The organism is Burkholderia sp. Bp8986, assembly GCF_003854225.1.
Taxonomy (GTDB): domain Bacteria; phylum Pseudomonadota; class Gammaproteobacteria; order Burkholderiales; family Burkholderiaceae; genus Burkholderia.
In genome coordinates, this window is sequence record NZ_QTQM01000002.1 from 339,377 (window position 1) to 396,535 (window position 57,159).

The 57,159-nt window shown below is 67.3% G+C and carries 51 protein-coding genes and 2 pseudogenes (2 of these 53 only partly in view); 12 read left to right on the forward strand and 41 right to left on the reverse strand.

Features of this window, described 5'->3' with window-relative positions:
* Positions 1–1,422: the 5' portion of an ABC transporter ATP-binding protein/permease gene (locus DID99_RS03505; protein ID WP_124666068.1), read on the reverse strand. The gene continues 450 nt to the left of window position 1, outside the view; 1,422 of the gene's 1,872 nt are visible here — the first part of the coding sequence; the start codon lies at positions 1,420–1,422; its stop codon lies off the left edge, out of view.
* A 175-nt stretch (positions 1,423–1,597) separates the two neighbouring features.
* On the opposite strand from DID99_RS03505, the gene DID99_RS03515 reads away from it, so the two are divergent.
* A complete protein-coding gene (locus DID99_RS03515) occupies positions 1,598–1,993 on the forward strand; it encodes an acyl-CoA thioesterase (RefSeq protein ID WP_027789162.1) in 396 nt (131 codons plus the stop codon).
* A 40-nt stretch (positions 1,994–2,033) separates the two neighbouring features.
* Here the strand turns inward: DID99_RS03515 and DID99_RS03520 are convergent, their stop codons facing one another.
* Positions 2,034–2,516 (reverse strand): nitrate reductase associated protein, encoded by a 483-nt coding sequence (locus DID99_RS03520; protein ID WP_044846821.1) that lies wholly within the window; start codon positions 2,514–2,516, stop codon positions 2,034–2,036.
* 114 nt (positions 2,517–2,630) lie between these two features.
* Between DID99_RS03520 and fdhD the strand changes: the two genes are divergently transcribed.
* Positions 2,631–3,461 carry a formate dehydrogenase accessory sulfurtransferase FdhD gene (gene fdhD / locus DID99_RS03525; RefSeq protein WP_124488613.1) on the forward strand — a complete coding sequence of 277 codons (831 nt, stop codon included), beginning with the start codon at positions 2,631–2,633 and terminating at the stop codon, positions 3,459–3,461.
* On the opposite strand, the gene DID99_RS03530 is transcribed toward fdhD, so the two are convergent.
* The 23 genes from DID99_RS03530 to DID99_RS03640 all read right to left on the reverse strand — a co-directional run bounded on the left by DID99_RS03530 (position 3,446) and on the right by DID99_RS03640 (position 31,252).
* Positions 3,446–4,621 (reverse strand): fatty acid desaturase, encoded by a 1,176-nt coding sequence (locus DID99_RS03530; protein WP_124521103.1) that lies wholly within the window; start codon positions 4,619–4,621, stop codon positions 3,446–3,448. The two genes, fdhD and DID99_RS03530, sit on opposite strands and share 16 nt — an antisense overlap.
* 95 nt (positions 4,622–4,716) lie before the next feature.
* Entirely contained in the window at positions 4,717–5,049 is a 333-nt protein-coding gene (gene cyoD, locus DID99_RS03535) for a cytochrome o ubiquinol oxidase subunit IV (protein ID WP_124488612.1), read from the reverse strand.
* Entirely contained in the window at positions 5,050–5,661 is a 612-nt protein-coding gene (gene cyoC, locus DID99_RS03540; RefSeq protein WP_124570709.1) for a cytochrome o ubiquinol oxidase subunit III, read from the reverse strand.
* Positions 5,661–7,673 (reverse strand): cytochrome o ubiquinol oxidase subunit I, encoded by a 2,013-nt coding sequence (gene cyoB, locus DID99_RS03545; RefSeq protein ID WP_124488610.1) that lies wholly within the window; start codon positions 7,671–7,673, stop codon positions 5,661–5,663. Before cyoB ends, cyoC begins: the two co-directional genes overlap by 1 nt.
* Positions 7,674–7,676: 3 nt before the next feature.
* Entirely contained in the window at positions 7,677–8,567 is an 891-nt protein-coding gene (gene cyoA, locus DID99_RS03550; protein ID WP_124666069.1) for a ubiquinol oxidase subunit II, read from the reverse strand.
* A 617-nt stretch (positions 8,568–9,184) separates the two neighbouring features.
* Positions 9,185–9,952: an enoyl-CoA hydratase gene (locus DID99_RS03555; protein WP_044846827.1), complete on the reverse strand. Its 768-nt coding sequence runs from the start codon at positions 9,950–9,952 to the stop codon at positions 9,185–9,187.
* Positions 9,953–10,042: 90 nt separating this feature from the next.
* Positions 10,043–11,242, reverse strand: a complete 1,200-nt coding sequence (locus DID99_RS03560; protein WP_124488608.1) for an acetyl-CoA C-acyltransferase — start codon at positions 11,240–11,242, stop codon at positions 10,043–10,045.
* A 25-nt stretch (positions 11,243–11,267) separates the two neighbouring features.
* Positions 11,268–13,703 carry a 3-hydroxyacyl-CoA dehydrogenase/enoyl-CoA hydratase family protein gene (locus DID99_RS03565; RefSeq protein WP_124666070.1) on the reverse strand — a complete coding sequence of 812 codons (2,436 nt, stop codon included), beginning with the start codon at positions 13,701–13,703 and terminating at the stop codon, positions 11,268–11,270.
* A gap of 113 nt (positions 13,704–13,816) precedes the next feature.
* Positions 13,817–15,604, reverse strand: a complete 1,788-nt coding sequence (locus DID99_RS03570) for an acyl-CoA dehydrogenase C-terminal domain-containing protein (protein ID WP_044846830.1) — start codon at positions 15,602–15,604, stop codon at positions 13,817–13,819.
* 57 nt (positions 15,605–15,661) lie between these two features.
* Positions 15,662–16,261, reverse strand: a complete 600-nt coding sequence (locus tag DID99_RS03575; protein WP_006751498.1) for a TetR/AcrR family transcriptional regulator — start codon at positions 16,259–16,261, stop codon at positions 15,662–15,664.
* A gap of 199 nt (positions 16,262–16,460) precedes the next feature.
* Entirely contained in the window at positions 16,461–17,735 is a 1,275-nt protein-coding gene (gene clsB, locus DID99_RS03580; RefSeq protein ID WP_124666071.1) for a cardiolipin synthase ClsB, read from the reverse strand.
* Positions 17,732–18,226 carry a dihydroneopterin triphosphate diphosphatase gene (nudB, locus tag DID99_RS03585; protein ID WP_044846843.1) on the reverse strand — a complete coding sequence of 165 codons (495 nt, stop codon included), beginning with the start codon at positions 18,224–18,226 and terminating at the stop codon, positions 17,732–17,734. The genes clsB and nudB overlap by 4 nt, the downstream gene beginning before the upstream one ends.
* Positions 18,227–18,381: 155 nt before the next feature.
* Entirely contained in the window at positions 18,382–20,184 is a 1,803-nt protein-coding gene (gene aspS / locus DID99_RS03590) for an aspartate--tRNA ligase (protein ID WP_124666072.1), read from the reverse strand.
* Positions 20,185–20,251: 67 nt separating this feature from the next.
* Positions 20,252–20,902, reverse strand: a complete 651-nt coding sequence (locus DID99_RS03595; protein ID WP_027785397.1) for a DUF502 domain-containing protein — start codon at positions 20,900–20,902, stop codon at positions 20,252–20,254.
* Positions 20,903–20,963: 61 nt separating this feature from the next.
* On the reverse strand, positions 20,964–21,308 hold the full coding sequence (locus DID99_RS03600) for an FmdB family zinc ribbon protein (RefSeq protein WP_044846833.1): 345 nt from the start codon (positions 21,306–21,308) through the stop codon (positions 20,964–20,966).
* 95 nt (positions 21,309–21,403) lie between these two features.
* Positions 21,404–22,030 carry an SAM-dependent methyltransferase gene (locus DID99_RS03605; protein ID WP_124666073.1) on the reverse strand — a complete coding sequence of 209 codons (627 nt, stop codon included), beginning with the start codon at positions 22,028–22,030 and terminating at the stop codon, positions 21,404–21,406.
* 17 nt (positions 22,031–22,047) lie between these two features.
* Positions 22,048–23,625, reverse strand: a complete 1,578-nt coding sequence (gene ubiB / locus DID99_RS03610; protein ID WP_044846835.1) for a ubiquinone biosynthesis regulatory protein kinase UbiB — start codon at positions 23,623–23,625, stop codon at positions 22,048–22,050.
* 12 nt (positions 23,626–23,637) lie between these two features.
* Positions 23,638–24,264 carry an SCP2 domain-containing protein gene (locus DID99_RS03615; protein WP_044846836.1) on the reverse strand — a complete coding sequence of 209 codons (627 nt, stop codon included), beginning with the start codon at positions 24,262–24,264 and terminating at the stop codon, positions 23,638–23,640.
* Positions 24,265–24,427: 163 nt separating this feature from the next.
* Positions 24,428–25,462 carry a Tim44 domain-containing protein gene (locus DID99_RS03620; RefSeq protein WP_124666074.1) on the reverse strand — a complete coding sequence of 345 codons (1,035 nt, stop codon included), beginning with the start codon at positions 25,460–25,462 and terminating at the stop codon, positions 24,428–24,430.
* A gap of 41 nt (positions 25,463–25,503) precedes the next feature.
* Positions 25,504–26,235: a bifunctional demethylmenaquinone methyltransferase/2-methoxy-6-polyprenyl-1,4-benzoquinol methylase UbiE gene (gene ubiE / locus DID99_RS03625; RefSeq protein WP_044846838.1), complete on the reverse strand. Its 732-nt coding sequence runs from the start codon at positions 26,233–26,235 to the stop codon at positions 25,504–25,506.
* 52 nt (positions 26,236–26,287) lie between these two features.
* Entirely contained in the window at positions 26,288–26,701 is a 414-nt protein-coding gene (locus DID99_RS03630; RefSeq protein WP_124666075.1) for a gamma-butyrobetaine hydroxylase-like domain-containing protein, read from the reverse strand.
* Positions 26,698–27,141, reverse strand: coding sequence for an HIT family protein (locus tag DID99_RS03635; protein WP_044846840.1), 444 nt, complete (start codon positions 27,139–27,141; stop codon positions 26,698–26,700). The genes DID99_RS03630 and DID99_RS03635 overlap by 4 nt, the downstream gene beginning before the upstream one ends.
* A gap of 85 nt (positions 27,142–27,226) precedes the next feature.
* Entirely contained in the window at positions 27,227–31,252 is a 4,026-nt protein-coding gene (locus DID99_RS03640) for a DUF3683 domain-containing protein (protein WP_124521038.1), read from the reverse strand.
* Between DID99_RS03640 and DID99_RS38420 the strand changes: the two are divergent.
* The 3 genes and pseudogenes from DID99_RS38420 to queF all read left to right on the forward strand — a co-directional run bounded on the left by DID99_RS38420 (position 31,238) and on the right by queF (position 34,194).
* Positions 31,238–31,687, forward strand: a pseudogene (locus tag DID99_RS38420) (hypothetical protein). The gene DID99_RS03640 and the pseudogene DID99_RS38420 sit on opposite strands and share 15 nt — an antisense overlap.
* 140 nt (positions 31,688–31,827) lie before the next feature.
* Entirely contained in the window at positions 31,828–33,351 is a 1,524-nt protein-coding gene (ilvA, locus tag DID99_RS03650) for a threonine ammonia-lyase, biosynthetic (RefSeq protein ID WP_044848605.1), read from the forward strand.
* Positions 33,352–33,363: 12 nt separating this feature from the next.
* Entirely contained in the window at positions 33,364–34,194 is an 831-nt protein-coding gene (queF, locus tag DID99_RS03655) for an NADPH-dependent 7-cyano-7-deazaguanine reductase QueF (protein ID WP_044848604.1), read from the forward strand.
* A gap of 84 nt (positions 34,195–34,278) precedes the next feature.
* On the opposite strand, the pseudogene DID99_RS03660 reads toward queF, so the two are convergent.
* From DID99_RS03660 to DID99_RS03685, 6 genes and pseudogenes are all read right to left on the reverse strand, one after another.
* Positions 34,279–34,471 (reverse strand): annotated as a pseudogene (locus DID99_RS03660) (RidA family protein); the annotation flags it as partial.
* Between the two features lie 93 nt (positions 34,472–34,564).
* Positions 34,565–34,918, reverse strand: a complete 354-nt coding sequence (locus DID99_RS03665) for a DUF1493 family protein (RefSeq protein ID WP_124488599.1) — start codon at positions 34,916–34,918, stop codon at positions 34,565–34,567.
* On the reverse strand, positions 34,918–35,352 hold the full coding sequence (locus tag DID99_RS03670; protein ID WP_124666076.1) for an STM2901 family protein: 435 nt from the start codon (positions 35,350–35,352) through the stop codon (positions 34,918–34,920). Before DID99_RS03670 ends, DID99_RS03665 begins: the two co-directional genes overlap by 1 nt.
* Before the next feature lie 353 nt (positions 35,353–35,705).
* A complete protein-coding gene (locus DID99_RS03675) occupies positions 35,706–36,092 on the reverse strand; it encodes a RidA family protein (RefSeq protein WP_014896068.1) in 387 nt (128 codons plus the stop codon).
* Between the two features lie 123 nt (positions 36,093–36,215).
* Complete coding sequence (locus DID99_RS03680) at positions 36,216–37,697, reverse strand: amidohydrolase family protein (RefSeq protein ID WP_124572095.1); 1,482 nt, start codon at positions 37,695–37,697, stop codon at positions 36,216–36,218.
* A 2-nt stretch (positions 37,698–37,699) separates the two neighbouring features.
* A complete protein-coding gene (locus DID99_RS03685) occupies positions 37,700–38,629 on the reverse strand; it encodes a MurR/RpiR family transcriptional regulator (RefSeq protein ID WP_124666077.1) in 930 nt (309 codons plus the stop codon).
* Positions 38,630–38,748: 119 nt separating this feature from the next.
* Between DID99_RS03685 and DID99_RS03690 the strand changes: the two genes are divergently transcribed.
* Together DID99_RS03690 and DID99_RS03695 are read left to right on the forward strand one after the other, a co-directional pair.
* Positions 38,749–40,029 carry an amino acid deaminase gene (locus DID99_RS03690; RefSeq protein ID WP_124666078.1) on the forward strand — a complete coding sequence of 427 codons (1,281 nt, stop codon included), beginning with the start codon at positions 38,749–38,751 and terminating at the stop codon, positions 40,027–40,029.
* Between the two features lie 178 nt (positions 40,030–40,207).
* Positions 40,208–40,789 carry a DJ-1/PfpI family protein gene (locus tag DID99_RS03695; protein ID WP_044848600.1) on the forward strand — a complete coding sequence of 194 codons (582 nt, stop codon included), beginning with the start codon at positions 40,208–40,210 and terminating at the stop codon, positions 40,787–40,789.
* 121 nt (positions 40,790–40,910) lie between these two features.
* On the opposite strand, the gene DID99_RS03700 is transcribed toward DID99_RS03695, so the two are convergent.
* Together DID99_RS03700 and DID99_RS03705 are read right to left on the reverse strand one after the other, a co-directional pair.
* Positions 40,911–41,357: a MarR family winged helix-turn-helix transcriptional regulator gene (locus tag DID99_RS03700; RefSeq protein ID WP_044848599.1), complete on the reverse strand. Its 447-nt coding sequence runs from the start codon at positions 41,355–41,357 to the stop codon at positions 40,911–40,913.
* A gap of 34 nt (positions 41,358–41,391) precedes the next feature.
* On the reverse strand, positions 41,392–42,987 hold the full coding sequence (locus tag DID99_RS03705; protein ID WP_124521029.1) for an MDR family MFS transporter: 1,596 nt from the start codon (positions 42,985–42,987) through the stop codon (positions 41,392–41,394).
* Between the two features lie 111 nt (positions 42,988–43,098).
* Between DID99_RS03705 and DID99_RS03710 the strand changes: the two genes are divergently transcribed.
* Positions 43,099–43,941, forward strand: a complete 843-nt coding sequence (locus tag DID99_RS03710) for an EcsC family protein (RefSeq protein WP_044848597.1) — start codon at positions 43,099–43,101, stop codon at positions 43,939–43,941.
* On the opposite strand, the gene DID99_RS03715 is transcribed toward DID99_RS03710, so the two are convergent.
* The 5 genes from DID99_RS03715 to DID99_RS03735 all read right to left on the reverse strand — a co-directional run bounded on the left by DID99_RS03715 (position 43,911) and on the right by DID99_RS03735 (position 49,382).
* The gene (locus DID99_RS03715; protein ID WP_124666079.1) at positions 43,911–44,873 is read right to left on the reverse strand and encodes an alpha/beta hydrolase; all 963 of its coding nucleotides are present in this window, start codon (positions 44,871–44,873) and stop codon (positions 43,911–43,913) included. The genes DID99_RS03710 and DID99_RS03715 overlap by 31 nt on opposite strands.
* Positions 44,874–44,989: 116 nt before the next feature.
* Complete coding sequence (locus tag DID99_RS03720) at positions 44,990–45,424, reverse strand: CHRD domain-containing protein (RefSeq protein ID WP_044848607.1); 435 nt, start codon at positions 45,422–45,424, stop codon at positions 44,990–44,992.
* A 360-nt stretch (positions 45,425–45,784) separates the two neighbouring features.
* Positions 45,785–46,558, reverse strand: coding sequence for a class II aldolase/adducin family protein (locus DID99_RS03725; protein ID WP_124666080.1), 774 nt, complete (start codon positions 46,556–46,558; stop codon positions 45,785–45,787).
* Between the two features lie 247 nt (positions 46,559–46,805).
* Complete coding sequence (locus tag DID99_RS03730; protein ID WP_124488591.1) at positions 46,806–48,431, reverse strand: phospholipase D family protein; 1,626 nt, start codon at positions 48,429–48,431, stop codon at positions 46,806–46,808.
* 234 nt (positions 48,432–48,665) lie between these two features.
* Positions 48,666–49,382: a FadR/GntR family transcriptional regulator gene (locus DID99_RS03735; RefSeq protein ID WP_124488590.1), complete on the reverse strand. Its 717-nt coding sequence runs from the start codon at positions 49,380–49,382 to the stop codon at positions 48,666–48,668.
* Between the two features lie 134 nt (positions 49,383–49,516).
* Here DID99_RS03735 and DID99_RS03740 point away from each other — a divergent pair, with 134 nt between their 5' ends.
* From DID99_RS03740 to DID99_RS03755, 4 genes are read left to right on the forward strand one after another with little or no spacing between them, the layout of a single operon-like run.
* Entirely contained in the window at positions 49,517–50,317 is an 801-nt protein-coding gene (locus tag DID99_RS03740) for a (Fe-S)-binding protein (protein ID WP_124666081.1), read from the forward strand.
* On the forward strand, positions 50,314–51,027 hold the full coding sequence (locus DID99_RS03745) for an LUD domain-containing protein (protein WP_124572100.1): 714 nt from the start codon (positions 50,314–50,316) through the stop codon (positions 51,025–51,027). The genes DID99_RS03740 and DID99_RS03745 overlap by 4 nt, the downstream gene beginning before the upstream one ends.
* Positions 51,024–52,469 carry a LutB/LldF family L-lactate oxidation iron-sulfur protein gene (locus DID99_RS03750; RefSeq protein WP_124572101.1) on the forward strand — a complete coding sequence of 482 codons (1,446 nt, stop codon included), beginning with the start codon at positions 51,024–51,026 and terminating at the stop codon, positions 52,467–52,469. The genes DID99_RS03745 and DID99_RS03750 overlap by 4 nt, the downstream gene beginning before the upstream one ends.
* 51 nt (positions 52,470–52,520) lie before the next feature.
* Positions 52,521–54,221: a lactate permease LctP family transporter gene (locus DID99_RS03755; protein WP_124666082.1), complete on the forward strand. Its 1,701-nt coding sequence runs from the start codon at positions 52,521–52,523 to the stop codon at positions 54,219–54,221.
* 125 nt (positions 54,222–54,346) lie between these two features.
* Here DID99_RS03755 and DID99_RS03760 read toward each other — a convergent pair whose 3' ends face one another.
* The 3 genes from DID99_RS03760 to DID99_RS03770 all read right to left on the reverse strand — a co-directional run.
* Positions 54,347–55,108, reverse strand: a complete 762-nt coding sequence (locus DID99_RS03760; RefSeq protein WP_124666083.1) for a M48 family metalloprotease — start codon at positions 55,106–55,108, stop codon at positions 54,347–54,349.
* A 150-nt stretch (positions 55,109–55,258) separates the two neighbouring features.
* The gene (locus DID99_RS03765; protein ID WP_124666084.1) at positions 55,259–56,065 is read right to left on the reverse strand and encodes a glycosyltransferase family 2 protein; all 807 of its coding nucleotides are present in this window, start codon (positions 56,063–56,065) and stop codon (positions 55,259–55,261) included.
* A gap of 125 nt (positions 56,066–56,190) precedes the next feature.
* Positions 56,191–57,159, reverse strand: the 3' portion of a protein-coding gene (locus DID99_RS03770; RefSeq protein WP_124666085.1) for an endoribonuclease L-PSP. It continues 312 nt past the right edge of the window; only the last 969 of its 1,281 coding nucleotides appear in the window; its start codon lies beyond the right edge, outside the window — the gene reads right to left on this strand; the stop codon is at positions 56,191–56,193.

The following is a 57,159-nucleotide window of genomic DNA, read 5'->3' on the forward strand; positions in this document are numbered from 1 at the left end:
GGTCGGCCGGCCGTACGCGATGTTGTAGTAGATCGAGTCGTTGAACAGCACGGTGTCCTGCGGCACGATCCCGATCGACGCGCGCAGCGAGTCCTGCGTGACGTCGCGAATGTCCTGGCCGTCGATCCGGATCGCGCCGCCCGCCTGCCGGTCGAGATCGTAGAAGCGGAACAGCAGCCGCGACAGCGTCGACTTGCCGGACCCGCTGTGGCCGACCACCGCGGTCGTCGTGCCCGCGTCGATCGTAAACGTCACGTCGTGCAGGATCTGCCGCGACGCTTCGTACGAGAAGTTCACGTGCTCGAAGCGCACCTGCGCGCCGGCCACCGCAAGCGGCCTCGCGTCGGGCGCATCCGCGACTTCCTTCGCGGCCGACAGCAACCCGAACATCCGGTCCATGTCGGTGAGGCTCTGCTTCAGCTCGCGATACACGACGCCGAGAAAATTCAGCGGAATGTAGAGCTGCAGCATGAACGTGTTGATCAGCACGAGATCGCCGAGCGTCAGCTTGCCGGCCAGCACGCCCTGCGTCGCGCGCCACAGGATGAACACGAGCCCGGTGCCGATGATCGCCTGCTGGCCGAAGTTCAGCACCGACAACGAGTTCTGCGAACGGATCGCGGCCTTGCGGTAACGCTTCAGGTTCTCGTCGTAGCGCTGCGCCTCCCACTCCTCGTTGCCGAAGTACTTCACCGTCTCGTAGTTGATCAGCGAATCGATCGCCCGCGAGTTCGCGCGCGAATCGAGCTCGTTCATCGTGCGGCGAAAGTGCGTGCGCCAGTTGGTGACCTTCACGGTGAACACGATGTACGTGACCAGCGCCGCGAACGTCACGTACGCGTAATACGCCTCGTACTTGACCACGAAGAAGCCGAGCACGAGCCCGACCTCGACGAGCGTCGGCAGGATGCTGTACAGCGAATAGGAAATCAGTTGCTGGATGCCGCGCGTGCCGCGCTCGATGTCGCGCGACATGCCGCCCGTCTGGCGTTCGAGATGGAAGCGCAGCGACAGCCCGTGCAGATGCCGGAACACCCGCAGCGCGAGCTGGCGCACCGCGCTCTCGGTGACCTTCGAGAACAGGATCTCGCGCAGCTCGGTGAACAGCGACGTCGACAGCCGCACGAGCGCATAGGCGATGACCAGCAAACCGACGCCGCCGGCGAGCACGATGCCGGCCGACTGCTCCGCGCGGCCGAGCGCGGTGAGCTGCTGCACGGCGGACAGGTGATCGACGATGCGCTTCATCACGACCGGCACGCCGAGGTTCGCGACCTTCGCGCCGATCAGGCAGCCGAGCGCGAGCGCGACGCGCCATTTGTAGGTAGCGAGGTACGGCAGCAGCGACCGGATGGTCTGCCAGTCGTTGCGGGGCCCGGTCGGAGCCGGCGCGGGCTCGCCGGAAGCGGAATATCGGCGCATGGGGATCAGGATCGGCGGCGGTGCCGCACGCGTGCCGCGGCGGCCGACTCGCCCGCTTTCTCGTACAATTTGCGAACGTTGTATTGTCGCAGAAGCCGCTACGCGCCGCTGCCGGCGCCCTCGCCGGCCGGCCTGCGCGCGGCGGCGCATTTATTACAGGATGAAAGCCTCCGCCATGACCGATTCGACCCTCGAACTCCCGCAAAAGCAGCCCGCGCTGCGCGTCGTCCCGCAACCGCACGACGCGAACGTCCACGGCGACGTGTTCGGCGGCTGGATCATGTCGCAGGTCGACATCGCCGGCTCGATCCCCGCGAGCCAGCGCGCGAACGGCCGCGTCGCGACGGTCGCGGTCAATTCGTTCGTATTCAAGCAGCCGGTGTTCGTCGGCGACCTGCTGAGCTTCTACGCGACCATCATGCGCACCGGCAACACGTCGATCACGGTCGACGTCGAGGTGTACGCGCAGCGCATGCGCCTGATGGGCGAAATCGTGAAGGTCACCGAAGCGACGCTCACCTACGTCGCGACCGGCCCCGACCGCAAGCCGCGTCAGCTGCCGCCGCTGTAACGACGCATGCGCGCCGCGCGGCGGCGCCGCATCCGGCCCGTCAGTGCGTGGCCGTCAGCCCGAACTCCCGCATCGCGGGCACGAAGTCGTGATTGAGCTTCGGCTTGCGCGACAGCTTCACCAGCACGTAGCGCTGGAACGGCGCGAGCCGCTGCCACTGCGCGAGCGCGGGTGCCGGCAGCCCGGCCAGCGCGCTCTGCTGCACGAGCGCGTCCGGCACCGAGTCGGTCGCGCGCCAGCTCGGCTGCTCGTCCGGCTGAAACCACGACGGTTCGAGGTCGGCATGCGTGCGCAGCATTTCGAACAGCGCGTGATCGAAATTGGGCTCGATCGCGGTGTCGTCGTCGGCCGGAAAGCGCGCGAGCAGCTTGCGGTCCTCGAGCGGCAGCAGTTGCCACTGCTCCAGCGAAATCCGCAGACCGAAACGGTCGAGATTGAAACGCACGATCATCGGGATGTACGTGAGGTTTTCCGACGAATCGTGTTCGAAATTGAATAGCAGCGGAGCGTCGCTGAGTCCCATGGTCGTTACCTGAGTGGCGGATGCCGGCGCGGCCGGCCTGCCTGAGGTATTTTAGAACCTCTGCGCGCGAGCGGCGGACCCGATCGCCGCCGCCCCTGCCTCGAATCAACGGGAGTGCTCGTGAATCCGACCGAAACAGAAGAGCCGCGCGGCGCGATCGAGCTGTCCGTGCGCCGCACGCGCGGCGGAGCCGTCGAAACCGCGCACGACTACGTCGGCCAGGAATGGCCGGTCGCGCTGGTCTTCAACGGCATCTCGCACGCGGTGATGATGTGCACGCCGCGCGACCTCGAGGCGTTCGCGGTCGGCTTCGCGATCTCGGAAGGGATCGTCGAGCGCGGCAGCGACATCAAGGACATCGACGTGATCCTGCACGCCGACGCGCCGCTGCCGCACGCGGAGGTGCATCTGGAAGTCGTCCAGCAGGCGTTCGCCGCGCTGAAGGACCGGCGCCGCGCGCTCGCGGGGCGTACCGGCTGCGGCGTGTGCGGCATCGAAAGCATCGACCTGCTCGACCTCGCGCCCGAACGCGTACCCGACACCGGTTTTCTCACGCGCCTCGCGCCCGACGCGCTCGCGCGCGCGGCCCACGGGCTGCCGGCGCACCAGGCGCTCACGCAGCTCACCGGCGGCCTGCATGCGGCCGCGTGGTGCGACGCAACAGGCGCGATCCGAATGGCGTTCGAGGACGTCGGCCGCCACAACGCGCTCGACAAGCTGATCGGCGCGCTCGTGCTGGCGCGCGCCGACGCGACCGACGGCTTCGTGTTCCTGTCGAGCCGCGCGAGCTACGAGCTCGTGCGCAAGTCGGCGCGGGTCGGCATTCCGATGGTCGCGACGATCTCCGCGCCGTCGTCGCTCGCGATCGAGATCGCAAAGGCGGCCGGCCTGCGGCTCGTCAGCTTCTGCCGCGAAACCGGCCACGTCGATTACGGCACCGCCTGAGCGGTCGCAGCGGGCGCGTTGCCCGCGGCTTCGGGAACCGCCCCCTGCCGCGCGCCCGCCGCGGCCGGCGCGCGCACCTCGGGCGCCGCCTCGCTCGTCACGTTTCCGCGATAGTCGGTCCAGAGCTTGCGGTCGGTGTCATAGAGCTTGCAGCGGCGGGCCGTGTCGAAGTACCAGCGCCAGCCGAAGCGCTGCACGACGATCCGCCCGGGCAGCATGTCCTCCAGCTTCGCCTGCGCCGGCTTGAGCCGGTACAGCGGCACGCTCATGTCGACGTGATGCGCCGTGTGCTCCATGATGTGGTGCAGCAGGCCGCCGATACCGAACGGAAACGTCAGGTGCAGCGTGGTCGACACGAACGGTGCAGCATTGGACCATTCGGCGCGGTTCGCGTGCCATGCGATGCGCGGGTCGGTATGGTGGACATACACGACGAAGCCGATCATCGAGCACCAGAACAGGAACGGCACGAGCACGCCGGTCGCGAGCAGCAGCGCGACGGATTGCTGCGTCTCGATCGCCACCCCGACGACGGCGGCGATCCACACGGCCGCGAAGCCCGTCACCAGCAGGCAGTCGCGCCGGAATACCGGCCGCGACGCACCGATATAGCCCCGGGTCGGGAAATACATCCGCAGCCACCAGATCTCGACGAGATAGTAGAGGCCCGGCGCCCATCCGCTCCGGTAGATGCGATCCAGCCACCGCCGCGCCGGCGACAGCGCGGCGAATTCCGCCGGCGTATGCGGCGCCCACACGAAATCGAAGCCCTTCAGGTTCGTATAGCCGTGATGCACGACGTTGTGCCCGACTTCCCACAGGCTGTAAGGCGTCAGCGACGGCAGGAAGGCGATGCGGCCGAGCCAGCGGTTCAGCCGGCGGTCGGGCGTCAGGCTCTGATGGCACGCATCGTGCCCGATGATGAACAGTCGCCCGGTGATGAACCCGGCGGCCATCCCGCAGGCGATCTTGCCGACCGTCGACGGAATCAGCAGCGCGCCGGCGAACGCCGCGAACAGCAACAGGTAGTCGAGCACGAGCAGCAGGATCGGGCGCACGATCTCGCGCGTGGCGAACGGCACGAGCCATGCGCGGATGACCTTGCGGTGCGGGATCGGCTCGTCGGCGCGAACCGGTGTCTGGGAATCGTTGTTGACCATGATGCAGAAAGGCATGCGATTCGCACGCCCGAAAGAAAAGGAGCCGTGCGGCACGCACGGCGCAGCGGGACGGGACGAACCGCGCCCCGGGCCGGTTATCGCGACATCATGTTCATGCTGACGTTGTGCATCACCCACAGCGTCCCGACGATCAGGATCAGCGCGGTCAGCACCGTATAGCTGAACGCCATCACGTTCCAGCGCTGGCTGGACGACGCGTTCATGTGCAGGAAGCAGACGAGATGCACGACGATCTGCACGAATGCGAGCCCCGCGAGCGCGATGATCGCCGCCTTCGGCGCCAGCATGCCGCCCATCACGAGGCCGAACGACGCGGCCGTCAGCAGCACCGACAGCACGAAACCGACGAGGTAGCCGCCGGCCGTGCCGTGCGCGTCATCGTGGTGGATGAGTTCCGAATGGGCCATTTAGATCACGCTCGCGAGATAGACGAAGGAGAACACGCAGATCCAGACGATGTCGAGGAAGTGCCAGAAGAGGCTCAGGCAGGTGAGGCGCCGGACGTCGCGCTCCGTCATGCCGGGGCCGCGGGCGATCTGCACGACGAGCACGACCATCCACAACAGGCCGACCGCCACGTGCAGCCCGTGCGTGCCGACGAGCGCGAAGAACGCCGACAGGAATGCGCTGCGCTGCGGGCCCGCACCCTGGGCGATCAGGTGCGAGAACTCGCGCAGTTCCATCGCGAGGAACGCGGCGCCCAGCACGAACGTCACCGCGAGCCACACGAACACCGCGCCGCGCCGGCGGCGCTGCGCGCCGAGCATCGCGAACCCGTACGTGATGCTCGACAGCAGCAGCGCCGCCGTCTCGAGCGCGACACCCGGAATGTCGAACAGGTCCTTCGCGGTCGGACCGCCGGCGAACTGGTTGCCGAGCACCGCGAACGTCGCGAACAGCGACGCGAAGATCACGCAGTCGGTCATCAGGTACAGCCAGAAGCCGAACACCGAATGCGACGGCGGATGGTGGTGCGCGGCCGGATGACGGGCGGCGCCCGCGAGAGATTGATACGACATCAGTTCGTCTCCAGTTCGACTTCCGGCGCCGGCGTGCCGATCCGCACGCCCGCGCGTTGTTCCTCGATCTTGCGGACGGTATCCGCCGGAATGTAATAGCCGTCGTTGTCCTGTGCGCTGTACAGCACCACCGTCGCGACGATGCCGACGAGCGCGGCGATCGCGAGCCACCAGATGTGCCAGACGAGCGCGAAGCCGAGCAGCAGGCTGAAGATGCCGACGAAGAAGCCCGCGCTCGTGTTCGACGGCATGTGGATGTCTTCGTACCTGACGTTCTTGCCGAGGCCGAGCCCGAGGCCCTTCGCCTTGCGATACGCGAGTTCGTCGAGTTCGTGCACGTTCGGGAGCACCGCGAAGTTGTAGACGGCAGGCGGCGACGACGTCGCCCATTCGAGCGTGCGGCCGTTCCACGGGTCGCCCGTCGCGTCGCGATACTGCGGCTGGTTGCGATTGCGCCAGCCGACCCACACCGATGCGACCTGGCACAGTACGCCGATCGCGATCAGCGCGACGCCGAACGCGGCGGCGACCAGCCACGGATGCCATGCCGGGTTGTCGTAGTGGTTCAGGCGGCGCGTCATGCCCATGAAGCCGAGCACGTACAGCGGCACGAACGACGCGTAGAAGCCGAGGAACCAGCACCAGAACGCGCGCTTGCCGAACTTCTCGTCGAGCCGGAAGCCGAACACCTTCGGGAACCAGTAGTGAACGCCCGCGAAGTAGCCGAACACGACGCCGCCGATGATCGCGTTGTGGAAGTGCGCGATCAGGAACAGGCTGTTGTGCAGCACGAAATCCGCGCCCGGAATCGCCATCATCACGCCGGTCATCCCGCCGAGCGTGAACGTGACCATGAAACCGATCGTCCACAGCACCGGCGCCGTGAATTCGATGCGGCCGCGATACATCGTGAACAGCCAGTTGAAGATCTTCACGCCGGTCGGGATCGCGATGACCATCGTCATGATCCCGAAAAATGCGTTGACGTCGGCCCCCGAGCCCATCGTGAAGAAGTGATGCAGCCACACGAGGAACGCGAGCACCATGATCACGCACGATGCATAGACCATCGTCCGGTAGCCGAACAGCGGCTTCTTCGCGAACGTCGCGATGACTTCCGAATAGATGCCGAACGCGGGCAGCACGAGGATGTACACCTCCGGATGCCCCCACGCCCAGATCAGGTTCAGGTACAGCATCGCGTTGCCGCCGGCTTCGTTGGTGAAGAAATGCATGTCGAGGTAGCGATCGAGGCCGAGCAGCGCGAGCGCGACGGTCAGGATCGGGAACGTCGCCATGATCAGCACGTTCGAGCAGAGCGCGGTCCACGTGAACACCGGCATCTTCATCAGCGTCATGCCCGGCGCGCGCATCTTGATGATCGTCACGAAGAAGTTGATCGACGTGATCAGCGTCCCGACGCCCGAGATCTGCAGCGCCCACAGGTAGTAGTCGACCCCGACGCCCGGGCTGAACTGCAGCTCCGACAGCGGCGGATACGCGAGCCAGCCCGTCTGCGCGAATTCGCCGATCACGAGCGAAACGTTCATCAGGATCGCGGCGACCGCCGTCATCCAGAAGGAGAGCGAGTTCAGGAACGGGAACGCGACGTCGCGCGCGCCGATCTGCAGCGGCACGATCAGGTTGAAGAACGCGACCAGCAGCGCCATCGCCATGAAGAAGATCATGATCACGCCGTGCGCGGTGAAGACCTGGTCGTAGTGATGCGGCGGCAGGTAGCCGGGACCGTTGTACGCGAGCGCGAGCTGCAGGCGCATCATCACGGCGTCCGCGAAGCCGCGCAGCAGCATCAGCACCGCGACGACCAGGTACATCACGCCGATCTTCTTGTGATCGACGGACGTCAGCCATTCGCTCCACAGCCATTTCCACCGGCCCGCGACCGTCAGCGCGGCGACGATGCCCAGCACGACGAGCCCCATGAAGGCGCTCGCCCCCATGATGATGGGCTGATCGAACGGGATCGCCGAAAGAGTCAGTTTTCCGAACATGCGTTACCCCTTCGTCGTGCAGGCGGCGTCCTTCGGGTCGAGGACGTGGCCGTTGTTGTATTTCGCGATGATGTTGTGGAACAGCTTCGGGTCGACCGACGAGAAATAGCGCACGGGCGCCTTCTCGCCCGGCTGCGCGACCGTGCCGTACGCGGTCATGTCGAGCCGGTCGGACGACGCCTTCACCTTCCGCACCCACGCGTCGAACTGCTCGCGCGGCTCGGCGAGCGTGCGGAACTTCATGTCGGAGAAGCCGCGGCCGCTGTAGTTGGCGGACACGCCTGCGTAGTCGCCCGCCTCGTCGGCGATCAGGTGCAGGCGCGTCTGCATGCCGGCCATCGCATAGACCTGGCTGCCAAGCTGCGGGATGAAGAACGAGTTCATCACCGAGTCGGACGTGATGCGGAAATTCACCGGCGTGCCGACCGGAATCGCGAGCTGGTTCACCGACGCGATGCCGAGTTCCGGATAGATGAACAGCCACTTCCAGTCGAGCGCGACGACCTCGACATTGATCGGCTTGACCGACGATTCGATCGGCTTGTACGGGTCGAGCTCCTGCGTCGTCCGCCACGTGAGCACGCCGAGGAACAGGATGATCAGCGTCGGCACCGTCCAGATCACGACCTCGATCGCGGTCGAATGCGACCAGTTCGGCGCGTAGGCGGCGTTGCGGTTCGATGCGCGGTAGCGCCATGCGAACCACAGCGTGAGCAGGATCACCGGAATGACGACGATCAGCATCGCCCACGTCGCTGTCGCGATCAGCGATTTTTCCGCGACGCCCACCGCGCCCTTCGGATCGAGCACGTGAAGGTCGCTGCATCCGGCGAGTCCAGCCAGCAGCCCGATGACGGGTGCCGCACGCGCCCCGCCGGTGATTCGTCCGATCATTGTTCGTTCGCCTGATTGTCGTTGAGAAGAACCGCTGGCCGCACGCCGCCATCGCGCGACGCATCCGGCCGCGGCGACCTGTGCGCGAACTGTACGGAAAATTGCCGCAGTGCAACTTGACGGGGGACAAGGTTTGCCGAGGTGAGTCGGAACTGCCCGGAGGGGTGGGCGCTGGGGCTAGGCTAGGCTAGGCTAGGCTAGGCTAGGCTGGGCTGGGCTGGGCTGGGCTGAGGCTGAGGCTGAGGCTGAGGCTGAGGCTGAGGCTGGGGCTGAGGGCTGGCGATGGCCTGCGGCAAAACGGTCACCGGGCCTTCCCTCAAGCGTCGCGGATAGCAGGCACTAACGGGACGGAAAGCATGACGGCGCTGCGCCGCAACATGAGGGGCGCCGGCGCGAATTGCGAGGCTGTCTCGGCGGCGGAACTGCAGCGGATGCGGGGAACGAGGAACACCACGCGAACGCATGGCGATTCAGAATCGAGCCGACCCGCCGATTGATGCGTCGGCCACGAGGACCAAACGCACGCCACGCGACGAGCGACGAGCGGCGCACAGACGCAAGCGTTGTCGCGCCAGACGGCCAAGGCGTCCGGCGCGACGGAGCGTCTGCGCCCCGTATCAGTCGAACTGACGGAAATCCGGCTTGCGCTTCTCGAAGAACGCCGTCATCGCCTCGCGCGCTTCCGGCGCACGCAGCATCGCGGAGAAATGGCCGGCTTCCTCGCTCATCCGCGCGGCCACGGCCACCCCGCCCGTCTCCTTCAGCAGCGCCTTCGTCACGCGCAGCGACGACGCCGGCAGTGCCGCGAGCTTCGCGGCCTGCTTCGCCGCGAATGCGTCGAGTTCGGCGGCCGGCAGCACGCGATTGACGATGCCGATGCGATGCGCTTCCAGCGCGTCGAACGCTTCTCCGAGCAGCAGCTTTTCAGCGGCGACCTGATGGCCGGCCAGCCGCGGCAGCAGCACGCTCGATGCGGCTTCCGGGCACAGCCCGAGCTGCGCGAACGGCAGCGAGAACGTCGCGGTGTCGGCCGCGTAGACGAGATCGCAGTGCAGCAGCATCGTCACGCCGACGCCGACCGCGACGCCCGGCACCGCGGCCACGATCGGCTTGGTCGCGCCGCTGATCCGCGCGAGGAACTGGAATACCGAAGCGTTCTCGTCCTTCGGCGGCGTCTTCAGGAAATCCTCGAGATCGTTCCCCGCGCTGAAGTTGCCGTCGCTGCCGCGCAGCAGGATCACGCGGATCGCCTTGTCTTCCTGCGCGTCGGCGAGCGCATCGGCCATCGTCTGGTACATCGCCGCCGTCAGCGCGTTCTTCTTCGCCGGGCGCGCGATCGTGATCGTCAGCACGCCGTCGGCGCGTTCCACTTGAATTTCGGCCACAACCGTCTCCTTTGACTTTCCTCTTCCGGAATGAAAAACGGTGCGCAAGCTCGTGGCTCGCGCACCGTGATCGCTACTGTCCCGCTCCGCTTACAGGCGTTCGATGATGCCCGCCGCACCCATGCCGGTGCCGACGCACATCGTGACCATCCCGTACTTCAGGTTGCGGCGGCGCAGGCCGTGCACGACGGTCGCCGCGCGGATCGCGCCGGTCGCGCCGAGCGGATGGCCGAGCGCGATCGCGCCGCCAACCGGGTTGACCTTCGACGGGTCGAGGCCGAGATCGCGGATCACCGCCAGCGACTGCGCGGCGAATGCCTCGTTCAGCTCGATCCAGTCGAGATCGTCCTGCTTCAAGCCGGCAGCCTTCAGCGCGGCCGGAATCGCTTCCTTCGGCCCGATGCCCATGATTTCCGGCGGCACGCCGCGCACCGCGAAGCTCACGAAGCGCGCGAGCGGCGTCAGGTTGAATTCCTTGAGCACCTTCTCCGACACGACGAGCAGCGCGCCCGCGCCGTCCGACGTCTGCGAGCTGTTGCCGGCCGTGACCGAGCCCTTGTTCGCGAACACCGTGCGCAGCTTCGCGAGGCCTTCGAGCGTCGTATCCGCGCGCGGACCTTCGTCCAGCTTGATCTCGCGCATCTTCACGTCGATTTCACCGGTCGCGAGGTTCGGGAAACGCTCGGTGATCGTGTACGCGGCGATTTCGTCGCCGAACTCGCCGGCCTGCTGCGCGGCGAGCGCCTTGCGGTGCGATTCGACCGAGAATGCGTCCTGGTCTTCGCGGCTCACCTTCCACTGCTCGGCGACGCGCTCGGCGGTCAGGCCCATCCCGTACGCAATGCCGAAATCCTCGCTGCGATCGAAGATATGCGGCGACATCGACGGCTTGTTGCCCATCATCGGCACCATGCTCATCGATTCGCAGCCGCCCGCGAAGATCGCGTCCGATTCGCCGACGCGGATGCGGTCCGCCGCCATCGCCAGCGCCGTGATGCCCGACGCGCAGAAGCGGTTGACCGTCACGCCGCCGACCGTCTGCGGCAGGCCGGCGAGCAGCGCGCCCATGCGGGCGACGTTCAGGCCCTGCTCGGCTTCCGGGATCGCACAGCCGATGATCGCGTCCTCGATCACTTTCGTGTCGAGGCCGGGCACCTGCGCGACTGCCGACTTGATCGCATGAACCAGCAGCTCGTCGGGGCGCGTGTTCTTGAAGACACCGCGCGGGGCCTTGCCGATCGGGGTGCGGCTGGCGGCGACGATGTATGCGTCTTGCAGTTGTTTGCTCATTTCAGACTCCTTGTCGTCTGCTCGCTCAGTTACGCACCGGCTTGCCGGTCTGCAACATGCCCATGATCCGTTCCTGCGTCTTCTGCGTGCCGAGCAGCTCGACGAACGCGCGGCGCTCGAGCGCGAGCAGCCACTCTTCGTCGACGAGGCTGCCGGCTTCGACGTCGCCGCCGCACACGGCTTCGGCGATGCGGCTCGCGATCAGGTAGTCGTGGTCGCTGATGAAGCGGCCGTCACGCATGTTGACGAGCGATGCCTTGATCGTCGCGATCGCCGAGCGGCCTGCGACCGGCACGTCCTTCGCGCGCAGCGGCGCGCGGTAGCCGACGGCGGCCAGCGCACGCGCTTCCTTCTTCGCGGCGTCGAGCAGTTCGAACACGTTGAAGACGATCGTGTCGGACGGCTTCAGGTAGCCCATCGCACGCGCATCGTGCGCCGACGACGACACCTTCGCCATCGCCGCGTTCTCGAACGACTTCGTGACGAACTTCAGGATGTCGGTGGTCGCGTTCGCGGCCGTTGCGGCGTCCGCTGCGCGCAGTGCCGCTTCCTTCAGGCCGCCGCCTGCCGGCACGAGGCCGACGCCCACTTCGACGAGACCGATGTAGCTCTCGACGTGCACGACGCGCTTCGCGCTGTGCAGCATCAGCTCGCACCCGCCGCCGAGCGCGATGCCCGACACGGCCGCGACGACCGGCACGTTAGCGTACTTCACGCGCAGCATGCCTTCCTGGAACTTCTTCACGAACGGCTCGATGCCCTTCGCGCCGCCCATCATGAACGCGGGCATCGCCTCCTCGAGGTTCGCGCCGGCCGAGAACGGGCCGCCCGGCGTGCCGAGCTTCAGCGACGTCGGCTGCCAGATCACCACGCCCTTGTAATCCTTCTCCGCGAGTTCGATCGCCTGCACGAGGCCGTCGATCACGCTCGGTCCGATCGTGTTCATCTTCGACTTGAACGACACGATCACGACGTCGTCCTCGCCTGCGCGATCATCGACCCATGCGCGCACCGCGTCGGTTTCGAACAGCGTCTTGCCGTACGTCTTCGGATCGGCGCCGGCTTCGCCGACGAGCGGCGCGCGGAACACCTGCTTGCCGTAGACGGCCAGGTCCGAGCGCGGCACGAAGCGCTTCGACGCCGGCGCCCACGAGCCTTCGGCCGTGTGCACGCCGCCCTTCTCCGCAACCGCGCCTTCGAGCACCCACGACGGCAGCGGCACGTTCGCGAGCGCCTTGCCGGCCGCGATGTCTTCCTGCACCCATTCGGCGACCTGCTTCCAGCCGGCGGCCTGCCAGCCTTCGAAGGGGCCTTCGTTCCAGCCGAAGCCCCAGCGGATCGCGAGGTCGACGTCGCGCGCGTTGTCGGCAATCGACTCGAGATGCACGCCGATGTAGTGGAACACGTCGCGGAAGATCGACCACAGGAACTGCGCATGCGGATGGTCCGTCTCGCGCAGCAGCTTCAGGCGTTCCGCCGGCGGGCGCTTCAGGATGCGGCCGACGGTTTCGTCCGCCTTCGCGCCCGAATCCACGTAGGTGCCCGTCTTCGCGTCGAGCACCTTGATCGCCTTGCCTTCCTTCTTGTAGAAACCGCCGCCCGTCTTCTGGCCGAGCGCGCCCTGCTTCACCAGTTCGGCGAGCACGGCGGGCGTCTGGTAGACCGGGAAGAACGGATCGTCGGCAAGGTTGTCCTGCATCGTCTTGATCACGTGCGCCATCGTGTCGAGGCCGACCACGTCCGCGGTGCGGAACGTCGCCGACTTCGCGCGGCCGAGGCGGCTGCCCGTCAGGTCGTCGACCTCGTCGAAACGCAGGCCGAACTTCGCGGCCTCGGTGATCACCGCGAGGATCGAGAAGATGCCGACGCGGTTCGCGATGAAGTTCGGCGTGTCCTTCGCGCGCACGACGCCCTTGCCGACGATGCTCGTCAGGAAGGTTTCGAGCTGGTCGAGGATCTCCGGACGCGTGTGCGCGGTCGGGATCAGCTCGACGAGGTGCATGTAGCGCGGCGGGTTGAAGAAGTGCACGCCGCAGAAGCGCGACTTCAGCTCGTCCGAGAATCCTTCGGACAGCTTGGTGATCGACAGGCCAGACGTGTTGGTCGCGAAGATCGCGTGCGAAGCGATGTGCGGCGCGACCTTCTTGTACAGGTCGTGCTTCCAGTCCATCCGCTCGGCGATCGCTTCGATCACGACGTCGCACTCGGCGAGCTTCGCGATGTCGTCCTCGTAGTTCGCGGCTTCGAGGTATTTCGCGTCGTCCTTCACGCCGAACGGCGCGGGCGACAGCTTCTTCAGGTTTTCGATCGCCTTCAGCGCGATCGCGTTTTTCGGGCCTTCCTTGGCCGGCAGGTCGAACAGCAGCACCGGCACGCGCGCGTTGACGAGGTGCGCGGCGATCTGCGCGCCCATCACGCCGGCGCCCAGCACGGCGACCTTGCGAATCAGGAAATTGCTCACGGGATGTCTCCGGATAGTGTCGTGCAGCGCGGGTTGTGAGGGCTGCACGGCGAAGTGAGTACCAGGAACCGTTGGGTTCGGGCGGCGCGCGGCGCGCACCGCCCGGACTCGCGTCAGAACAGCGATTCGTCGACTTCCATCAGCGTCTTCGAACCGGCGCGCGCGGCGCGGATCGTCGCGGCCGTTTCGGGCAGCAGACGCGCGAAATAGAAGCGGGCCGTCGCGAGCTTCGACTTGTAGAACGGGTCGCCCGACGCTTCCTTGTCGAGCGCAAGACGCGCCATGCGCGCCCAGAAGTACGAGAACACCAGGTGGCCGACGGTGCGCAGGTACGGCACGGCGGCGGCGCCGACTTCGTCCGGGTTCTGCATCGCCTTCATGCCGATTTCCATCGTCAGCTTCTGCACCTTGTCGCCGATGTCGGCGAGCGGGTTGATGAACTCGGCCATCTCCGGCTTCACGCCTTCGGCTTCCGCGAATTCGGTGACGAGCTTGCCGAACTTCTTCAGCTTCGCGCCCATGTCGCCGAGCACCTTGCGGCCCAGCAGGTCGAGCGACTGGATCGAGTTCGTGCCTTCGTAGATCATGTTGATCCGCGCGTCGCGCACGTACTGCTCCATGCCCCACTCGGAGATGAAGCCGTGGCCGCCGTAGATCTGCATCGCGTGGTTGGTCGACTCGAACGCGTTGTCGGTCAGGAACGCCTTGATGATCGGCGTGAGCAGCGCGACGAGGTCGGCCGCTTCCTTGCGCACCGCTTCGTCACCGTGCGACAGCTCCTTGTCGATCTGCAGCGCGGACCAGTAAGTGAACGCGCGCGCGCCTTCCGCGTAGGCCTTCTGCGTGAGCAGCATGCGGCGCACGTCCGGGTGCACGATGATCGGATCGGCCGGCTTGTCCGGTGCCTTCGGGCCCGTCAGCGAGCGCATCTGCAGGCGTTCCTTCGCGTACGTCAGCGAGTTCTGGTACGCGACTTCCGTGAGGCCCAGGCCCTGCATGCCGACGCCCAGACGCGCGGCGTTCATCATCACGAACATCGCGTTCAAGCCCTTGTTCGGCTCGCCGACCATCCAGCCCTTCGCGTTGTCGAGGTTCATCACGCACGTCGAGTTGCCGTGGATGCCCATCTTGTGTTCGATCGAGCCGCACTTGATGCCGTTGCGCTCGCCCGGCTCGCCCGCGGCGTCCGGAATGAACTTCGGCACGATGAACAGCGAGATCCCCTTCGTACCTTGCGGCGCGTCCGGCAGGCGCGCGAGCACGAGGTGGACGATGTTCTTCGACATGTCGTGCTCGCCGCTCGAGATGAAGATCTTCGTGCCGCTGATCGAGTACGAGCCGTCGCCGTTCGGTTCGGCCTTGGTGCGCAGGATGCCGAGGTCGGTGCCGCAGTGCGGCTCGGTCAGGCACATCGTGCCCGTCCATTCGCCCGACACGAGCTTCGGCAGATACTGTTTCTGGAGTTCCGGCGCGCCGTGCGCGTGCAGGCATTCGTACGCGCCGTGCGACAGGCCCGGATACATCGTCCATGCCTGGTTCGCCGAGTTCAGCATTTCGTAGAGCGCGTTGTTCACGAACGCGGGCAGGCCCTGGCCGCCGTAGTCCGGATCGCAGCCGAGCGCCGGCCAGCCGGCCTCGACGTACTGCCGATACGCTTCCTTGAAGCCGGTCGGGGTCTTCACGACGCCGTCGCCTTCATACGTGCAGCCTTCGCGGTCGCCGACCTGGTTCAGCGGGAACAGTACCTCGGAGCAGAACTTGCCCGCCTCCTCGAGGACCTGGTTGATCGTGTCGGCGTCGAGGTCCGCATGCCGCGGCATTTGCTTGACCTCGGCCTCGACATTCAGAAGCTCGTGCAACACGAATTGCATGTCGCGCAGCGGCGCGGCGTACTGTCCCATGACTCTCTCCAAAGGTGGGCAAACGGCTCGAGCTCCTGGCGGGCGGATCACGCGCCGCTAACGGCTCTCGCTCTGATACGAAACGATCGTCTTTTCCAGCGCGGCCCACGTGAGGCGCACGGCATCCGGCGAATGCAGGAATCGTGCGTCGTGATGCAGGCCGAGCGTGAAGCTGTACAGCTCGAAGAGCATCAGGTCCGGATCGGTATCCGCACGCAGATGGCCTTCTTCCTTCGCCTGCGAAATGGCACGCAGCATCGCGGCACGCCAGGCCGTCACGCTCGCGATCAACTGCTCGCGTACCGGGCTGTCAGGCCGGTCGTCGTACTCGACCGCACCGCTGATGTAGATGCATCCGGTCGTCACCTCCTGGATGCGCTTCTCCGTCCAGCGGGCCAGCATCGCCCGAAGGCGCGGCAAGCCTCGCGGCTCGCGCAGACTCGGAAAGAACACCTCGTTCTCGAAACGATGGTGATACTCGCGGACGACCTCGACCTGCAGGTCCTCGCGCGATCCGAAGTGCGCGAACACACCGCTCTTGCTCATCTGCATGCGCTCGGCCAGCAGGCCGATCGTCAGCCCCTCCAGCCCGTCACGGCTGGCGAGGTCCAAAGCAGCTTCGAGTATCGCGGCACGCGTCTGTTCGCCTTTTCGCATAGCTATTTCTGTAACCGTTCGGGGGTTCGAATAAAATCGAACGGCCGTACTATTATTGAGTGCGGCCGCTCGCGAAAACAAGGAAATTATTAGAAACCGGTGTCTAACCGAGCCGCTATTTTGCGCGATTCCGGAGGACCGGAGCGGCTTTTCCGCACGAACGTGCGGACAGATTGATGAAGCGGATGCTGAATCCGTGTCAGTCGTAACCGCCGACCGTCAGCGCCTTCATCACGAGGCGGTACGTGTTGTATGCGAGCCAGTTCAGCATACGCTCGATGCGCGGCCGTGCGGCGTACCGGGCGGCATCGATTTCGCGGCCTTCGGAGAAGGCGGCCGCGATCGCGTCGCGCAGCTGGTTCGTGACCGCATCGTAGCGCACCAGCACGACGTTCGCCTCATTGTTCAGCATCAGGCTCAGCGCGTCCAGGTTCGACGAGCCGACGGTCGCCCAGTTGTCGTCGATCACGGCCACCTTGCCGTGCAGCATCGTCTTGTCGTATTCCGCCACGCGCACGCCCGCGCGCAGCAGCGCGTGATACAGGAACGGCACGGCCGTATCGAGCGCCGCGAATTCCTTGCGGCCGATCAGGATCCGCACGTCGACGCCGCGACGTGCCGCGCCGGTCAGCGCGCGGCGCAGCTTGCGGCCCGGCATGAAGTACGGATTCGCGAGCAGGATCCGCTGGCGCGCCTGGCCAATCGCGGCGAGATACGCCTTCTCGATCGCGCGGCGGTTCACGACGTTGTCGCGCGCGACGAACGCGACGCTCGGCTCGGTCACGACCCGCAGCGCACCGGCCTTGATCCAGCGGTGGCTGCGCATCCAGCGCCGGAACATGTCCGGAAACGCCTCGCCGCCGTGCAGCCCCGCCGCGTACTGCGCGTACGGCTTGTGGCCGAACTGGATCCGGTGCCACTGCAGCTCGAACGCGGCGCGCACGTCCGACACCGCCGGCCCCGCCATCTCGACCGCGAAATCCCAGCGCGGAAACGGCAGCGTTGCGCTGCCCTGCGTGAAGTCGTCGACGATGTTGATGCCACCGCAGAACGCGACCGCATGATCGATCACCGCGAGCTTGCGGTGCGTGCGCGAGAAGCCGAAGCGGCCGAACAGGTAGCGGTTGTAGATGCAATGCTCGACGCCGGCCTCGGCCCACGTGTCGAACAGCGGCAGGCGCGCGGTGCCGATGCCGTCGGTGATCACGCGCACGCGCACGCCGCGCTGCGCCGCGCGGATCAGCGCATCCGACACCGGCCGGCCGGCCGCATCGTCGCAGAAGATGTAGGTTTCGAGCATCACCTGCTCGCGCGCCGCATCGATCCGTTCGATCAGCGCGTGGAAGAATTCGTTGCCGGTCTCGCAGAGCCGTACCGTGTTGCCGGCCGTGAACGCGAGCCGCGACGCGGAGCCGCGCTCCTGCAGGAACATCTGCCGCAATTGCGCGAAGCGCTTGCGGGTTTCCGCATTCATGCGGACGAGCCGTGCGGTGCCCGCGCGAGCGACACGCGCACGGGCAATTGCAGGATCGCCTCGGCATTCGACGGCGAGAAGCAGCGCGCGGCCGCTTCGCGGAACGGCAGCCACGCGTAGTCGACGTGCTCGCGCGGCGACAGCGTCACGTCGACGCGATGCGGCACGCACAGGCCGAACCAGTGCTCGACGTTGCGCGTGACGCCCGGCGCATAGCGATGCAGGTATTGCGGATAGATCGCGTATTCGATCCGGTGGTGCCAGTCGACCAGCGCGGTGGCCGGCACGTCGTGCGACCCGACCGCGATGCCGGTTTCCTCGGCGACTTCGCGTGCGGCCGTGAGCGCGAGCGGCTCGTCGGGCGCGTCCTTCGACCCGGTCACCGATTGCCAGAAATCGGGCTGGTCGGCACGCTTGATCACCAGCACGTCGAGTTCGGGCGTGTAGATCACGACGAGAACGGATTCGGGGATTTTCGGCGGCTTCGTCATCTTGGTTTCATGCGGCACAGGGCCGTGCGTCGGGCCTGTGCCCGAACGTGCGGCAAGTGCTGCGACTGTACCGCAAAAAGCGAAAAAGGCGCACCAGGCGCCTTCTTCGTTGGGCGTCGTGCGCGCGTCGCCGCGCACACGATCGTTGACAAGCGTTACGCCTTCGGCTGTTCCGGCTGACGCAGACGGATGTGCAGTTCGCGCAGCTGACGCTCGTCGACCGGGCTCGGCGCCTGCGTGAGCAGATCCTGCGCACGCTGCGTCTTCGGGAACGCGATCACGTCGCGGATCGAGTCGGCACCGGCCATCATCGTGACGATGCGGTCGAGACCGAACGCGATACCGCCGTGCGGCGGCGCGCCGTACTGCAGCGCGTCGAGCAGGAAGCCGAACTTCAGTTGCGCTTCCTCCGCGCCGATCTTCAGCGCGCGGAACACCTTGCTCTGCACTTCCTCGCGGTGGATACGCACCGAGCCGCCGCCGATTTCCCAGCCGTTCAGCACCATGTCGTAGGCCTTCGCGAGGCAACGGCCCGGGTCGGTCTCGAGGTACTCGAGGTGTTCGTCCTTCGGGCTGGTGAACGGGTGGTGTGCCGCGACGTAGCGCGCGTCTTCGTCGTCGTATTCGAACATCGGGAAGTCGACGACCCACAGCGGCTTCCAGCCGGCCTGGACGAGACCGTTCGCCTTGCCGAATTCCGAATGGCCGATCTTCAGGCGCAGCGCGCCGAGGCTGTCGTTGACGACCTTCGCGCGGTCGGCCGCGAAGAAGATGATGTCGCCGTCTTCAGCGCCGGTGCGCTCGAGGATCGCCGCGATCGAGGCGTCGTGCAGGTTCTTGACGATCGGGCTTTGCAGGCCGTCGCGGCCCTTCGCCTTTTCGTTGACCTTGATCCACGCGAGGCCCTTCGCGCCGTAGATGCGCACGAATTCCGTGTAGCCGTCGATGTCGCCGCGCGACAGCTCGCCGCCCTTCGGCACGCGCAGCGCCGCGACACGGCCGTCCTTCGCGTTGGCCGGCGTGCTGAACACCTTGAAGTCGACGTCCTTCATCGCGTCGGTCAGCTCGGTGAATTCGAGCTGCACGCGCAGGTCCGGCTTGTCCGAGCCGAAGCGCGCCATCGCTTCCGAGTACGGCATCAGCGGGAATTTCGCGTCGAGTTCGACGTCGATCGTCGTCTTGAAGATGTGACGGATCATGTCTTCGAACAGGTCACGGATTTCCTGCTCGCCGAGGAACGACGTTTCGCAGTCGATCTGCGTGAATTCCGGCTGACGATCGGCGCGGAGGTCTTCGTCGCGGAAGCACTTGGTGATCTGGTAGTAACGGTCGAAGTTCGCGACCATCAGCAGCTGCTTGAACAGCTGCGGCGACTGCGGCAGCGCGAAGAACTGGCCCGCGTTCACGCGCGACGGCACGAGGTAGTCGCGCGCGCCTTCCGGCGTGCTCTTCGTCAGCATCGGCGTTTCGATGTCGATGAAGCCCTGCTCGTCGAGGTACTTGCGCGCTTCGATCGCGACACGGTAGCGCAGGCGCAGGTTGTGCTGCATCTGCGGACGGCGCAGGTCGAGCACGCGGTGCGTGAGGCGCGTCGTTTCCGACAGGTTGTCGTCGTCGAGCTGGAACGGCGGCGTGACCGACGCGTTCAGCACGATCAGCTCATGACACAGCACTTCGATCTTGCCGCTCTTCAGGCCGGCGTTGACCGTGCCTTCCGGACGGTTGCGCACGAGACCCTTGATCTGCACGCAGAACTCGTTGCGCACGCCTTCGGCGGTCGCGAACATTTCCGCGCGATCGGGGTCGCACACCACCTGCACGAGGCCTTCACGATCGCGCAGGTCGATGAAGATCACACCGCCGTGATCGCGGCGGCGCTGCACCCAGCCGCACAGCGACACGGTTTGGCCCAGCAGGTGTTCGGTCACGAGACCGCAGTATTCAGTACGCATCGACATGATGTTTGCTTTCGTTCGGTTTGATCAACGGGCGCCGCAACGCGCGGCCCGGGCGATGATTCTTTACTTACAGCGGCGGCTCGACGGGACGGCGGGCGGGCGCCGGAGCCGGCGCCGAAGGCGCCACGACGCCCATCGAGACGATGTACTTGAGCGCGGCATCGACCGACATGTCGAGTTCGATGACTTCGCTCTTCGGCAGCATCAGGAAGAAGCCCGACGTCGGGTTCGGCGTCGTGGGCACGTACACGCTCACGTACTCTTCCGTCAGATGGTTGACCACGTCGCCGCCGGGCGCGCCGGTCAGAAACGCGATCGTATACGAGCCGCGGCGCGGGTATTCGATCAGGAGCGCCTTGCGGAACGCATTGCCGCTGCTCGACAGCAGCGTGTCCGACACCTGCTTGACGCTCGTGTAGATCGGCCCGACGACCGGGATGTGACGCACGACCGCATTCCACCACGTGACGAGCTTCTGGCCGATGAAGTTCTGCGTCGCCAGCCCGACGACGAAGATGAACGCGAGCGTCAGCACCGCGCCGATCCCCGGCAGATGGAAGCCGAGCATCCGCTCCGGCTGCCACGATTCGGGCAGGAGCAGCAGCGTCTGATCCATCGTACCGATGATGAGGCCGAGCACCCACAGCGTGATCGCGAGCGGGACGAGAACCAGCAGGCCGGTCAGAAACACCGTTTTCAGGGTCGTCTTTTTCATCATCTGCCGTCAATGAACCGCGCCGGAAGCGCGGGTTGGTCGCGACCCGGCCGGGCCGCGACGGTCAACTGCCGGCGGCGGGCGCTGCGGCCGGGGCCGGCGCGGCGCTCGTCGTCGTACTTTCGGAACCCGACGCAGCGGGCGCGGCTGCCGCCGGCGCCGCGGCGGCCGGTGCTGCCGTGCCCGTGTCGCCGGACGCCGTCGCCGGCGCGCTGGTGCCGCCCGAGCCACCGCGGAAATCGGTGACATACCAGCCGGAGCCCTTCAGCTGGAAGCCGGCGGCGGTAACCTGCTTGCGAAAAGCATCCTTCCCGCATTCGGGGCACTGCGACAGCGGCGCGTCGCTCATCTTCTGGAGCACGTCCTTCGCGAAACCGCACGCTTCGCATCGATAGGCGTAGATCGGCATGATATTTTTCCCGCAGAAACTGGAAACGGCTTGCAAAACCTTGAATTATATCCGAAACCCCGGCGCACTCCGGCAACGGCCGCGACGCGCGGGCTTCAGCGACGGCGCCATGTGAGCCAGCGCTCGTTTCCGTCGAACACGGCCAGCGAATCGGTCACCGGCAGATCATCGATCAGCTCGAAGTGCGGCGCGAGCAGCGCATCGAGTTCGGCCCGCTCGATGCCGAACGGCGGCCCTTTCGGTTTCTTCGTCACGAAGAAATACCCGGCCAGCAGCGCACCGGCGGGCAGCAGTTCGGCCATCCGCGTCGCGTAACGGGCGCGCAGGCTCGGCGGCAGCGCGCACAGGAACGCGCGCTCGTACACCCACTGCACGTCGAACGGCGGCCGGTACGTGAAGAAATCGGCCTGCTCGACGACGTCCGCGTGCGCGCCGAGCTGCGCCTTCGCAGCCGCCACCGCCTGCGCGGCGAAATCGATCGCGCGCACGGGCCAGCCGGCCTGCGCGAGCCAGCCGGCTTCCTGCGCACTGCCGCAGCCGGGGATCAGCACCGCGCACGGCTCGTGCCGCTGCGCAAACGCGCGAAACCCGTCCGGCACGCCGCCGAATTCCCACGGCGTCACGCCGCGCACGAAACGCTCGTCCCAGAACGCGGCACTGCCGGGGTCGCGCGTCGCGAAATCGGCGGCGCTCGGCGCGGACGGTTGTTTCGGTTCGGACATCGCTCCGGCCCCTTCGGTCACGCGCCGTACGCGAGCGCGAGCAGCACGCGCGCGACGAGCGCCCCGACGCCGACGGCAAGACCGAAGATCAGCAATGCCTGCATCAGCCGGTTGGTTCGTTTCTGCTCGATGAGGATCTGGCGCATCAGGTCCTCGCTCGCCGCGCGCGGCGCATCGTGGCGCGCCGCCATCGCGTGGTGGATCAGCCGCGGCAGTTGCGGCAGCGTCTTGCTCCACTGCGGCGCCTCGACCTTGAAGCGCTCGTACCAGCCGCGCAGGCCGATCTGCTCGGTCATCCAGCGCTCGAGATACGGCTTCGCGGTCTTCCACAGGTCGAGTTCGGGATCGAGCGAACGGCCGAGCCCTTCGACGTTCAGCATCGTCTTCTGCAGCAGCACGAGCTGCGGCTGGATCTCGACGTTGAAGCGGCGCGACGTCGAGAACAGGCGCATCAGCACCTGGCCGAGCGAGATGTCCTTCAGCGCGCGGTCGAAATACGGCTCGCACACCGCGCGGATCGCGCTCTCGAGTTCCTCGACGCGCGTCTCGGGCGGCACCCAGCCCGATTCGAGGTGCAGCGTCGCGACGCGGTGGTAATCGCGCTTGAAGAACGCGAGGAAGTTCTGCGCGAGGTAGTTCTTGTCGAAATCCGACAACGCGCCGACGATCCCGAAATCGAGCGCGATATAGCGGCCGAACGTGTTCGGATCGAGGCTCACCTGGATGTTGCCCGGGTGCATGTCCGCGTGAAAGAAACCATCGCGAAACACCTGCGTGAAGAAGATCTCGACGCCTTCGCGCGCGAGCTTCTTGATGTCGACGCCGGCCGCGCGCAGCGTCTCGACCTGGCTGATCGGCACGCCGGTCATGCGCTCCATCACGAGCACCTGCGACGTCGAGAAATCCCAGAACATCTCGGGCACGAGCAGCAGGTCGAGGCCCGCGAAGTTGCGGCGCAGCTGGCTGCCGTTCGCGGCCTCGCGCATCAGGTCGAGCTCGTCGTGCAGGTACTTGTCGAATTCGGCGACGACTTCGCGCGGCTTCAGGCGCCGGCCGTCGGCCCACATGCGCTCCGTCCACGTCGCGATGTCGCGCATCAGCGCGAGGTCGGAATCGATCACCGGCAGCATGTTCGGGCGCAGCACCTTGACCGCGACGGCCTTGCCCGCGTGCACGCCCTGCTTCAGCTTCGCGAAATGCACCTGCGCGATCGACGCGCTCGCGACCGGCTCGCGCTCGAATTCGTCGAACAGCTCGTCGACCGGCGCGCCGAGCGACTTCTCGATGATCGCGATCGCCACCGCGGAATCGAACGGCGGCACCTGGTCCTGCAGCTTCGCGAGTTCGTTCGCGAAATCGACCGACAGCAGGTCGCGGCGCGTCGACAGCACTTGGCCGAACTTCACGAAGATCGGGCCGAGGCTTTCGAGCGCGTGACGCAGCCGTACGGCGGGCGGATCGGAAAAGCGGCGGCCGATCGTCGTGATCCGCAGCAGCAGCTTCACGCGCCGGTCGTCGATCCGGGACAGCATCACTTCGTCGAGGCCAAAGCGGATGACGGTGTAGACAATCTTGATGAAACGGAAAATGCGCATGCCCTGCGGCCCTCAGTGCGCGCCGCGCGGGCCGGAGCCCGTGCGCGCGCCGATTTTTTGTTCGAGTCGCTCGACCCGCTTTTCGACCCGCGCGAGCGCATCGCGCGCCCGCGCCAGTTCGGCGTCGAAGCCGCCGAGCACCGTGCGTCGGACGACTTGCGGGTTCTCGTCGAGCAAGTACTCGGCGACGGAATCGAGCACGTTGCGGCCGGTGCGGCGCGCGCGCGCGCCGGCGTCGCGCACGACCGTCGCGATCCGGTACGCCGCCGCGTCGCCGACCAGCTTCGCGAGATCTTCCTCAGGTTCCCAGCGCAGGTGCTCGGCCAGCTTCGCGATCTGGGTCGCGAACTCGGCGTCGCCCTCGATCTTCACGTGCTTCATCACGGCCGCCTGGCCGCCCTGCAGGAATGCGGCGACCGTGTCGCCCGCGAGCGCGATCGACACGTCGACGTGCTGCGCATCGTGCGCTTCCACCGCGGACAGGTAGCCATCGGGCTGCACGAGCAGCGTGAGCGTGACGGGCGGCACGTCGAGCCGGGCGGTCTTGCCCGCGTAGGGGATCAGGCGATCGCGCGCCCACGATTCGCGCGCGAGCAGGTGATTGACAGCAGCAGCAAAAGGCTTGGCGGCAAAGGTCATCGGGCTGGGAAAGAAAAAACCCGCGCAGGCCGGGCGCCCACGCGGGTTTCTATTGTAACGTCGGATCGTCGGCAGCCCGCGGCCAACCGCACACCCGGGCGGCAAGCGGTCGCAGTGCGGCGGCCGTCGCCCGGGCAGCCGGCAAGCCGGCCGCCGGTCACGCTCAGTGCGTGTTGATCTGCTGGATACCCGCGAGCAGCCAGCCCTGGCCGCCCGACTTCGACAGGTTCCACACCTCGTCGAACGGCGCCGCCGACGCATTCGCCGATTCGCGGATCAGCCCGTGGAAGCGCACGCTCGCCGACTGCTCGATGCCGCGATCCTCGATCGCGACCAGTTCCGCGTCGAGCTGCACGACATCGGTCTGGTTCGCCTCGTTGCCGCGCGAATCGAGGTCGATCTTGATCTCGGCGAACATTTCCGGCGTCGTGAACTCGCGGATGTCGGCCAGGTTGCCCTGGTCCCACGCCGCCTGCAGGCGCACGAAGTAGACCTTCGCGCTGCGCAGGAACGCTTCGGTGTCGAAGCCGGCCGGCACCTGCAGCGGTGCGGCCGCCATCGCGCCCGCCGCGCCCGCGGCCGCTGCGCCGCCGCCGAACACGCCCTGCGCTTCGTTCGCGTAGCTGCTGCCGCTGCCGGCATAGTTGCTGCCGGTGCTGCCTTGCTGGAACGACGGGCTCTGCGAGTAGCCGCCCGACGACGAGGCCGAGCCGCCCACCGAGTACGCCGGTTCCTGCGGACGGCGACGGTTCATGAACTTGCGGATCAGCCAGATGCCGACCATCGCCAGCAGCGCGATCACGATGACGTTCGCCATCATGCTCGCGAACGCGCCGCCGAGGCCGAAGTGCGACAGCAGCGCCGCGATGCCGAGGCCGGCCGCGAGACCGGCGATCGGCCCGAGCCAGCGCGAGCGGTTCGGCTGCGCGGCCGGTGCCGGTGCGGCCGGGTTCGCGCGCTGCGCCTGCGCCGGCGCGGCCTGCTGCATCGGCTGCTGCGCGGGCGGCGTGGCCTGGCGCTGCGTGACAGTGGAACTCTGGCGGCCGATGCTGCGCCCGCCGCCCATACGTCTGGCTTCGGCGTCGAGCGATGCGAACGTGCCGGCCGTGAGCAGGCCGACCATCAGCAGCGTGCCGACCCGTCGAGCCCACGGCTTCGACGGCTTGCTACGGTTGAACAACGAACGCGATTCGGACATCAGCTTCTCCAGATGTAAGGCGAATGTATGGGAAGAACCCCTTAGTACTTGGTTCCTAGGTGTAAAGCTACCACGCCACCTGACAAATTGTAATATTTGACGGCATCGAGGCCCGCTTGTTCCATCATCGTCTTCAGCGTGTCCTGATCGGGGTGCATCCGGATAGATTCAGCAAGATACCGGTAACTTTCAGCATCTTTCGCGAACTTGTCGCCAAGCCACGGTAATACTTTGAAAGAATACAGATCGTACGCTTTTTTCAGCGGATCCCAGACTTTCGAGAATTCCAGCACCATCACGCGGCCGCCCGGCTTCGCCACGCGGCGCATCTCGGCCAGCGCCGCATCCTTGTGCGTCATGTTGCGCAGCCCGAACGCGACCGTGACCACATCGAAGTAGTTGTCCGGAAAGGGGATTTTCTCGGCATCGCACAGCAGCGACGGCGTCACGATGCCCTTGTCGAGCAGCCGGTCGCGGCCCACGCGCAGCATCGATTCGTTGATGTCGGTGTGCCAGACCTCGCCGGTCGGCCCGGCCGCCTTCGCGAACGCCTTGGTCAGGTCGCCGGTGCCGGCCGCGATGTCGAGCACCTTGAAGCCGGGGCGCACGTTCGCCTGCGCGATCGTGAACGCCTTCCACGCGCGGTGCATGCCGGCCGACATCAGGTCGTTCATCAGATCGTAGTTGCTCGCGACCGAATGGAACACGCCCGCCACTTTCTTCGCTTTTTCGGTTTCCTCGACGCTTTCGAAGCCGAAGTGGGTTTTGCTCATCGCGTTGATCCTCAGTAAATGGCAAGACGGCGCCGAGCGGGCGCCGTCGATTTCAGTGGCAGTGGCCGTGCGGCGCGGGAGCCGCCGGCATCGGCGCGTCGCGCTCGACGCCCGCCGCCAGCAGTTTGTCGAAATAGTCGCGCCACAGCGCGTCCTGCTGCGTCGCCAGTTCGTACAGCAGATCCCATGAGTAGATGCCGGTCGAATGACCGTCGGAGAACGTCGGCTGCAGCGCGTAGTTGCCCACGCCCTCGAGCGCGGTGATCGTCACCTCGCGCTTGCCGGTCTGCAGCGTCTCCTGGCCCGGCCCGTGGCCGCGCACCTCGGCCGACGGCGAATAGACGCGCATCAGCTCGAACGGAATCCGGTAATTTTCGCCGTTCGGGTACTGCAATTCGAGCACGCGCGACACCGCGTGCACGACGACGCCGGACGGAATCGGCGTCGTGGAAGTCAAACCGCTCATGGCTGCCTCGAATCGGTCATGCGTTGAATTTCCTCGCGCACCGCATTGTGCAGCAGCGAGGCCTGCGCCGCGCGCGTGCGCAGCAGCGCCTCGGACACGCTGCGCTGGCGCGGCGCCCAGACGGGCTGCGGAAAATGGGCGTCGTTGGAGAAGCGCGGGATCACGTGCCAGTGCACGTGCGGCACCATGTTGCCGAGGCTCGCGAGATTCACCTTGTTCGGCTGCATCACGCGGCGCACGGCGCGCTCCACCGCATACACCACGCGCATCAGATGTGCCCGCTCGGGCTCGCCGAGATCGGAAAACTCGGCCACGTGCGTGCCCCAGATCACCCGGCAGAAGCCAGGGTAATCGTGCTCGCCCGTCGCGAGCACGACGCGCAGCGCATCGTCCTGCCAGAGCACCTCGCCGCCGTCTTCACGGCAAAACACGCATTCCATCGTCGCTCCCATGTGGACGGGCGCCGGCGCATCTGCGCCGGCGCCCGCTCATTCCTGGCCCGCTCGGGCGGTCGTCATGCCCGCATTAGACCAGCACGCGCTCGATCCCGCCATTGTTCGCGTGTGCGACATAGTCGGCCATCCAGTTCTCGCCGAGCACCTGGCGCGCGATCTCGACCACGATGTAGTCGGCCTCGAGGTTCGCATCCTCGTTGTAGCGCGACAGGCCCTGCAGGCACGACGGGCAGCTCGTCAGGATCTTCACGTCCGGGCCGTTCGCGCTCGCGGCGGCCGGCGCGGGCGCGTTGCCGGCCACGACCGGGATGCTGCGCAGCTTCGCGGCGCCCTTGCGGATTTCCTCTTCCTTGCGGAAGCGGACCTGGGTGGAGATGTCCGGACGCGTGACCGCCAGCGTGCCCGATTCACCGCAGCAGCGCTCGTTCTTCTCGATCTTGTAGCCGTCCTTCTCCGCCCCCATCAGCTCGTTGACGAGCTTCACCGGGTCCATCGTCTTGATCGGCGTGTGGCACGGGTCGTGATACATGTAGCGCGTGCCCGTCACGCCGTCGAGCTTCATCCCCTTCTCGAGCAGGAACTCGTGAATGTCGATGATCCTGCAGCCCGGGAAGATCTTGTCGAATTCGTAGCCTGCGAGCTGGTCGTAGCAGGTGCCGCACGACACGACCACCGTCTTGATGTCGAGGTAGTTCAGCGTGTTCGCGACCCGGTGGAACAGCACGCGGTTGTCGGTGACGATCTTCTCGGCCTTGTCGTACTGGCCCGAGCCGCGCTGCGGATAACCGCAGCACAGGTAGCCCGGTGGCAGCACGGTCTGCACGCCCGCTTCCCACAGCATCGCCTGCGTCGCGAGGCCGACCTGCGAGAACAGGCGCTCGGAGCCGCAGCCCGGGAAGTAGAACACCGCTTCCGAATCGACGGTCGTCGACTTCGGGTTGCGGATGATCGGCACGATCTTGTTGTCCTCGATGTCGAGCAGCGCGCGCGCCGTCTTCTTCGGCAGGTTGCCCGGCATCTTCTTGTTGACGAAGTGGATCACCTGCTCGACCACGGGCGGCTTGCCGACCGTCGCGGGCGGATGCTGGGTCTGCTTCGTCACGACCTTCTTCAGCATGTCGTTCGCGAAGCGCTGCACCTTGTAGCCGACGCCCATCATCACGCCGCGCGCGGCGTTGATCGTCTGCGGATTGGTCGCGTTCAGGAAGAACATGCCCGCCGCATTGCCGGCGTTGAACTTCTTCTTGCCCATCTTGCGCAACAGGTTGCGCATGTTCATCGTGACGTCGCCGAAGTCGATCTTCACCGGGCACGGCGTCGCGCACTTGTGGCACACCGTGCAGTGGTCGGCCACGTCGTTGAACTCGTCCCAGTGCTTGATCGACACGCCGCGGCGCGTCTGCTCCTCGTACAGGAACGCCTCGACCAGCAGCGAGGTCGCGAGGATCTTGTTGCGCGGGCTGTAAAGCAGGTTCGCGCGCGGCACGTGGGTCGCGCACACCGGCTTGCACTTGCCGCAGCGCAGGCAGTCCTTCACCGAATCGGCGATCGCGCCGATGTCGGACTGCTGCATGATCAGCGACTCGTAGCCCATCAGCCCGAAGCTCGGCGTGTACGCGTTGCGCAGGTCGGCGCCGTCGAGCAGCTTGCCCTTGTTGAAGCGGCCGTTCGGGTCGACGCGCTGCTTGTACGCGCGGAATTCGGCGATCTCGTCGTCGGTCAGGAACTCGAGCTTCGTGATGCCGATCCCGTGTTCGCCGGAGATCACGCCGTCGAGCGAACGTGCGAGCGTCATGATGCGCGCGACCGCCGCGTGCGCGTCCTGCAGCATCTCGTAGTTGTCGGAGTTGACCGGGATGTTGGTGTGGACGTTGCCGTCGCCCGCGTGCATGTGCAGCGCGACGAACACGCGGCCGCGCAGCACCTGCTTGTGGATCGCCTGCGCCTCATCGAGGATCTGCTTGAACGCGCCGCCGTTGAAGATCGCGCGCAGCTCGGCGCGGATCTCCTGCTTCCACGAGATGCGGACCGTGCGGTCCTGCGTGACGTGGAACACGGTCGCGCCCGGCTGCTCGTCCGCGCGATCGGCGAACTTCTCGGCAAGCGCCTCGTAGCCGAGCTGCACCAGGTAGTGCTGCGCCTCGCGCAGCGGCTGGTCGAGCCGGTCGCGCACGAATTCCCAGCGTGCGCGCACGCGCTTGAGCAGCTCCAGCGCCTGCTGCACGCGATCCTCGAGCAGCTCGGCGCTCGGGATCTCGTTCGCGTCGTCGGTCTTGCCGAGCGGCAGGTTGCCGGCGCGGAAGAACGCTTCGAGCGCATCGACCAGCTGCAGCTTGTTCTTCAGCGACAGCTCGATGTTGATCCGCTCGATGCCGTCGGTGTACTCGCCCATCCGGTTCAGCGGGATGACGACGTCCTCGTTGATCTTGAACGCGTTGGTATGCTTCGCGATCGCGGCCGTGCGGCTGCGGTCGAGCCAGAAGCGCTTGCGCGCCTCCGCGCTGATCGCGACGAAGCCTTCGCCGCTCTTGCCGTTCGCCATCCGGATCACTTCGGACGTCGCGTGCGCGACCGCGTCGGCGTCATCGCCGACGATATCGCCGATCAGCACCATCTTGGGGAATGCGTTGCGCTTGCTCTTCGTCGCATAGCCGACCGCGCGCAGGTAGCGCTCGTCGAGGTGCTCGAGGCCCGCGAGGATCGCGCCGCCCTGCTTCGACGTTTCGAACAGGTAGTCCTTGATCTCGACGATGCTCGGGATCGCCTCGCGCGCCTGGCCGAAGAATTCGAGACAGACGGTGCGCGTGTGCGCGGGCATCTTGTGCAGCACCCAGCGCGCGGACGTGATCAGCCCGTCGCAGCCTTCCTTCTGCACGCCCGGCAGGCCGGCGAGGAACTTGTCGGTCACGTCCTTGCCGAGGCCTTCCTTGCGGAACCGGCGGCCTTCGATCTCGAGCATCTCGGTCTTCAGCAGTTTCTCGCCCGGCGCATACGCGCCGTCGAACCACTTCAGCTCGAACCGCGCGACCGCGATGTCGTGGATCTTGCCCTGGTTGTGCTCGTGGCGCGTGACTTCGAGCCAGTTGCCGTCCGGGTCGACCATCCGCCACCAGGCCAGGTTGTCGAGCGCGGTGCCCCACAGCACGGCCTTCTTGCCGCCGGCGTTCATCGCGACGTTGCCGCCGATGCACGATGCGTCGAGCGAGGTCGGGTCGACCGCGAACACGTAGCCGGCCGCCTCCGCCGCTTCCGTCACGCGGCGCGTGACGACGCCCGCGCCGGAGAAGATCGTCGGCACCTTGTGCGCGACGCCCGGCAGTTCGGTCAGCTCGACCGCGCCGAGCTGTTCGAGCTTCTCGGTGTTGATTACCGCGGAGAACGGCGTGAGCGGCACCGCGCCGCCCGTGTAGCCGGTGCCGCCGCCACGCGGGATCACGGTCAGGCCAAGCTCGAAGCACGCCTTGATCAGGCCCGCGATCTCGGCTTCGGTATCGGGGGTCAGCACGACGAACGGGTATTCGACGCGCCAGTCGGTCGCGTCGGTCACGTGCGACACGCGCGACAGCCCGTCGAAACGGATGTTGTCCTTCTGCGTGCAGCGGCCGAGCGCCTTGGTCGCGCGGCGGCGCAGGTCGGCCATCTTGTCGAATTCGTCGGCGAACTCGTCGACCGCGCGCTGCGCGGCGGCCTCGAGCATCTCGACGCGCTCGGCGCGTTCACGGCCCGCGTCGTCGTGGTGCGCGCTCAGGTCGGCGCGGCGGCGCTTGCCGATCTCGGTCAGGCGGTGGTTCAGCGCCTCGATCAGCAGCGCGCGGCGCTTCGGGTTGTCGAGCAGGTCGTCCTGCAGGTACGGGTTGCGGCGCACGACCCAGATATCGCCGAGCACCTCATACAGCATCCGTGCCGAGCGGCCCGTGCGGCGTTCGGCGCGCAGTTCGTCGAGCACCGACCACGCCTCCGCGCCGAGCAGGCGGATCACGATCTCGCGGTCGGAGAAGGACGTGTAGTTGTAGGGAATCTCGCGCAGACGGGGCGCGGGGTCGGCGGCGACGGCGGCGGCCGCGCCATGCGGATCGAAAACTTGTGGTGCGTTCATGTTCGGACGACTCGGAGGGCCGATACACCGTGCAGGGGCGTCGGCAAGCGCGTGGGCGCAATCTTGGGGAAATCTGTTCTGTTGCCAGGCGTGCGACTAACTCGCATGGGGCCGGAACGGGACTGAACTCACCGTTCCCGACGGGTGGGGCCTGGCGGCACTCGGAGCCATCAGCACGATCGCGCGCGGCGCGCATGCCGCTCCGCCGCGGGGCTGGCTGCGCGCGGCGTCGGCTTCAACGGGGCGATCCGAGGGTGCCTCTGCATCTTCCGATCCTTGATTCAAAACGGAATTCTAACCCATGATCGGGCCACGCGTGACACGCCGGACAGGTCGTGGGGCTATCGCCGCAAGCCGCGCCGGGCTTGGCTCGGCACGTTTTCGCGCCGGAATTCGCCGTCCGTCCGGTCGGTAACCATGCGGTTAAACCGGTAAAAAGGGACGCCTCATGCGGCCAACACGCCCGCCGGCGCGGTTCCGCGACCGTGCGCCCGGCATGCCGCTTGCGTGCGGACCGACCCTTGGCGCTATCATTGATCCTTTACCGTCTGCTTCCGCACTGCACGCGAGCGCCCATGGCATCCCACGATTACCTGAAGAAAATCCTCACCGCGCGCGTCTACGACGTCGCGCTCGAGACGGAACTCGAACCCGCCCGCAACCTGTCGGCCCGGCTGCACAACCCTGTTTACCTGAAGCGCGAGGACAACCAGCCGGTGTTCTCGTTCAAGCTGCGCGGCGCGTACAACAAGATGGCGCACATTCCGGCCGACGCGCTCGCGCGCGGCGTGATCACGGCATCGGCCGGCAATCATGCGCAGGGCGTCGCATTCTCGGCGGCCCGGATGGGCGTGAAGGCCGTGATCGTCGTGCCGGTCACGACGCCGCAGGTGAAAGTCGATGCGGTACGCGCGCACGGCGGCCCGAGCGTCGAGGTGATCCAGGCGGGCGAGTCGTACAGCGATGCATACGCGCACGCGGTCAAGGTGCAGGCGGAGCGCGACCTCACGTTCGTCCACCCGTTCGACGATCCGTACGTGATCGCCGGCCAGGGCACGATCGCGATGGAAATCCTGCGTCAGCACCAGGGTCCGATTCACGCGATCTTCGTGCCGATCGGCGGCGGCGGGCTCGCGTCCGGCGTGGCGGCCTACGTCAAGGCGGTGCGGCCGGAGATCAAGGTGTTCGGCGTGCAGGCCGAGGATTCGTGCGCGATGGCGCAGTCGCTGCAGAAGGGCGAGCGCGTCGAACTGAGCGAGGTCGGCCTGTTCGCGGACGGCACGGCGGTAAAGCTCGTCGGCGAGGAAACCTTCCGGCTGTGCCGCGAATTCCTCGACGGCGTGCTGACGGTCGACACCGACGCGCTGTGCGCGGCGATCAAGGACGTGTTCCAGGATACGCGCAGCGTGCTCGAGCCGTCCGGCGCGCTCGCGGTCGCGGGCGCGAAACAGTATGCGGAGCGCGAAGGCATCGAGAACCAGACGCTCGTCGCGGTCACGTCCGGCGCGAACATGAACTTCGACCGGATGCGCTTCGTCGCCGAACGCGCGGAAGTGGGCGAGGCGCGCGAAGCCGTGTTCGCCGTCACGATCCCCGAGGAGCGCGGCAGCTTCAAGCGCTTCTGCTCGCTCGTCGGCGATCGCAACGTGACCGAGTTCAATTACCGGATCGCCGATGCGCAGTCCGCGCACATCTTCGTCGGCGTGCAGATCAAGCGGCGCGGCGAGTCGGAGGAGATCGCCGCGAACTTCGAGTCGCACGGCTTCAAGACCGTCGACCTCACGCACGACGAGCTGTCGAAGGAGCATATCCGCTACATGGTGGGCGGCCGCTCGCCGCTCGCGCTCGAAGAGCGCCTGTTCCGCTTCGAATTCCCGGAACGGCCGGGCGCGCTGATGAAGTTCCTGTCGTCGATGGCGCCGGACTGGAACATCAGCCTGTTCCACTACCGCAACCAGGGCGCGGACTACAGCTCGATCCTCGTCGGGCTGCAGGTGCCGCAGGCCGATCGCGCCGAGTTCGAACGCTTCCTCGCGGCGCTCGGCTATCCGTATGTCGAAGAGAGCGCCAATCCCGCGTACCGCCTCTTCCTGTCGTAAAGGCTTCGTGCAATGAATCCCGAACATTCCCCGCTCGGCAAGGCGACCGTCTACGCAGCGCAGTACGACGCGTCGCTGCTGTTCCCGATCCCGCGCGCCGGGGCGCGCGAGCAGCTCGGCATCACGTCGGCGCTGCCGTTCTTCGGCACCGACATCTGGAACGCGTACGAACTGTCGTGGCTCAACGCACGCGGCAAGCCGCAGCTCGCGGTCGCGACGTTCTACGTGCCGGCCGAATCGCCGAACATCGTCGAATCGAAGTCGTTCAAGCTGTACCTCGGCTCGTTCGCGCAATCGAAGTTCGACTCGCTCGACGCGGTGCGCGACGTGCTGAAGCGCGACGTGTCGGCCGCGTGCGGCGCGAGCGTGTCGGTGCAGCTGGTGTCGCCGCACGATTTCGGCAAGCTCGAGATGGAGGAGCTCGACGGGCTGTCGCTCGATCGGCTCGACCTCGACACCGACGTGTACGAACCCGATCCGTCGCTGCTGTCGGCCGCCGACGCCGAGGACGAAGCGCCGGTCGAGGAAACGCTCGTGTCCGACCTGCTGCGCTCGAACTGCCCGGTCACCGGCCAGCCGGACTGGGGCAGCGTGCAGATTCACTACGTCGGGCCGCAGATCGATCATGCAGGGCTGCTGCGCTACATCATCTCGTTCCGCAATCACACGGGCTTTCACGAGCAGTGCGTCGAGCGGATCTTCCTCGACATCCTGCATGCGTGCAAACCGGTGAAGCTCGCGGTGTATGCGCGCTACACGCGGCGCGGCGGGCTCGACATCAATCCGTTCCGCACGAATTACAACCAGCCGATGCCGGACAACGCGCGGACGGCGCGGCAGTAATAGCGGCCCGCCTGTCACGAAACAGCCCCGCCGGCTCGCGCCGACGGGGCTGTTTCACTGTGCGCAGGGGGATGCCCGCCCGCATTACTTCACCGGCGGCTTGTAAGCGATGCAATCGACCTCGACCTTGCAATCGATGACCATGCTCGACTGCACGCACGCGCGTGCCAGCGGATGCTCGCCGAAGTACGAAACGAACACCTTGTTGAACGACGCGAAATCGCGCGCGTCGTCGATGCCACACGCCGCAGTGCACGACAAGCTCGAGGCTGTAGCCTGGAGGGGGGGTACTAGCAGGCGTTTTGGGCCTGCCATCGATCCCGATCCCGTTCTTTGAAATCCGGTCCGACACGCGTGGAGACCCGGCCTTTCACTGCATTGCGGCCAATCGCGCAGCGTTCCATTTTCTTTCTACGGCTGCACGATGCAGCATCGCGAGCGTAATCGATTCCCGCTTGAAGTCGTGGGGCTTTCGTCGCACCCACCGCTGGAATAGCGAATAGAGCAACCCCTCGCCTTCCATCAAAAAATACCGGTGGAAATCGAAATCGCCGGTGTCGACGGCAAATCGCTCAAAAAAATGCCCCATGAAGTCGTTGGCTTCGTCACCGGTCTGCCCAAGGTCTTCCCAGAGCCGAGTGCCGGCGGAGAGCGGCTTCGATGGACCGAGCCCGACCTCTGACCTGACAAAGGCTTCGATCTCGTCCCAACGCACGTTTTCCATCAGAACACCTTATCCTCAGGTTTGACGAGGCTGTTGTACCTTGAGACCGTGCCATGAACGATCCCGAACACGTCGCGCGCCAGCAGCGCCCAACCCGCGCCCGGAACGGCGCGCCCGACGAATACGCTGAGCTTCCGGGTCAGGATGATCCGAAATGACTTGATGCTTTGAAGCGTGACGGTTGGCAAAACCTTCCTGTTCAGCTGGTAGCGAAAAATCGAACGCGCCATCACGGACGCGACGGATGTTCCTTTCGTCGCACCACCGAATTTTTGCCGCGTCGGCAAAACGGGCCAGCCAGCTAGAATCAGGACCACTGCTTCGACATCGTCGATCCCGACCCGTGCGCACGTCTCTTCCACGGCAACGAAAAAGAAAAGTTCGGCGGGCGTGAGATCCGAATGAACGCCATAGCGGTATGTAGTGCTCGTCATGATTCGATTTCACGAAATCGTTGATTGGAATGACGACCATACCCAGCGATCCACCCAATTTGCTCTATCGAGATTCATCGACGCCGCTGGCGTATTGCGCGTCCATTACCGGAGCCGCCCGCCAGACGCGGCATATCGAGTCACGCTCGAGTCACAAGGATTTCATTCAGAGTGTAAAAATTCGGCGCTACTCAGGTCACTCATGATTGCGATCCCCACCGAATTATTGCGCTTGCCAGAAGACAAGTGCTCCCGATACCAACCGCCCGCGACACTTCTATTCCGCCAAAACGCAACGAGGCCGGCGCATGTTACTGCGCCGGCCCTGTGACACGACAATTGGCCCGCCCGCGTTACTTCACCGGCGCCTTGTAAGCGATGCAATCGACCTCGACCTTGCAATCGATGACCATGCTCGACTGCACGCACGCGCGTGCCGGCGGATGCTCGCCGAAGTACGACACGAACACCTTGTTGAACGACGCGAAATCGCGTGCGTCGTCGAGCCACACGCCGCAGCGCACGACGTGCTCGAGGCCGTAGCCGGCTTCCTTCAGGATCGCGATCACGTTCTCGATCGTCTGCTTCGACTGCGTGACGATCCCGCCTTCGACGACCTCGCCGTTCACCATCGGCGTCTGGCCCGACACGTACAGCCAGCCGTCGGCCTCGACCGCGCGTGCAAACGGCATCACCTGCCCGCCGGTACCCTTCGCTTCGCCCACGCCATATCGCTTCATCGTTTCACTCCTGGTTGGTCGACCGGCCTCGGCGCGCAAGCGCCGGCGCCGGTCCCATGCAACACACGGTTGCGGATGCGCGCGCCGGCATGGCGCACGCGGCAAATCGGATCAGAACCGCGTTCAGAACGCGGCGTCGGCACTCGCCGCCACGCGCTCGCCGCGCGCGACGAAACCGCCGGCGCGCTCGCCGGTCGGCTGGCCGTTCTCGTAGGTCAGCACGCCGTTCACCCACACCGCGTCGATCCCGTGCGCGGGCTGTTGCGGCTTCTCGAACGTCGCCGCATCGATCACGCGCGCCGGATCGAACAGCACGAGATCCGCGTGGTAGCCGACGTGCACTTCGCCGCGCCGCGCGATCCCGTAGCGGCGCGCGGACAGCGACGTCATCTTGCGGATCGCCTCCTCGAGCGGCAGCAGGTTCGTGTCGCGCACGTAGTGCCCGAGCACGCGCGGGAACGCGCCCCACAGCCGCGGGTGCGGCAGCGGATCGTTCGGCAGGCCGTCCGAGCCGACCATCGTCGCCGGATGCGACAGGATGCGGCGCACGTCGTCCTCGGACATGTTGTGGTACACGGCGCCGGCCGGGCGGATCCGCTGCGCGGCCTCCTGCTCGGTCACGCCCCAGTCGGCCGCGATCGCCTTCAGCAGCTTGCCGGCGACTTCCGGATGCGGTTCCGACCACGTGATCGTGATGTCGATGTCGCCCGTCACCTGCTTCAGGTCGAGCGTCGACGAGCTGCGGCTGTACGGATAGCAGTCGCAGCCGACCGGCTGGTAGCGGCGCGCGCCTTCGAGCGATGCGAGCACCTCGGTGCTGCGCCCCCAGTTCGACGGGCCCGCGCACTTCAGATGCGAGATCACGACCGGCACCTGCGCGTGGCGGCCGACGCGGTAGGCCTCGTCCATCGCGTCGAGGATCGCGTCGAATTCGGTGCGCATGTGCGTCGTGTAGAGCGCGCCCGCGTTCGCGAGCGGCTCGGCGAGCGCCATCACTTCCTCGGCCGGCGCCGCGAACGCGGAGCCGTACGCAAGGCCCGACGACAGCCCGAGCGCGCCGTTCGCGAGCGCTTCCTCGAGTTGCGTGCGCATCCCGGCGATCTCGCCGTCGGTCGCCGCGCGGTCGAGGCGGTCCATCTGGTTGTTGCGCAGCGCGGTGTGCCCGACGAGCGCCGCGACGTTCACGGCCGGACGCGCGTCGTTGACGGCCGCGACATAGGCAGCGAAGGTCGGATAGCGGAACGCGTCACGATCGCCGAGCAGGTTCATCGGGTCGGGCGGATCGCCCGCGAGCGTCACCGGCGACGCGCTGATCCCGCAGTTGCCGACGATCACGGTCGTCACGCCTTGCGAGACCTTCGGCAGCATCTGCGGCGCGCGGATCACGTGCGTGTCGTCGTGCGTGTGCACGTCGACGAAGCCCGGCGCGAGCGCGCGGCCGTTCGCATCGACGACGGTCTCGGCGAGCCAGTTCGACAGGTTGCCGATCGCCGCGATCACGCCGTTGCGGATCGCGACGTCGCGCGTGACGGGCGGTGCGCCCGTGCCGTCGTACAGCTGCGCGCCGACGATCAGCGTATCGGCGGCTTCGGGATGCGAATGCATGGTCAGTCTCCTACCGGTTGACGGTCTCCGCCGCCGCGGTGCGCATCGAGCGCATGCTTGATGCGGCGCAGCGATTCTCGGCCCGCATCGCCGAGCCGCAGCGCGACTCCGGTGACGAGCACGTCGATCGCCATCATCATCGCGTAGCGCGATGTCGAAGGCTTGTAGATGAAATCGGTTTCGAACGCGACGACCGGGATCAGGTGGTCGGCGAGCTTCGCGAGCGGCGAAGCCGGCGCGGTGATCGCGATCAGCTTCGCGCCGTAGCGCTTCGCGAGGCGGCAGCTCTCGAGCAGCTCGGGCACGCGCCCGCTCACCGACAGCGCGACGACCACGGTGTCGCGCGACAGCGTCGCCGATACCATCCGCTGCAGCAGGCTGTCCTGGTAGCTCGCGACCGGCCGGCCGAAGCGCACGAGCCGGAAGCGCAGTTCGTCGGCGAGCGCGGTCGAGCCGCCGCCCTGCCCGTACACGTAGACCATCTTCGCGCCGGCGAGGAGATCGGTCGCGGCATCGAACGACGTGTTGCGCAGCAGCTGGTGGTTGTGCGCGAGCGCCACGCGGATCTCGTCGTAGACGACCGATGCCGGGCTCGCGTCCTCTTGCGCAGGCTCGCCGGACGGCACGAGAAAGCGCTGGCCGACCGCCGCCGCCTGCGCGACGAGCACCTTCAGTTCGCGCACGTCGCGGCAGCCGACGGCCTTCGCGAACCGCGTGACCGTCGCGACGCTGACTTCCGCGTCGCGCGCGAGCGCGCCGATGCTCGCATGCGCGGCGCGCGCGAGATCGGCGAGGATGAAGGCCGCGACCTTGCGTTCGGCCTCGCGCAGCTCGGGCGCGCATTCGGCGATCCGCGCGACGATGTCGAGGACCGGCTGGGCAACCGGTTGCTCGGCGGTGAACGGAACGGACGGAGTGGCGGACGAATTCATCTGCGGAAAAGGGCGTGGCGCCTTATGTTACTAAATAACATCACCGCGCCGATGCTACTTTCTGTACCATCTGCATGTCAACTTCAGTGCAATGCATAGTGATGATGGAGCGGGATGACATGAAAGTTACAAACTATCAGGAACCGACAATCAATCCGTTGGGCAAGGGCCTCGGCAACCTGCCGAGCGCGAGCGTGCCGCTCGACGACGCAGGCCGCCTCGAGTGGAACCTGCTCGCGGAAGACGTCAGCCTGCCGGCAGCGGTGCTGTACGAGGATCGCATCGAACACAATCTGAACTGGATGCAGGCGTTCGTCCAGCAGTACGGCGCGCAGTTCGCGCCGCACGGCAAGACGACGATGGCGCCGCAACTGTTCCGCCGCCAGCTCGCCGCCGGCGCGTGGGGCATCACGCTCGCGACCGCGCACCAGACGCAGGCCGCGTATCACGGCGGCGTGCGCCGCGTGCTGCTCGCGAACCAGCTGGTCGGCCGCCAGAACATGACGATCATCGCGGGGCTGCTGTCCGATCCCGACTTCGAGTTCTTCTGCCTCGTCGATTCGGCCGACAGCGTCGACCAGCTCGGCCGCTTCTTCGGCGATGCGAAGAAAACGCTGAACGTGCTGATCGAACTCGGCGTGCCGGGCGGCCGCGCGGGCGTGCGCGACGCCGCGCAGCGCACCGCCGTGCTCGACGCGATCGCGCGCTATCCGGACACGCTGAAGCTGGCCGGCATCGAGCTCTACGAAGGCGTGTTGAAGGAGGAAGGCGAGATCCGCGCGTTCCTGCAGGACGCGGTCGCGTTCACGCGCGAGCTGGCCGAAGCCGGCCGCTTCGCGCGCACGCCGGCGATCCTGTCGGGTGCCGGCTCGGCGTGGTACGACGTGGTCGCGGAGGAATTCGCGAAGGCGTCCGATGACGGTTTCGCGGAAGTCGTGCTGCGTCCGGGCTGCTACCTGACGCACGACGTCGGCATCTACAAGAAGGCGCAGACCGACGTGTTCGCGCGCAACCCGATCGCCCGCAGGATGGGCGAAGGGCTGCTGCCGGCGCTGCAGCTGTGGGCGTACGTGCAATCGGTGCCGGAAGCCGACCGCGCGATCATCGCGCTCGGCAAGCGCGACGCGGCGTTCGACGCGGGCCTGCCCGAGCCGGCGCGCCATTTCCGCCCGGGTCGCGACAGCGCGCCGCGCGACGTCGCCGCGAGCGAAGGCTGGGCCGTCACCGGGATGATGGACCAGCACGCGTACCTGCAGATCCCGCCGGGCGCGGACGTGAAGGTCGGCGACATGGTCGCGTTCGATATCTCGCATCCGTGCCTGACGTTCGACAAGTGGCGCCAGCTGCTCGTGCTCGATCCGCAGTTCCGCGTGACGGAAGTCGTCGAAACCTTCTTCTGACGCCTGGCGCGCCATCGCGCCGCCTCGCCGCCCCACCGCAGCGCGGGGCGGCCGTCACGCGCGCTTCAATCTGCCGGAGTACACTGCGCTTTCGTCCTCGGGGCTGCTTCGCCGCCGCCGCGCATGCCTGCCGCGCCCGGCGCGAACGGCCCCTCAACGCTGTTCAATGGAGAAAGCCATGGCCGCGAAGAAGATCCTGTTCCTGACCGGTGATTTCGCCGAAGACTACGAAACGATGGTGCCGTTCCAGGCGCTGCAGGCCGTCGGCCATCACGTCGATGCAGTCTGCCCGGGCAAGCGCGCGGGCGACAAGGTCAAGACCGCGATCCACGATTTCGAGGGCGACCAGACCTACACCGAGAAGCCCGGCCACAACTTCACGCTGAACGCGACGTTCGACGACGTCGATGCGGCGGGCTACGACGCGCTCGCGATCGCGGGCGGCCGCGCGCCGGAATACCTGCGTCTCGATGCGAAGGTGATCGCGCTGGTGCGCGCGTTCGCCGAAGCCGGCAAGCCGATCGCCGCGATCTGCCATGCGGCGCAGCTGCTCGCGGCCGCCGACGTGATCCGCGGCAAGCGCATCTCGGCCTACCCGGCCTGCGCGCCCGAAGTAAAGCTCGCGGGCGGCGAGTATGCGGACATCCCGGTCGACGCGGCCGTGACCGACGCGCCGTTCGTCACCGCGCCCGCGTGGCCCGCGCATCCGGCCTGGCTCGCGCAGTTCCTCGCGCTGCTCGGCACGCGCATCGAGCTGTGAACGAGGTGGAATGAATTGAAGTGAAACGCCGGCCGGCGGCGGGTTCGCGCAGCCCGCATGCCGTGCCGATCAAGACCGGCCGACGGGGCGCATCCCGTCGCGCCGCTCCCCGCCCCGCCCTTCAGCGCGATGCCGGCGTCGAGCCGACATCCGCAATCCGCGACTCCAGCATCGCCAGCGCGCCCGACAAGGCGGTCAGCACGTCGTCCGGCAGTTGCGCCATCGTCTGGTCGAGGAACGCCTTGCGGCGCGGCAGGCACGCGTCGAACGCGGCGCGGCCCTCGGCGGTCAGCGTGACGTTGGTCACGCGGTTGTCGCGCGCATCGGACGCGCGCTCGATCCAGCCGAGCGCGTCGAGCGACTTCAACTGGCGCGTGAGCGCGCCCGGATCGATGCGCAGCACCTCGACGAGCTTCTTCTGCGACGAATGCCCGTCCATCGTGTGCAGCGCGACCATGATGCGCCAGCGCGGCATCGGCTGCCCGACGTGCGTTTCGAACGCGGTCATGAACGCGCGATACGTGCGTCCGAATTGCTGCAAGATCGCGACGCGGTCCTGTTCTTCCATGCGCTGATGCCTACTCGTTCAATCGGTGAATCGTTCAATCGGCCGCGACATGCGGCTCGATCTTGTGCCGCAGCGCGATCGGCGGCACGCGGCGGGACTGCCACACCGACACCACGGCGACGACGGCCGCCATCGCGACACCCAGGTGAATCGCGCCGACCAGCGATTCGCGGGCCGTTTCCAGCAGCAGCGCGCCATTATGCCCGGCGCGGGTCAGCTCCGCGACCAGACCGCCTTGCGCGGCGCGGTCGATCAGGATCTGCGGATCGGCGAGCTGCGCGTGCCACTGCAGCGCGTGCTCGCCCGACAGCGCGTCGCGCACGCCGCTCGAATACATCTGGTTGACCAGCGTGCCCGTGAGCGCGGTGCCGATCATCCCGCCGACCATGCGCAGCGACTGCAGCAGCGCGGTCGCGATGCCGAGGTGCTCGCGGCCGGCCGTCTGCTGCGCGAACACGGTGAGGTTCGGCAGCACGAAGCCGAGGCCGATACCGCCCGCGACCATCAGCGCCATCAGCATCCAGGTCGGCGTCGTGTGCGTCGACACGACGATGCCCGCGCATGCGATCGCGAACAGCACGAAACCGACATGCAGCATCGCGTTCGGATTGCGGATGCGCGTGACGACGCGGCCGTTCATGATGCTGCCGATCGTGATGAACACGACGAGCGGCGTGATCACGAGCCCCGCCGCCTTCGGCGACATCCCGAAGCCGCCCTGGAACAGGAGCGGCGCGTAGAACAAGAGCGAGAACATCGAGAAGCCGGCCAGGATCGCGAGCACGAACAGCGCCGACAGCGCGCGGTTGCCGAACATGTCGAACGGCAGAATCGGCTGCGCGCAGCGCTTTTCCCAATGCCACAAGCCGATGCCGGCGCCGACCGCGACGACCAGCAGCAGCGAGGCCCAGCTCATCACGCCGTACTTCGGCAGCCATTCGACGAACAGCTGCAGCGCACCGAGCGAGACCGCGATCAGCAGCGCGCCGGGCCAGTCGAGCCGCATCTTGCGGTCGTGCTCGACGTGCCGCAGGTGCGGCAGGTAGCGCCACACGAAGAACAGCGACAGCAGGCCGACCGGCAGGTTGACGTAGAACACCGAGCGCCAGCCGAACGACTGGGTCAGGATCCCGCCGAGCGACGGTCCGACCGCGTTCGCGATGCCGAATGCGGAGCTCATCAGCACCTGCCAGCGCAACCGCACGACGGAATCGGGGAACAAATCGGGAATGCACGCGAACGCGGTACCGACCAGCATCCCGCCGCCGATCCCCTGCAGGCCGCGGGCGAGCACCAGGAACAACATGTCGTTGGCCATCCCGCACAGCACCGACGCGCCGGTGAACACGACGATCGACGCGATCACGAACCACTTGCGGCCGTAGTAGTCGCCGAGGCGGCCGAAGATCGGCACGGTGATCACGGAACTGAGCAGGTACGAGGTCGCGACCCACGCGTACAGGTCGAAACCCCTCAACTCGGCGACGATGGTCGGCAACGCGGTGCCGACGACCGTCTGGTCGAGCGCGACGAGCATGGTGACGAACGAGATCCCGATCATCGCCAGCAGCGATTCGCGGAACGGCAGGACTTGCCCGCTCGAATGGTGGGCGGCAGTATGGACGGCCATTTTTTTGTTGATGCAACTTTTGACGAGTCAAACAATCTCAAAATTCTAGCACGGCGGAGTAATCTAGGCCGGCGAAGGTGCGGGGCCCGCTCCCCACCGCCAAGGAGAAAGATGGAACCGATTTCAATCACGCCTGCCGCGACGCTGTCGCCGGAAGACCAGGACGCGTTGCGACGCGCGAAACAGGTGCTGGAAAGCCCGTCGCTGACGATGAAGCTGACCGGCGTGCTGGGCGCGCCGGTCGAGAAGATGATCGCGCGGCTGCCGGACTTCGCGACCGGCAAGATCAACGACGCGACGCAGCTTGCGCTGCGCAAGTGCCTGAACATCGCGCTGCGCACGCTCGGCAAGCCGCAGACGCCCGATGCCGAGCCGGACAAGCCGAGCAACCTGCTGCACAAGCTCGCGGTCGCGACGACCGGCGCGGCGGGCGGCGCGTTCGGCTTCCTCGCGCTGCCGGTCGAGCTGCCGGTCACGACCACGCTGATCTTCCGCTCGGTATGCGACATCGCGCGCAGCGAGGGCGAGGACCTGGGCTCGGTGGACACGCAGCTGCAGTGCCTGGCCGTGCTCGGCATGGGCGGCAACCCGGACAAGCGGGAAGAGGACGCCGATCTCGGCTATTTCGTGCTGCGCGGCGCGCTCGCGCAGGCGATTTCGAAGGCGTCGTCGGACATCACGACGAAAGGGATCGCCGCGCACAGCTCGGCGGCGGTGTTCAAGCTCGTGCAGACGGTCGCATCACGCTTCTCGGTGCAGGTCACCGAGCAGATGGCCGCGAAGTCGATCCCGGCGATCGGCGCGGTGCTCGGCGCGACCGTCAACACGCTGTTCATCGACCACTTCCAGCAGATGGCGCACGGCCATTTCACCGTGCGCCGGCTCGAGCGCAAGTACGGCTCGGTGGCCGTGCAGGCCGCGTATCAGGCGATCGACGGCTCGCCCGCGCGCTGAACCGCCCGCTCGACCGCGACGCGGCGCAGGAACGCGGCCGCCCGGTCGAGCGCGGCGCGCGACTCCGGCACCATCGGCGTGTACAGCTGCCACACGTGCGGCATGTCGGGCCACACCTCGATCTCCACCGGCACGCCGGCCGCTTTCGCGCTGTCGGCGACGCGGCGCACGTCGTCGAGCAGCACCTCGGTGCTGCCGGCCTGGATGAAGAGCGGCGGCAGCCCGGTCAAGTCCGCATAGAGCGGCGACGCGTACGGATGCGTCGCCGATGCGTCGCCCAGATACAGCTGCGCCGCCTTCGGCAGCGCCGCGGCCGCGAACATCGGGTCGAGGCCGTCGTTGCTGCGCATCGTCGCGCCGGTTCCGGCCAGGTCGGTCCAGGGCGAGAACAGGATCGCGCCGGCCGGCAACGGTTCGCCGCGATCGCGCAGCGCGACGAGCGTCGCGAGCGCGAGGCCGCCGCCCGCGGAATCGCCGCCGAACACGATCGACTCGGGCGGCGTGCCGAGCGCGAGCAATTGCCGGTACGCGGCCAGCGCGTCGTCGAGCGCGGCCGGGAAGCGGTTCTCGGGGGCGAGCCGGTAATCGAGCGAGAACGAGCGCACGCCCGCGCGCTTGGTGAGGCCGAACACGAGCGGCCGATGGGTTTTCGTCGAACAGAAGTAGTAGCCGCCGCCGTGGAAGTACAGCAGCGTGCGGCCGGGCCCGCGCGCGCCGAGCGCATCGGTGCGTTCGAGCCATTCGCCGCGCAGCGGCGCGTCGCCGGGACGGTAGCATTCGCGCAGGCGGTAGCCCGACGGCGCGCGACGCGGCACGACCATTCTCAGGTCGGTGAAGCGCCGCGCGCGGGCGGGATCGAGCACCGGGCGCGTGGTCTCGGGACGAAACTGCCGGCGCAGCAGCCAGCACGCGAACTTGCTTTGCCAACTCATCGAACCTACTCCGTCATCGCAGTGTCACGATGGTACGTGCGATCGTTGCCGCGCCGCTCGACGGGAGCCTCTACATCAAACGCCAGCCTCGGTTTGCCGGCCTAGGTTCGCCGGCCTCAGTTCGCCGGCATCACCTGGCCGCGGATCTCGCCGGCCGGATGCTCCTTCGTGTGCACGTTGAAGTACCACTTGCCGCTCATCAGGTCGGTCACCTGCGCGTCGGTGAGCGCCTTCGATCCCTTGATCGGGCTCGCGAGCTCGTCCTTCGGGATCGGCACCTGCACGCCGGCGTTCTGGCCGACCGGCGCGGGCCCGTGGAAGTGCGCGGCGGTCGCCGGCCCCGTGAGGTGTTCGTAAGTCACCGTCCACTGCAGCAGGTGGCTGGCCGTGTCGTAGGTCGCATCGACGGCGCCGGCGCCCTTGGTCGCGGTGGGCGGCACTTCGCTCGACGGCTGCAGGTTGGCGGACAGGCGCACCGTTTCGGCAGCGGCGCTGCCGGCGGCCAGCACGCCCGCGAGCAACGCCACCTGGAGCAAACGCAGCTTCGGCATGAATTCTCCTTGTACGACGTGGTACGCCACCCGGCCGGGGGACGCTCCATGATGGTAGTCGATCGCCGCCGATCCGGCAGCCCGCGCGTCGCGCGCCAGCCTGACGGAACCTGGAAGAGACCTTTGCAGCACGCGCCCTGAATCTGCGCGCGGCCTTTCGCTACACTTCGTCTCACAGTTGCTTGTTTCCTTCGTCCGAAGGAGTCTGCGAGTATTCACGCGGCCATCCGGCCGCGTTTTTTTTGCGCGTGCCGCACGGCATACGGGCATCGTCCGGCACATTCCGCTGCGCTCACCATCAAGCGTCGCGAATCGATTTCGCCGCGGCGGTCTAGCCCGGCATCGCGCCGGCACCGCGCCTCACGCGCGATAGCCGGGATCGATGCGATCGACGATGCGCTGCAACGCGTCGAACGCGTCCTGCCCCGCACCGTGCTTCGGATCGAAATTCAGCGAATCGCGCACGCAGCCCTCCAGCACCGGCGGCGCGATCGGCAGTGCGTCGCCGATCGCATGGGTCGCGACCTGCACCTCGCACGCGCGATTGAGCAGCCACATCAACGAGAAGGTCTGCGCGAGCGTCGCGCCGATCGTCACGGGCCCGTGGTTGCGCAGCAGCAGCACGGGCCGCCCGCCGGCGCTCTCGACGATGCGCCGCCCTTCCTCGAGATGCACGGTGATGCCCTCGAAATCGTGATACGCGATCTTCCCGTACAGCTGCGCCGAATAGAAGTTCGAGAACGACAGCCCGTCGCGCGAGCAGCACACGGCCATCGTGGGCGTCGTATGCACGTGCATCACGCAGTGCGCGTCGGCCAGCGCCGCATGGATCGCGCTGTGGAAGGTGAAGCCGGCCGGATTGATCGGCCAGTCGGAATGGCCGATCACGTTGCCGTCGAGGTCGATCTTCACGAGGTTCGACGCGCACACCTCGCGGTAATGGAGCCCGAACGGATTGATCAGGAAATGGCCGTCCTCGCCCGGCACGCGCAGCGAGATATGGTTGTAGATCAGCTCGGTCCAGCCGAGATGGTCGAAGATCCGGTAGGCGGCCGCGAGCTGCACGCGCGCCTGCCACTCGGCTTCGGAAAAACGGGCGGGACGCGTGAACGGCTGGTTGGGTACACGTTGCATGGGGCACTCCGGTTGCGGGCTTGCGCGGCCGCGCGGGCGGCGCGCGTATCGTCCCTCGTCTCCTGGCGGCGCACGCGGCGTGCTTGGCGCACATGGCGCGTGCGGCGCGTCGTTCGGCACCGCTGCGGCCCGCATTGCGCGAGCCGTCCGGCGGCACCCTTCACGATACGCATATCGTTGCGCGCACAACCATATCACCTTTCCCCGCGCACCGGTATCGCGGGTTTGGCCCGAGCCGTTCCGGCCCTTACAACTGGTCGTCGACCGGCAGCAGCATGAAAAGGCCGGTCATCACGTTGCGCAGCAACCCGGCGTGCGGATCGACGTGATAGAGGGTCGACTGGCCGCCGTCGACGCCCGTCCATTCGAGTGCCGGCGGCCCGCCGTCCATTTGCTTCACGAGCGTGACGCGATAGCTTTCATCAGGCTGCGTCACCCGTGCGAAGATCTCCGCGGCCTGCTGCGCGAGCACCGGGCTGTGGATCACGAGCGCGAGCTCGGTGTTGAGGTGCGCCGAGCGCGGGTCGAGATTCAGCGAGCCGATCACCAGGATGTGCCGGTCGATCACGTACGCCTTCGCGTGCAGGCTTGCACGCGAGCGCGAGCCGAACAGCCGCGCGGACTGCTGGCCCGGCTGTGCCTTGAACTCGTACAGCTCGACGCCGCGCTCGAGCAACGGCACGCGGTACGGCGCGTAGCCGGCCTGCACCGCGACCGCATCGGTCGCCGCGAGCGAATTCGTCACGATCGCGACGCGCACGCCGCGCCCGACCGTGTCGCCGAGGATCTTCACGCCGGCATCGTGCGGCACGAAGTACGGCGAAAACGCGAGGAATTCCTTCTGCGCGCCGCGCATCAGTTCGACGAGGCGCTGCATCGGCGGGCTCACGTATGCATCGGTCGGCTGCGCGACCTTGGTCGGCGCATCGACCTTGAATTCGGCCGGCGCCCACACGAGCGCGAGCTGGTCGCGCGCGATCTGCTGCGCGAGCGGTGTCGCGTTCAGCGGCTTCGCGTTGTACGGGTCGGCATTCTTGCGCCAGTGGTCGCGCAGCTCGTCGCGCATCGCGTCGAGATCCTTCGGAGCGAACGTCTGATGATTCAGCACGCGCAACGGATAGCTGCTCGCGCTCGCCCAGTAGCCGTCGAAGCTCTTCGAGACATCGTTCGTCACGGGGCCCGCGGCGAGCACGTCGAGATCGCGAAACTGCAACGTCGGGCTCGCACTGAAGTATTCGTCGCCGAGATTGCGGCCGCCGACGATCGCGAGCTGGTTGTCCGCGATCATCGCCTTGTTGTGCATCCGCCGCGTGAAGCTGTCGATCCGCGTGAAGTAGTTGGCCGTGCGCTCGACCATCCCGTATTGCGACGCGCCGAACGGATTGAACACGCGAATCTCGATGTTCGTGTGCGTGTTCAGCGCGGCCATGACGCGATCGATGTCGTGGAAGTTCAGGTCGTCGACCAGCATCCGCACGCGCACGCCGCGATCGGCCGCATACAGCGCCGCGCCCAGCAGCAGCTTGCCGGTCGTGTCCTCGGTCGCGATGTAGTACTGCATGTCGAGCGTCTTCGTCGCCGCGCGTGCGAGCGCGATGCGCATCTGCAGCGCGGTCGCGCCGTCGGGCAGCAGCCGGAAGCCCGACTGCCCCGGATGCGCGGCTTCCGGCGCGGCCAGCGCAGCGCGCAACGGCGTCGCGGTATCGGTCGGCAACGCGTGCGAGACGGGACGATCGAGCGTGGTGGCGGGCGGATGCGTCGCGCAGGCGGTGGCCAGCGACAGCAGCGCGCACACGGCGAGCGCGCAGGCCGGGCGGCCGACGGCGCGCAACGACAATGCGGCCGGCGCGCACCGGATCAAGGACGTGAGCACGGAAACTCCCTCGACAGGCGGATCAACGGGTCCGCAATCGCCGCGGCGCGCGGCTGACGGGCGGGTTCAATCGATTCTAGGGGGCGCCCGATGAACCGGTCAATCGTGCGCCCGGCGCATGCGGCGCCGAGCCGCCACGCATGCCGCGCGCGGCCGCGGCCCTGAACCGCGGCCGGCGGGCGTCCTCGGATTCGACCGCCAGGCGGACCCGCCGCGCCCATGGTCCAACCAATCTCACGGCGCGTCGTCGCTTCGCTCGAAGTGGCTGCGCACGTAGTCGATATGGGTCTGCATCGCCGTGCGCGCCTCCTCGGGCCGGTGCGCGCAGATCGCGTCGCAGACCACCCGGTGCTGCTGCAGCAGCAACTCCGATGCCTGCTCGTCGTGCGTGGTCATCCCCGCGACGTTGATCGAGATGTGCTCGCGCAGCATCCCGAGCACGCTCGTGTGCAGGTGCAGGAACATCGTGTTGTGCGACGCGAGCGCGATCGCCTCGTGCAGCTTCGCGTCAGCCGACGCCTCGAGGGCCGCGTCGTCGTTCGCGTGCGCGGTCTCGAGCTCGCGCAGCAGCGCGCGGATCCGGCGCCGGTCGTGCGCGTCGGCGCGCAGCGCGGCGAAATACGCGGTCGCGCCTTCGAGCACGCGGCGAAACTCGAGTATGTCGTCGCGCAGCGCCGGATGGTCGGCAACCAGTTGGCCCCACGGCGACGCGATGCCCGCGCGCAACTGGTCCGTCACGTAGACGCCCGCGCCGCGCCGGCTCTGCAGCAGCCCGCGCGCGACGAGCCGCTGGGTCGCCTCGCGCACCGTATTGCGCGCGACGCCGTACTGCTGCGCGAGCACGCGCTCGGCCGGCAGCCGCGCGCCGGCCGGCCACGTGCCGTCGAGCAGCGCCGTCTCGATCTTGCGCATCACCACTTCGGTCCGGCCCCGTGCCGTCATCGCCGCCATCGCCGTCTCCCCATCCGGAATACCCGTCACGCCGATTGGCCCAACCAATTTGAGCTGCGGCGCCGTCGCGGGAATTATGCAGCGAAATCGTCGTCCCGCATTCGCATGCCGGGCCGGCACCCCTGGAGCGAGACATGAACGAAAGGCACTACCCCGCCGCCGCCGCCGCGCACGTCTATCTGTTCGCGACCTGCCTGGTCGACCTGTTCGTCCCCGAAGCCGGGCTCGACGCGGTCCGCCTGCTGGGACGCGAAGGCCTGACCGTCCACTATCCGCGCGGCCAGAGCTGCTGCGGGCAGCCGGCCTACAGCAGCGGCAATCCCGACGAAGCGCGCCGCGTCGCGGCCGCGCAGCTCGACCTGTTCGCCGAGCCGTGGCCCGTGATCGTGCCGTCCGGCTCGTGCGCGGGCATGATCCGGCACCATTGGCCCGCCCTGTTCGCCGACGATCCCGTGCACGGCCCGAAGGCACGCGCGATCGCGGAGCGCACCTACGAACTCGCCGAATTCCTCGTCCATGTGCTCGACGTGCGGCTCGACGCCGTCACCGCCAACGCCGGCCCGGACGAGCGCGTCGTGCTGCACACGTCGTGCGCGGCCCGCCGCGAGATGGGCACGCGCGTGCACGGCGTCGCGCTCGTCGACGCGCTGCCGGGCGTCACGCGCATCGAACATGAACGCGAATCGGAATGCTGCGGCTTCGGCGGCACGTTCTCGCTGAAGCATCCCGACATCTCCGGCGCGATGGTGCGCGACAAGGTCGCATCGGCCTGCGCGACGGGCTGCGACCGGCTCGTGTCGGCGGACTGCGGCTGCCTGCTGAACATCGGCCACGCTGCGGCCAAGGCCGGCGCGGCGCTGCCCGTCGAGCATCTCGCGAGCTTCCTGTGGCGCCGCACGGCCGGTGCCGGCTCGCTGCGCGGAGACACGCAATGAGCGCGCGCGACGCCATCCTCGCGCGCCTGCGCGCCGCCGCCCCCGGCGTCGCCGTGAACGCCGCGCCCGCGCTCGATGCGCGCATCGACACGCATTACGCGGCGCGGCGCGCGGCAGTCGCGCCCGATCCGGATGCCCTCGCGCAGACGATGCAGGCCGCGCTCGCCGCGTCGCACGCCGAAGTCTGGTGCGCCACCGCCGACGCATGGCCCGCGCAGCTGGCCGCGCGCCTGGCCGAGGCCGGCGTGCGCCGCCTGCTGCTCGACCCGGCCCGCCCCGAAGCCGCGGCCCTCGCGCAGGCGCTGCCCGACGCGGTCGCGCCGGTGCCGTTCGACCGGCCGATCGACGCATGGAAAGCCGAGCTGTTCGACACGATCGACGCGGGCTTCACGGTTGCGCGCTCGGGCATCGCGGCGACCGGCACGGTCGTGCTCGCGCCCGATGCCGGCACGCCGCGCACGGTCTCGCTGGTGCCGCCGCTGCACGTCGCGCTCGTGCATGCGAACACGCTGCACGCGGACCTTCACGCGGCCGCGCACGCGGAGCGCTGGCACGCCGGCATGCCGACCAACGTCGTGCTGGTGTCGGGCCCGTCGAAGACCTCCGACATCCAGCAGACCCTCGCGTATGGCGCACACGGCCCGCGCAACCTCTGGGTCGTGATCGTCACCGAACCGACCGCAACCGCCTGCCAGGACCTGCCGCGATGAGCGACCAACCGCTGCAATTCGTCGCCCCCGGCGACTTCAAGGCCCGCGCGCGCGCCGCGCTCGACGATCCCGCGCTGCGCCGCAGCTTTCGCGGCGCGATGGATTTCCTGCAGGGCAAGCGCGCGACCCAGTTCCCCGACGACACCGAGCTGCAGCAGCTGCGCGATCTCGGCGAAGCGGTGCGCCAGCACGCGCTCGCGCAACTGCCCGCGCTGCTCGAGCGGCTGGAGGCGAAGCTCAACGCGGCCGGCGTGCACGTGCACTGGGCCGAGACGGCCGCCGACGCGAACGCGATCGTGCTCGGCATCGCGCAGGCGAAGAAGGCGCGCCGCGTGATCAAGGGCAAGTCGATGGCCAGCGAGGAAATCGAGCTGAACCATTACCTCGCGGATCACGGCGTCGACTGCATCGAGTCCGACATGGGCGAGTTCATCGTGCAGCTCGCGGGCGAAAAGCCGTCGCACATCGTGATGCCGGCGATCCACAAGACGCGCGGCGACATCGCCGAGCTGTTCGAGGAACACATCCCGGGCACGCGTTACACGGAGGACGTCGACGAGCTGATCCAGACCGGCCGGCGTGCGCTGCGCCGCGCGTTCGCGGAAGCCGACATCGGCCTGTCCGGCGTGAACTTCGCGGCGGCCGACACGGGCACGCTGTGGCTCGTCGAGAACGAGGGCAACGGCCGGCTGTCGACCACCGTGCCCGACACGCACGTCGCGATCATGGGGATCGAGAAGGTCGTCGAGAAACTCGAGCACATCGTGCCGCTGTCGAGCCTGCTCACGCGCTCGGCCACCGGCCAGGCGATCACGACCTACTTCAACCTGATCTCGGGCCCGCGCCGCGACGGCGAACGCGACGGCCCGCGCGAGCTGCATCTCGTGCTGCTCGACAACGGCCGCACACAGGCCTACGCCGACGAGCAGCTGCGCGCGACGCTGCAATGCATCCGCTGCGGCGCGTGCATGAACCACTGCCCCGTCTATACGCGGATTGGCGGCCACGCATACGGGACGACCTACCCGGGCCCGATCGGCAAGATCATCTCGCCGCACCTGCTCGGCCTCGACGCGACGGCCGACCTGCCGACCGCATCGACGCTGTGCGGCGCGTGCGGCGAGGTGTGCCCGGTCCGGATTCCGATCCCGCAATTGCTGGTGCGGCTGCGTACCGAGGCGAACCGCAAGCCCGACGAACCCGTCGCGCATCCGCTGCGCGGCCAGGGCGCGAACTACAACCGCGCGGAAGACCTCGTGTGGCGCTTCTGGTCCGGCGCGTTTGCGCATCCGCGCGCGTATCGCGCGTTCCGCTGGAGCGCGACGCGGCTGCGCGCGCTGACGCCCGCGAAGCAGATGGGCTGGACCCAACATCGCACGCCGCTCGAGCCGGCGCCGCGCAGCCTGTCCGACCTGCTGCGCGCACGCGGCCAACCCGAATAGACCACCCCGCTTTCAAACCCGTACCGATAGAAATCCATGGAGGAGACAACCATGCAGGTTTGGCATCAGATCTACACCCCGCTCGGCAGCCTCGGGCTGTCGGCGTTCGTCGCCGCGATCCCGATCATCTTCTTTTTCGTCGCGCTCGCCGCACTGCGGATGAAGGGGCACGTCGCCGCCGCGATCACGCTGCTGCTGGCGCTCGGCGTCGCGATCCTCGCGTATGGCATGCCCGTGCCGCAGGCGCTCGCCGCAGCCGGCTTCGGCTTCGCGTACGGCCTGTGGCCGATCGCGTGGATCATCGTCGCGGCGGTGTTCCTGTACAAGATCGTCGTGAAGACCGGCCAGTTCGAGATCATCCGCGCGTCGGTGCTGTCGATCACCGACGACCAGCGGCTGCAGATGCTGCTGATCGGCTTCTCGTTCGGCGCGTTCCTCGAAGGCGCCGCCGGCTTCGGCGCGCCCGTCGCGATCACGGCCGCGCTGCTCGTCGGCCTCGGCTTCAAGCCGCTGCACGCGGCAGGATTGTGTCTGATTGCAAACACCGCGCCGGTCGCGTTCGGCGCGATGGGCATCCCGATCATCGTCGCCGGACAGGTGACCGGCATCGACGCGTTCCACATCGGCGCGATGGCCGGCCGCCAGCTGCCGCTGCTGTCGCTCGCGGTGCCGTTCTGGCTCGTGTTCATGATGGACGGGCTGCGCGGCGTGCGGCAGACCTGGCCGGCCGCGCTCGTCGCCGGCGGCAGCTTCGCGATCACGCAGTACTTCACGTCGAACCATATCGGGCCCGAGCTGCCGGACATCACGTCGTCGCTCGTCAGCCTCGTCTCGCTCGCCGCGTTCCTGAAGGTCTGGCAACCGGGCAGCGCGAAGCAGACGGCCGGCGGCCTCGTCGCGTCGGGCGGTGGCGCGGCGCTCGCGGGGTTCGGTGCGGGCGGCAACGGTGCGGGCGCGAGCCGCCAGGCGTCGCCGTACTCGCTCGCGCAGACCGTGCGCGCGTGGTCGCCGTTCCTGATCCTGACGGCCGTCGTCACCGTGTGGAGCATCGCGCCGTTCAAGGCGCTGTTCGCCGCGCACGGCGTGCTCGCGTCGACCGTCCTCAAGTTCCACGTGGCCGGGCTCGACCAGCTCGTCGTGAAGACCGCGCCGATCGCCGCGACGCCGAAAGCGCTCGACGCGGTGCTGAAGCTCGATCTCGTGTCGGCGGTGGGCAGCGCGATCCTCGTGACCGCGCTGATCTCGATGGCGCTGCTGCGGATGAAACCGCGCGACGCGCTCGTCACGTTCGGCGAAACGCTGAAGGAGCTCACGCGCCCGATCCTGTCGATCGGCCTCGTGCTCGCGTTCGCGTTCGTCGCGAACTACTCGGGGATGTCGTCGACGCTCGCGCTGATGCTCGCCGCGACCGGCGCCGCGTTTCCGTTCTTCTCGCCATTCCTCGGCTGGCTCGGCGTGTTCCTGACCGGCTCGGATACGTCGTCGAACGCGCTGTTCTGCTCGCTGCAGCAAGCGACCGCGCACCAGCTCGGCGTGCCCGAGACGCTCGCGGTCGCCGCGAACACGACGGGCGGCGTGACCGCGAAGATGATCTCGCCGCAGTCGATCGCGGTGGCATGCGCGGCAACGGGGCTGGTCGGCAAGGAATCGGAGCTGTTCCGCTTCACCGTGCGCCACAGCCTGCTGTTCGCGGTGATCGTCGGCCTGATCACGCTCGTGCAGGCGTACGTGCTGCCGGGGATGGTGCCGTAAGCACGCGGCGCGGCCGCTTTCCGGCCGCTTTCCGCTTCCCCGGAAAACAAAAACCCCACGCCCGCAAGAGCGTGGGGTTTCGTTCATCCCGGGCGCCGGACGAGGCCGGCGCCATCCGGCGGCACTCAGCTGCCCTTCGCGATGCGATCCTGGATGTGCTGCGCACGGCTCGTCGACGACGGGTGCGAGCTCATCATCGAGCTCTTGCCGCCATCGAGCTGCGCGAGCTTCTGGAACGCGGTGACGAGGCCCTTCTGGTTCATGTTCTTCTGCTTCATCAGGTCGAACGAGTAGTCGTCGGCCGCGCTTTCCTGCGTCTGCGAGAACTGCGCGTTGATGAACTTCTCGGTGATGTCGCCGAGCTGCGAGCTCGTCAGGGCCGCGACGCCCGGCGATGCCGCGCCGGCCGCCGTGCGTGCCGCGCTGACCGCGTAGGCAGTCTGCATCGCTTTCTTCGAGTGACCCAGCGCGACGTGGCCCATTTCATGGCCGATCACGCCGCGCAGCTCGTCGTCGTTCATCATGTCCATCAGGCCGCTGTACACGCGCACGCAGCCGTTGCCCATCGCCCACGCGTTGACGTCCTTGGTCATGTAGACCTTGTAGTTGATCTTCTGGCCGTTCAGCGTCATGTCGCCGAAGCCCTTCATCACCTTCGTCAGGCGCTTCGCGTACGCGCTGTTCGGCGCGGCGATCTTCGATTCGGCGTCGCTCGCCTTGCACGATTCGTTCGACAGTGCCGCGATGTCGCTGTCCGACAGCGTCGCCGCCTTGAACAGGTTGGTCCCCGCCGACGTCAGGCTGTTCGCGTCGAGACTCTGCACGCCACCGCATGCGCTCAACAGGAAAACCATGCCGCACGCGGCCGCCGCTTTCTTGATATGCATCCCGGATCCCTCGGTAGTTGTATTTGGGAGCGGCGATTTTGCATAATCCGGCAGAAAATTACCAGATGTTTACATCGAATGACAGTTTGATTACTGACAAATACGGAATGAACGGCGCGATTGCTCAGCCGATTGATGACAATCGGGCCATCAATCGCCACGGCCGGACGACCGGCCGAACGCGGAACGCGACCGGCGCGTCAGCCGCCGCGCGACCAGCATCGGCAGCCGCACCAGGAAACCGGCGAACAGCCGCAGGTGCATCCACGCGAGCAACGCGTTGTCGCGGCCGTAGTGGAAATGCGACACGCCGCCCTCGTGCGCGCCGAAGTAACGCACCGGCGCTTCGATGCGGATCGGCCGCACCCCGGCCCAGCACAGCCGCACGGCGGCTTCCGGATCGAAGTCGAAGCCGCGCATCCACGGCTGGCGATGCATGATCGCGGCGAGCGGCGCGACCGGGTACACGCGAAAGCCGTATAGCGAATCGCCGATCCCGGCCCACAGAGTCTCGAGGTCGGCCCATCCGTTCGACAGCCGCCGGCCCTGCACGCGCAGCTGCGGCGCGCTCGCGTCGAACTTCGGCAGGCCCAGCACCATCGCATCCGGCGCCCCCTGCGACGCGGCCATGAATTCGGGAATCAGGTCGGCCGGATGCTGGCCGTCGGAATCCATCGTCAGCACGTGCGTGAAGCCGCTCGCGGCCGCCGCGTCGAGCCCGGCCAGCACCGCGGCGCCCTTGCCGCGGTTCGCCGGCAGCACGATCACGCGCAGCCCGGGGTCGCGCCCGGCCATCGCCTGCAGGCGCTCGGCGCTGCCGTCGGTGCTGCCGTCGACGACGACCCACACCGGATTCCACTGCGCGCGGGCGTTGCGCACGGTCGTGTCGACCTTGACGCCCGGGTTGTAGCTCGGAATCAGTACGAGATGGGTGGACGAGGCCTGCAGCGTGGACATGGGAACGGCCGATTGCGAAGACGAGGATCCTGACAAAAGTTTATGACCTGCAGGCGACTGCCGACAGGCTTCGTCGACGCCGCCCGCGTGCGGCGACGGTTCGCGCAGCGACAGGCCCGCGCGCTTCACGACAGGTGCTCCAGCGGATGGCCGGCGCTCGCCTCGATCTCGACCAGCAGATCGTCGCGGCACACGTCCGCGTGGACGAACAGCGGCCGCACGCCGGGGCCGGCCGCATCGCGCAACGTGCGTTCGATCGCGGCGAGCGCCGCGGCATCGCCGGCGTCGCGCACGTAGACGCGGTAGCTCAAGTCGGCAAGCGTGAACGGGCCGTGCCCCTGCCGCGCGGCCTGCTCGAGCACGGCGGCCAGGTTCGCGAGCGTCTCGCGCGTTTGCGCGACGACGTCGCCGTGATGCACGGTGCGATGCCCGACGATGCTGGCGGTGCCCGACACGAACAGCAGCGGCGCGGCAGCGTCGCCCGGCCATGCGGCCGCGCGCGCGAACGTCGGCGCACGCGGGCCGTACTCCGCCGGGTAGTGATACGCGCTGACCTGGCGCGGGTTCTCGACCGGATCGGCCGGCGCACGGCTCGCGATGAAATGGATCGCGAGCGGCGCGGCCGGCGGCATGTCACCCGCGACCGGCACGACGGAACCGAGCGCGCAGGCGGCCGGCACGCCGCCCGTCAGCGCGCGGCGGCACGCGTCGAACGCGCGCTGCCTGCCGATATTGAACTGACGATAGCGTTCGATCCCGAACTGCTGCGCGTTGATCGCAGGCACGGTGTTCCAGATCCGCAGCGGATGCGGGATGCCGAGCGTATCGAGTACGTCGAACAGCGCGCGGTACGCGTCGTACGTCGTGCGCTCGAGCGGCGTGCCGCCGTCGCGATCCGCATCGGCCGATTCCTGAGCTTCATGCGCTGCCTGCGCTTCCTGCACGACGATGCTGCCGAACACAAGCCCCGCCGTTGCGCTGTAGCGGTACTGCAGCGCGCCGCGTCGCTCGCTGCGCAGGTCGCGCGCGTCGCACTGCCAGATTTCGCAGACCGCATCGGCGCGTGCATGGCTGCCGGCATCGAGCAGCGCCAT

Bases quoted from the DNA above. Each gene is read 5' to 3' on its own strand.
- ubiE (WP_044846838.1), bottom strand. From the start codon at position 26,235: ATGAGCAAAACCCACTTCGGCTTCGAAAGCGTCGAGGAAACCGAAAAA.
- DID99_RS03750 (WP_124572101.1), top strand. From the start codon at position 51,024: ATGAGCGACCAACCGCTGCAATTCGTCGCCCCCGGCGACTTCAAGGCC.
- nudB (WP_044846843.1), bottom strand. From the start codon at position 18,226: ATGACGAAGCCGCCGAAAATCCCCGAATCCGTTCTCGTCGTGATCTAC.
- cyoC (WP_124570709.1), bottom strand. From the start codon at position 5,661: ATGTCGTATCAATCTCTCGCGGGCGCCGCCCGTCATCCGGCCGCGCAC.
- DID99_RS03635 (WP_044846840.1), bottom strand. From the start codon at position 27,141: ATGGAATGCGTGTTTTGCCGTGAAGACGGCGGCGAGGTGCTCTGGCAG.
- DID99_RS03530 (WP_124521103.1), bottom strand. From the start codon at position 4,621: ATGGTCAACAACGATTCCCAGACACCGGTTCGCGCCGACGAGCCGATC.
- DID99_RS03735 (WP_124488590.1), bottom strand. From the start codon at position 49,382: ATGGCGGCGATGACGGCACGGGGCCGGACCGAAGTGGTGATGCGCAAG.
- DID99_RS03600 (WP_044846833.1), bottom strand. From the start codon at position 21,308: ATGCCGATCTACGCCTATCGATGCGAAGCGTGCGGTTTCGCGAAGGAC.
- DID99_RS03560 (WP_124488608.1), bottom strand. From the start codon at position 11,242: ATGAGCAAACAACTGCAAGACGCATACATCGTCGCCGCCAGCCGCACC.
- DID99_RS03685 (WP_124666077.1), bottom strand. From the start codon at position 38,629: ATGAATTCGTCCGCCACTCCGTCCGTTCCGTTCACCGCCGAGCAACCG.
- DID99_RS03690 (WP_124666078.1), top strand. From the start codon at position 38,749: ATGAAAGTTACAAACTATCAGGAACCGACAATCAATCCGTTGGGCAAG.
- DID99_RS03570 (WP_044846830.1), bottom strand. From the start codon at position 15,604: ATGGGACAGTACGCCGCGCCGCTGCGCGACATGCAATTCGTGTTGCAC.
- cyoA (WP_124666069.1), bottom strand. From the start codon at position 8,567: ATGATCGGACGAATCACCGGCGGGGCGCGTGCGGCACCCGTCATCGGG.
- DID99_RS03640 (WP_124521038.1), bottom strand. From the start codon at position 31,252: ATGAACGCACCACAAGTTTTCGATCCGCATGGCGCGGCCGCCGCCGTC.
- DID99_RS03675 (WP_014896068.1), bottom strand. From the start codon at position 36,092: ATGAAGCGATATGGCGTGGGCGAAGCGAAGGGTACCGGCGGGCAGGTG.
- DID99_RS03670 (WP_124666076.1), bottom strand. From the start codon at position 35,352: ATGACGAGCACTACATACCGCTATGGCGTTCATTCGGATCTCACGCCC.
- DID99_RS03595 (WP_027785397.1), bottom strand. From the start codon at position 20,902: ATGATGAAAAAGACGACCCTGAAAACGGTGTTTCTGACCGGCCTGCTG.
- DID99_RS03725 (WP_124666080.1), bottom strand. From the start codon at position 46,558: ATGCAACGTGTACCCAACCAGCCGTTCACGCGTCCCGCCCGTTTTTCC.
- DID99_RS03575 (WP_006751498.1), bottom strand. From the start codon at position 16,261: ATGCGAAAAGGCGAACAGACGCGTGCCGCGATACTCGAAGCTGCTTTG.
- DID99_RS03605 (WP_124666073.1), bottom strand. From the start codon at position 22,030: ATGTCCGAACCGAAACAACCGTCCGCGCCGAGCGCCGCCGATTTCGCG.
- ilvA (WP_044848605.1), top strand. From the start codon at position 31,828: ATGGCATCCCACGATTACCTGAAGAAAATCCTCACCGCGCGCGTCTAC.
- DID99_RS03700 (WP_044848599.1), bottom strand. From the start codon at position 41,357: ATGGAAGAACAGGACCGCGTCGCGATCTTGCAGCAATTCGGACGCACG.
- DID99_RS03615 (WP_044846836.1), bottom strand. From the start codon at position 24,264: ATGACCTTTGCCGCCAAGCCTTTTGCTGCTGCTGTCAATCACCTGCTC.
- DID99_RS03760 (WP_124666083.1), bottom strand. From the start codon at position 55,108: ATGCATATCAAGAAAGCGGCGGCCGCGTGCGGCATGGTTTTCCTGTTG.
- DID99_RS03720 (WP_044848607.1), bottom strand. From the start codon at position 45,424: ATGCCGAAGCTGCGTTTGCTCCAGGTGGCGTTGCTCGCGGGCGTGCTG.
- DID99_RS03710 (WP_044848597.1), top strand. From the start codon at position 43,099: ATGGAACCGATTTCAATCACGCCTGCCGCGACGCTGTCGCCGGAAGAC.
- queF (WP_044848604.1), top strand. From the start codon at position 33,364: ATGAATCCCGAACATTCCCCGCTCGGCAAGGCGACCGTCTACGCAGCG.
- ubiB (WP_044846835.1), bottom strand. From the start codon at position 23,625: ATGCGCATTTTCCGTTTCATCAAGATTGTCTACACCGTCATCCGCTTT.
- cyoD (WP_124488612.1), bottom strand. From the start codon at position 5,049: ATGGCCCATTCGGAACTCATCCACCACGATGACGCGCACGGCACGGCC.
- DID99_RS03765 (WP_124666084.1), bottom strand. From the start codon at position 56,065: ATGTCCACGCTGCAGGCCTCGTCCACCCATCTCGTACTGATTCCGAGC.
- DID99_RS03740 (WP_124666081.1), top strand. From the start codon at position 49,517: ATGAACGAAAGGCACTACCCCGCCGCCGCCGCCGCGCACGTCTATCTG.
- DID99_RS03755 (WP_124666082.1), top strand. From the start codon at position 52,521: ATGCAGGTTTGGCATCAGATCTACACCCCGCTCGGCAGCCTCGGGCTG.
- DID99_RS03705 (WP_124521029.1), bottom strand. From the start codon at position 42,987: ATGGCCGTCCATACTGCCGCCCACCATTCGAGCGGGCAAGTCCTGCCG.
- DID99_RS03630 (WP_124666075.1), bottom strand. From the start codon at position 26,701: ATGAGCGGTTTGACTTCCACGACGCCGATTCCGTCCGGCGTCGTCGTG.
- DID99_RS03715 (WP_124666079.1), bottom strand. From the start codon at position 44,873: ATGAGTTGGCAAAGCAAGTTCGCGTGCTGGCTGCTGCGCCGGCAGTTT.
- DID99_RS03665 (WP_124488599.1), bottom strand. From the start codon at position 34,918: ATGGAAAACGTGCGTTGGGACGAGATCGAAGCCTTTGTCAGGTCAGAG.
- DID99_RS03680 (WP_124572095.1), bottom strand. From the start codon at position 37,697: ATGCATTCGCATCCCGAAGCCGCCGATACGCTGATCGTCGGCGCGCAG.
- DID99_RS03520 (WP_044846821.1), bottom strand. From the start codon at position 2,516: ATGGGACTCAGCGACGCTCCGCTGCTATTCAATTTCGAACACGATTCG.
- clsB (WP_124666071.1), bottom strand. From the start codon at position 17,735: ATGAATGCGGAAACCCGCAAGCGCTTCGCGCAATTGCGGCAGATGTTC.
- cyoB (WP_124488610.1), bottom strand. From the start codon at position 7,673: ATGTTCGGAAAACTGACTCTTTCGGCGATCCCGTTCGATCAGCCCATC.
- DID99_RS03515 (WP_027789162.1), top strand. From the start codon at position 1,598: ATGACCGATTCGACCCTCGAACTCCCGCAAAAGCAGCCCGCGCTGCGC.
- aspS (WP_124666072.1), bottom strand. From the start codon at position 20,184: ATGTCGATGCGTACTGAATACTGCGGTCTCGTGACCGAACACCTGCTG.
- DID99_RS03620 (WP_124666074.1), bottom strand. From the start codon at position 25,462: ATGTCCGAATCGCGTTCGTTGTTCAACCGTAGCAAGCCGTCGAAGCCG.
- DID99_RS03745 (WP_124572100.1), top strand. From the start codon at position 50,314: ATGAGCGCGCGCGACGCCATCCTCGCGCGCCTGCGCGCCGCCGCCCCC.
- DID99_RS03695 (WP_044848600.1), top strand. From the start codon at position 40,208: ATGGCCGCGAAGAAGATCCTGTTCCTGACCGGTGATTTCGCCGAAGAC.